This is a genomic window from Ruegeria sp. CDSA033, from assembly GCF_059612305.1.
Genome location: NZ_JBXWQI010000022.1, coordinates 1 through 54,188 on the forward strand (window position 1 = coordinate 1; position 54,188 = coordinate 54,188).

Consider the following 54,188-nt stretch of genomic DNA (forward strand, 5'->3'; position numbering starts at 1 on the left):
AGTTCCAGATAAGCATCTGAACCAGCCACCCCAAGCCCCACAGAAGTCCCCTGCGGACCAGCAATGTTCCAGGCCGGGTCAATTGAACCAGAAGAAAAATCGTCAGAAATGCTCAATACGGCCCCCCGCCGAACAATCTCGGCTATAACTCACCACCATGCTCCAACACAAAATGCTCAGATAAAAATGACTTAAAACCCTAAAAAATAACAAAAAATACACAGGAAAGCCCCAGTGTATTTTACATTCTAAAACGGGATTTCAACGTAGCCCTCAAAAAACCAAACACCGACAACCAAACACAAAGAGCGGGAAACTTCGACGCATTACTCTTTGCGAAAAACACCATCATTTCTCATGAAGAATCCTATCATACTATCCTGAGAGGGTCACCAAAATTGTCGAAGGCCACACCCCAAAGTGATTACTGTTATATATATGGAAACAAAGACAAGGGTTTGAGGCCTTAATCTGGGAAGTCGCTGCAATCCGACAGTCGCAATTCAGGTTCAGAGTCCACCGTTGTCCATCGTGCAGCATTATCCTGTTTAGTCGTAGCAGTATACAATGGCGCGATGCACCTGTCTGCGCGGGTAGGGCCATAAGAGGGGGGGCACCGGGTTACATGCCGCCTGTGACAGCCAGAGAACGGCATGTTCAACTTGTGCACTACCTTTGTGAAAGTCGGTAACTACAATGAGACCATGCTCGGTCTGGCCCAAGATGTGGTGGCGCGAGCAGCTTTACCAGGAATTCATCCCAGCGTTTCATTCCCATAGTCTACCTGCTTTAGTGCAACAAACTTCGGTGGGCTTAAACTATGGTCAACCGAGTTACGGTAACATGATACTATCGAATAAAGATGCCATATTTTTCTGGCGCAATTTATGATTTTACCAAAATTTTCTTCAAATCTGCACGCTCACCTTTATTCAAACAAAACCCAAATAAAACCGCAACGTAAACCAATGCACCGGAAACGGAATAGGCTATCAACATATGCCAGCTTTCCGGCTGTTTGTTTAGGTCCAGGGCAATCCAGACAATACTGGCGGCTACCGCCGGGGAGTAACCGGGAACCAAAACACACCGGAACAAATCGGCAAAAGATCTGTCAATAATCTTCAGGCAAAGAATCCAAAAGAATAGGATCTGAGCAAGAATGGTGATAATTGTCAGCGACAAGGTTGCTCCAACTGCGCCCAATTCGGTAGAGCTCAGGAAATAAATCATCAGGATCAACCCGAAAAACTGAAAGATGAATGCGGCCGAAAAGAAAGCCTTTACCTGTTTTGTTGCTATTGCTGTCAAGGGAAGTAAGGCCATTGGCGACGTAAAGGGATAGATAATCATAAACAGGATAATAACCATGGAAGCCTGCGAATACTCTTCACCCAGATAAAGGTGAACGAAGCTGTCCGAGTAGATCACCAGAGGTGTCGCAACCAAAAGCGTTATCCATGACGCATATCGCCCGCCACGAAGTACAGTCTCAGCCAGCCTCCGCTTGTCATCCAAGGCATACATTGCCGTCAGGGCCGGCTGCAGCGTTTGAGCGGCAAGCCCTACCGTACTGTCGATTTGCCGGTAAAACGTCGCCCCAATATGGTAGCAGGTCACATCTACAGCCGTGCCATAAATATTCAGCAATATGGTCGCTGCGTTTGTGTACATTATTCCGCCCAAACGACCAATTGTGGTCCAAAGACCAAAACTCGTCAGCTCTTTGGCCTGGTTCCAGCGAAACTTACCGCGCTGAAGACGTAGTTCCGGGACCAGAAATCTTGCGCGAATGACTAACGCGATGGAGTAAATCACATCAGAAATTACAGTAGCTATTACGACCCAGATAACCTGAGGCCCAAAATACAATAGGAAAAACAGAAGAAGCCCCATACGGATTAAATCACGGGCGATGCCGAAAAGATTTAATTCAATAAACCGCTGTCGAACATGAAAACCGGAAAGGAAGGGCAAAGCTAACATTTGCAACGTGAAGCTTGCCACCAATAAAAGCAACATTGACTGCGCTGAACTCACCATGCCGGGTGCGATGTTCAGAAACTTTTCTATATTCAGGGCGAACGCTGCCCCACCAAGCAGAAAAATAGCGCCGACAACAACAAGCGGAGGAAATATGGAACTAATCAGGACAGGTATGCGCGCAAAATCCCCTTTTGCATATGCTTCAACCACATAGCGACTTATGCCTCCGGTAAAAAAAGAAAAGAAAAGCGGTGCAAACACCATCAGGGATGTAACGATCGGAAGGATCGCAAATTCTTCGGCCGTTATGCGGTGCAGAAGATATTGATACATCCACAGAAGGACGGTAACATTGAGTGCCTTGGCAAGGACCGAACTTGCCGAGTTGATAGCGACCAGCTTTTTCGAAATAACGATGTTCTTGTGTTCAGCCACACAGAATGCTCGATTTGGTTACTACTGCAAAATCTGACTTCAAATCCATGCCATTTACCTGATCCACAATCTCAGCTTTGTAAAGTGCGTTTGATGAAGCGCCCGAATCCCTGAACCTAAGCCAAACAACTCTACTGAAGGGATCGCACCACACGCGTCAGGCGCGGGCGGCGGCAACGCATGGTGCCTGCCCCAAGCCCACCGGGTAGGCACATTGCTGCTACACCCTTTACAAATCAAAAGGGTGATTACATGTTTTGAGCACTCTGGTTTCGATTAAATCAGGGTCTCATTTATTGCATGGAATATTACTGTGACCGGAACACGGCCTAGTCCAAGATTGAGTATCGGAATCCCTGTTTACAATGGCGAAAAGTATTTGCGGGTTGCTCTGGACAGCTTGCTTGCGCAGACATTCGAAGATTTCGAAATCATAATTTCCGATAATGCTTCGACGGACAAAACACAGGGGATTTGCGAAGAATACGCCGCCAAAGACATCAGAATTCGCTATGAGCGGCAGGCGACCAATCAGGGCGCGGCGGCCAACTACAACCGAACATTCGAACTGGCCCGGGGCAAGCTGTTCAAATGGGCAGCACATGATGATGCCTGCCTGCCAACGTTCCTTGAAAAATGTGTTGATGCTCTCGACAAGGCCGGGAAAGACACTGTTCTGGCTTACACGACCGCAACCACCATCGACTCAGATGGAGAAGCCATTATTCCTGATCCATACGCCAACGGTGACACGCTGCGGCCAAGCAGTAAATTCGCGGCCGCACGCGTCGTACACACGTTGCGATATATAAGCCTGGCCAATGCGACCTTTGGAGTGATCCGAAGTGAGCATCTCAGACGGACTCGTCTGATTGGTCCCTTTGTGGCCTCCGATTATGTCCTGATGATTGAGCTTGCCATGTTGGGTCGTTTCAGCAGGCTGGATGAAAGGCTTTTGCTGCGACGCAAACATTCCGAGGGGTCGCGGCATGAGGCCAATCCGACACTTGCCGATGTCGAGAAATGGTTCCGTGGAAACAGTGACCGCAAGTCCGTTCTTTCGCCACGGCTTAAACTTATGCTGGAGTATTACCGTTCCGTTTTCGTCGCGGATGTGCCCACAACCACCAAGCTGGCCTGTGCCAGCGTCATCCTTCCCGCAATGGCCGAGAGAAAACTTCGGGTCGCGGCAGGAAAGTGGAGGCGCCAAATAAGGCGGTCCACACTGGCACCCTGATTTTATTGCTCCAAAGCAGCCAAGAACGCTTTTACATCTCTTAACTTATCTGCATTGTTCTTTAGCCACTCGAGGTCGCGATCCCACCATCGTGACGCAAGCAGAGCATCGATCGTTGGCTCATCGAACCGATATCTCAGTATCCGGGCCGGGACACCCGCAACTACTGCGTATGGCGGAACATCGCGGGTAACAACCGAACCGGCACCAATAATAGCCCCGTGCCCAATGTTCACGCCCCCCTTCACAATAACGCCGTGTCCAATCCACACATCATGTCCAAGCGTTGTTTTGGTGATGTCCTGATGCGCGTCCTCAGTCACCAGATCGTAGCCTATATGGGGCAAGGAGCGATAGAAATACGGATGCGTCGAGACAAAATGATCTGGGTGATCAGCCAGACCTATCGTCGAAAATGGCCCGATTGAGCAAAAGCGCCCGATATCCGTCAGGCTGACCCGGCATCCAACCTCGACATAGCTGAAGGCCCCGAAACTGGAACCGGAAACATATGCCGGACCGCCCAGTCGGCAACCGGTCTCGAACGTGTTGTTGTCAGCAATCCAATAATCGAACTCCGGACCCAATGAGCGCAGGCCATGCCGCTTTTTCAGGCGCTGGCGCAACAGAGCACGCCGGACACCGTGAGGCATCAGGTTTTCGAGCACGCGGGTCAGTCGACTACTCATCGGCCAGATAACTTACGGATTCCGGCCACCAGAGCGGTATGTACAGCGCCAGATTTTTTTTCTGAGTTACGATAAGCAGATTCTGCAAGCTTCAGACCCTTTCTGATTGCTGGCCCGCTTATCGCCAGCGAACCTTCGTACCAATGTTGCCATCCCAGGTTTGGAAACTTTCCTGCAATCATTTCATTACAAATTGACAGCACCGTGTAGCGATGCACTAGGGATTTGGATGTTTCGTCAGAAGCCTGGGCTCCCTCGAATGGGAAGCTGCCCCAAGCCGCCGCCTCATTCTGATCCGGCTGTGTCCAGAGCGCTGTAATCAAATCGCAGGTCACATCACGCACATCCGCATAGGGGTCAACCAGATCACTATCCAGCACCAGATGCTCGGAAAACGTAGACAGCGTTGTGTTGTAAAGGTTCAGCCCCCATTCAATCATAGGCTTGTTAACGCGGACGGAGAGATCGGGCACCACAGCACCATCTTCTCGGCGATAACCGGTTACAGTGCCATGGTCAGCTGCACAGAACATCTGGACACAGGTTCCAAATCCCCGGGATCGCTTGATGCCCTGATTTCGGCGGTGATCATAGAGATAGCAATCCGTATCAGCGACCCACTCGGGCTCTTGAGCTGGCATGGGCAAGCCCGCGTCCTTCGGGTTATCCAGCCCAATCAGAAAGATACGCGGCGCCCGGCCACCGGCATTTTTTATCAGGGCATGTACAGCGCGAACCTGGCTGCCCACACCTCCGAAATCAATTATCCCTTGAGAAACATCATCCAGAAGGCCTTCCTGCCTGAAGTAATCGGTTACGATTTCGCGCCGCCGGGATGCACGCTCCAAAATCAACTCGCGCAGTGGCCCTTCAGTTAGTTGGGCGCGTAAGGCTTCTGAAATTTGCGAGGCAGAATGCGTTACATCCACATCTTCGGGTTCATCCAGAAACTGCGCGACGTCATCCCACTGAAGATCAAATCTGGCAAGGAATTTAGCTATAGATAAACTTGGGACATCCCGGAAAATCCAGCCTGTCTCTTCCTCGTCGGCACTGAATGTCGCCGCCAGATTGGTAGATTTCCGGCTGACATACAGATAGCCGATTTCAATTGGCAGCTGTAACCGCGACACCAAAGTGCGGGCCAGTTCAGCTAAAATCTGACCGTCTCGGGCAAGAAACACGAGGCGTTCCAGCGAAAGTTCCTGAGCTCTTTTCAGGATCCAGAGCACGTACCCCAGCAAGGCCGGGGCTGCAACACCAGCCGCTACATCGCGGATTGCGGCCTCTCTGTCATCTGTTGCCGTCGTTGCCAAACGGGTCATCCGGCTTGCGCCAGCCAAAGAAGATGCAAAGCCCGCAGTGGTCGTAGCGGCGTCGGCGAGTATTTCTTCATACTTGTTCAAACGCCCGCTGGTACACCAGCGCGTCTCAATCCCCCTCCTCAACGGAACAGCGACATCCGAGTGGGGGTGATCGCCCATATGCAGAATTTGGCCCGGTGAATTGTTTTCTGACGTAAGGCGCTCAAAAAGTCGGCCGGAAGCTTTTGATTCAGCGTGTTCAGATGACACCAGGCAACGGCTGTCGGAAAACCAGAGCCCGGCCGAATTTAGTCTGTCTTCAATAAAGGTGGCAGGAAAATACGTGTCCGAAGTGTACACCACAGGAAGTCCCTGTGCCTGGCAACGGTCAAGCAATCGCTGGGCCGCAGGGACAGCGCGCAACATCTCAGCTTCCAGCGAAAGTTCGGCCTCTGCCAATTGCGGGACCAGCTGTTCATCCAGATGAAGTCGACGTGCGACTTCGACATAAAAATCCCGGAGCCCGGCTTTGGAATCCAAACCGCCTTCGCGCCGCCATACGGCCTGCTCGGCATTCGCCCGGACCTGCGCGAATAACTCAGGAGAACAGTTTATCATTCCTTTAGTCGCCAGACGGCGACCCAGCCAGATGAACAGATCATGTGGACGACCGCACGCCCGGGTTAAAACTGTATCAAAAACATCTAGCGAAAGTAGCGAGGGTGCCTTGGGCTGAACTGCGCCCATATCACCAAGATCATCAAGTGACCTAATATGGTACGGCTTTGCGCTGCGGCGTGCTTTGGATGTATCCACTCTTTATGTCCTAATACCAATAATATGAATTCTTACCGTAGTCTGGCTTTATTGCACAAACCTAATAATGGCTGCAGTGCCGCTTTCCCCGGACAGAGTTATTCTATGGTCTCTGTGATGCGTATGCCAAGATCAGTATAACGGTCAGACAAGGCAGTTCGGGTCTGGGGTTTCGCGATCGGCCATCAAAGTTCTGCGTCACAAGCCTCTGCCAATGTATCTTGACGCGTTTATGGCATTGCTACGGGTAAACACACCTGTTCTGCGGGTTTTCAGGGTTAGTTTTTTGCAGGCAGCGTGGCGACTCCGATGAGGGCGCCACAACTGGTACCGGTGCTCTGATGTATGGGATGCCCGGGGACGATTCGACCGCTGATCTATTGCCCCGATTGTTTAATAATTTGACGTATATTCTGGAAGAAACCCATTATTTAAATCCCGTTTGGAAACATTTCATCGGTCACGCCCGCTCTGAAAGTCTGCTCAAAACCCGGATCAGGAAACCGGACGCCTTCAGGAAGATACACCTGACACTCTTTGGATTGATCCTGAACGAAGATCAGCGCATTGCTTCCATCTTGACGGAACTTTGATGACCTAGATACTGGGCGCGGTTTTCAAACTCAGGATTTTTTAAAGTGACCAGTTATATTGCCAAACTGAAAACCCGCCTTGTTCGTATACCCGGAAACGTTCGGACACGAGGGAAGGAGTAGTGAAGACCATCCTGCATATCACCGCCGACTATCCCGATCTGTACAATGAGAGGAAAACCCTGGCGATCAGAAATCTGCTGGAAAACACAAATGGTTTTCGTCATCTCGTTTACTCGATTAACCGAAAATCCGGTCTTGGCGGCTTGCAACTGATTGGTCGTCAGAACGGTGTCGCCACAATTTGTTACAAGGCACCGCCCCTGAGTATATTTCTGGAAACGTTTCTGTCCGGAGTGGCGGATTGGATCGTCAATGATCTTCGCGAAACAAATGAAGAGGTCCATTTGTTGCATGCGCACAAGCTTTCGATTGAAGGCCTGGTGGCGCAACGCGTGTCGAGAGCATTGGGACAAATCCCTTACATTTGCACAATTCGTGGGAACACGGATCAAAAGTACCTCCGTCTGAAACTGCAAAAGCGCGAAACCTATCGACAACTGGTCGGGGGGGCCGCGCTGTTGCTTCCTGTGACGCCCTGGATCGAACGCTATGTGGACCGGACCCTTGGGGCGGACCGGGCGCCCAGGCAGCTTTTGCCCACCATCAGCCAGAGTACCGAATTGCTTTCGCCACAACCGGGGAACGGTCGGTTGGTTACCGCGTTTCACCTGGCCGGGTGGCGCCTCAAAGGAATCCCCAACCTCCTCTCCGCGATATCGGGACTAAGGGCTGCCGGAACTCTGGTGCAACTCGATATCATCGGTGGGGGCGATGAGCATCATAGCCGGGCCATTCAAAAGCAGATCGAAAAACATAATCTGGAGGATCAGGTTCGGCTGCTCGGGGCCATACCTCATACTGAAATTCAGGCACGGCTGAACACGTATTCGGGGTTTGTTCTGCCCACACTACGCGAAACTTTCGGCATGGTTTACATCGAAGCGCTGACAGCGGGATTGCCAATTCTCTACTCCGAAGAACGGGGGGTGGACGGGTTCTTTGACGACATGGATATCGGGGTTCGTTGCGACCCCAAATCGGTTCAGAGCATTGAATCGGGTCTGCTTCGGCTGACCGGAAATGAGCAGCATATGAAAACCGAGCTGGCAAGATATCAGGCCGAAGGCTTCTTTCGCCGTTTCAATGCCGGAAGCGTTTCTGAAGCATATGCGGAAGCGCTGCAGAGGATTTTTGATGACGATCAGGTTACAGTTGCAGGTGAGGCGTATTGATACGCACGGTTGCCGGTATGACACACAATAACGATAAAACCGCGCGAAATATGAACGGTATAGCAGGTGAGAGTATGAGTGAAACGGTCAAGGTTTCTATCCTGGTCATTAGTTTCAATACCAAGGATGAAACACTGGAGGCGCTTCGTTCGGTCGTAAAAGAGACCCGAGACGTCCCGTATGAATTAATCGTGGTCGATAATGCATCCAAAGACGGATCAGCCGCCGCGATCCGTGCCGAATTTCCGAATATAAGATTGATTGCGTCAGAACAGAATCTTGGCTTTGGAAAGGCCAACAATCTGGCAGCCGCTGACGCGAAAGGTGACTTCCTGTTGCTTCTGAACCCTGACACAGTCACGCTGGGGGGGGCTGTTGACCGGCTGGTCGACTTTGCAACGGTATATCCCGATAACGGAATCTGGGGTGGTCGTCAGTTTTATCCCGATCTCAGCCTGAACACGACGTCGTGCTGGCGGCAGATGACAATCTGGGGACAGCTTATGTGGGCCTTGGGTTTGCTGAAGATGTTTCCTGACAACGGGCTGTTTAACTATGACGGCTATGGTGGATGGGACAGGGCCGATATTCGAGAGGTTGAAACCGTTTCCGGTAGCTTTCTGTTGATCCGCAGGGATCTGTGGGAAAAGCTGAATGGCTTCGACACTACCTTTATCATGTATGGCGAAGACGCGGATCTTTGTTGTCGGGCCCGTCAGGCAGGGGCCAGACCCATTGTGACCCCGAATGCCGAAATCATTCACTATGGGGGGCGATCCGAAAGGGTCCGCGCCGACAAGATGGAGCGCCTTTTGCGCGCGAAAGTCGCCTTTTCCAAAATTCATTCGAATTCGTTCCACGCCCTTGTTTTTCGGCTGGTTTTCAGGACGCTGGTCATAGTTCGGCTCTTGGGGTTCAGCCTCAAGAGGATCATCCGGCGGGATCAGAGGTCTGCGGATTCTTTTAACGTCTGGCACGATGTCTGGGCACGGCGACGTACTTGGCTACAGGGATATTGATCAAAATGCAGGATTTTGCAGCTAACACTTCATCCAGGCCCATCAGGCTTTGCCTTTTTGGGGCCTCTCCGGATACGGCAAACCTTGGTGTTTCAGCCCTGTTTCTTTCAGTGATGCACGCGATTGCAACCCGTCATCCGAACGCACAGGTGACGGTTTTCGACTATGGCGCCGGATCGCGTGTCGCCACCCTTCACTTTGATGGAAAGCCTTTCCACTTCACTCGCATCGGTGCCAATCTGTCCCGCCGCTATTACCGTCGGGACAGCCTGTTCAACATGCGCATGAGCGCGGCACTTGGCGGGCTGGGAAATCCTGGCGTGCAGGCAATCGCACAGGCCGACGCCGTTCTCGACATCAGCGGGGGCGACAGTTTCGCAGACATCTACGGCCAAAAAAGGTTTGACGCCATAACGCAGACCAAACAACTCGCCCTGCACCAGAACACACCATTGATCCTTCTGCCTCAGACCTACGGCCCGTTCAGCGCGCCCCCGGCGCGGCACATCGCCAGTGACATCGTGCGCGCATGTGGCATGGCCTGGGCGCGCGACGAGCGGAGCTTTGAAACGCTGAAGGACCTGCTGGGTTCCGATTTCGATCCCGCGCGGCATGACACCGGGGTCGACGTTGCCTTTGCCCTGCCGCGCAGCAAACCCGAAACCATGCCAGACAAGCTGGTGGAGTGGATGAAGCCGGAAAGACCGCGCCCGCTTATTGGCATCAATGTCAGCGGCCTGATCCACAACCGGGGGGAGGAAGGTTCCCGGCAGTTCGGTTTCATAAGCGATTATCGCGATATCATTCACCAGACTCTGTCCCGGTATCTCGAACAGACCGAAGCGAATATCGTGCTGATCCCACACGTCCTGGCCGCCAAGAACAATCACGATACCGATCCCGAAGCCTGCTGGAATGCCGCCCGGGCGCTGAACAACGAGGAGCGGCTGCTTGTTCTGGATGAACGTTACGATGCCATGGAGATGAAATGGGTAATCTCCCAGCTCGACTTCTTCTGCGGCACCCGCATGCATTCGACAATCGCGGGGCTATCATCCGGAGTGCCGACAGCCGCCATCGCATACAGCAAGAAAACTCTGGGTGTCTTTGAAACCTGTGGGCAGGGTCGGCATGTGGTCGACCCGCGCAGCGAAACGCTTGAGCAATGTGTTGATGGTCTCTGGGAGGCCTGGGAACACAGGGTCAATGCGGCAAAGACCCTGGCCGAGCATTTGCCGGGCGTCAAAAGCCAGGCCCAGAGTCAGATGGACCGGATTTTCAGCTATATCAAAAACCAGAAAAGCACATCCGCCAGGACGCTCTGATAGCCGGTGATCGTTACCGGCTCCAGTCACCTTCGGCGTGCATGGAGCGTGGCGTGAAAGCCATCTGTAGCATTCTGCGTGCGCGATAGAGCCTAATTCTAACCAGGCACACCAAAGCCAGACCCCGTTCCCGGGTTCCCCGCAGGCGTTTGGACGTCAGCACCGTTCCGATTTCTCCTGCTGGCGAGCCGGCAACGGCGATGGCCCGGGCCAGCCAGCGCAACCTGCCGAAAGGTTTCATGTAATAGTCCGAGTAGTCGTGACTGATATGCCTGTCCCATTTTCGGGCCAGTTCCACAAAGGACTTGTGGGCGGGGTGATGGACAATCATGTCTCCAATATAAATTGTGGTATAGCCGAGGGATTTTGCCCGAAAGCCCCAATCCCGATCTTCCGCAACCTCCAGACCCGCGAAGGGGCCAACCTTTTCGAACACCTCCGCACGCATGGCGAGATTGCCGGTGCCGGAATATCCTTCAGCAATATATTTGCGATTACGATAACCGTAGACGCGCTCATACGGCTCCAGAAAGGTGGGGTGCCCGGGGATGGCATATTGCACCTGGACATCGCCGCCAATGATTTGCGTGTCAGGATTCCGGAACGCCGCCTCGATCACAAAAAGCCAGTTTTCATGGGCATGACAATCCGCGTCGATGAACGCCAGAATATCTCCGCGCGCCTGTTCTGCGCCAAGGTTACGGCCGGGCCCGGGGCCAAGTATCCCCTGAAACAAAAGCCGTACTTCCGGGTAGGCGTTGCAGATATCCTGCGGGCTCTGCGCTGACCCGTTGTCCACGACGAGGATCTCTACATCCGAACCATGGTTCTTTTGCCGATGGAGCACGTCCAGGCAGGTGCGCAAATGCTCGGGTTGGTTGTAGTGCGGAATGATGACGGAAATCAGCATAAAGCAATCTCGAAAAGAATTTGATGAAAGGGTACCCGACGCCGCGCAATCCAGAAAGGCGTGAACTGATCTGCCCCAACCCTATGATACATCCGTATTTGCCATTTCCCCGCGAATAAGAAATCAGAATCCCGGTTTGTCCGTGGTAGAGTGAAATGGCTAATTCAGAAAGAGTCCAGTCAGAGAGCCTGCACTTGCCTGGGAAAGAAGTAACGGACCTTACGATTGATCCGTCGGTAATTGCATATGTACGATAACGATTCGAAAGTCAGGTCACCATCAGATTTGTTCTGAATATGGATACAGTTCCATACGAAACGTCAATTTTGATGCCTTTGATTGATCAATCGTTCCTGTCGGGAAGTCTGGAAAAAGGGTGATGAACCCTTACATTGATCAAAAGACTGACCAGTTGGTGTGACGGTCGCTGCAAGAGTTTCGCCCCAAGGGGTAGGCGGGGAGAGTTGTGACCGCTACAATCGTGATCTGATTGAATCGTATTATGAGCTCGGTTGCTTTGTTCCATAGCCGTTTCCGGGTTTGTTTTGTTGTGTCGAGTGTTGATGTTTTTTGAAAGTTGTCGTTCGCATGAGCAATGATCTCTATGTCGAGCATTTCGGGCTAACCGAGCGGCCGTTCACGCTGCTGCCGGATCCAGGCTTCTTGTTCTGGTCAAAGGTTCACAAACGCGCCTTCATGGTGCTGGAGTTTGGTATCCTGTCCCGGGCTCCCATCACTCTGATCACCGGCGAGATCGGATCAGGTAAAACGACCCTGATCCAGAAACTTCTTAGCCAGATGGATGATAATATCACCACTGGCCTGATCTCGAACGCGCATCGCGGGCGTGGCGAAATGCTGCAATGGGTTCTGAATGCGCTGGATGTCCCGGTCAATCCGCGGGTTCCCTATGTGCAGCTTTTCCAGACTCTGCTGGATTTCCTGATTGCAGAATACGCCGCCGGTCGACGGGTGGCGCTGATTTTCGACGAGGCACAGAACCTGTCCCGCGAAGGCCTCGAAGAACTGCGGATGCTGACCAATATCAACTCTAACAAAGACGAACTGGTGCAGTTGATTCTGGTCGGGCAGCCCGAGTTGCGGGACATGGTTCTGGATCCAAACATGCGCCAACTGGCCCAGAGGGTGGCAGCCAGCTTTCACCTACCTGGCATGGACCGGAAAACCGTTACCGACTACATCGCACACCGGTTGCAGGTCGCTGGCGGCACTGGTGAGGAATTCACGCCCGGGGCTTGTGCCATCGTGTATGAGACTACTGCGGGCATTCCGCGCCTCGTCAACCAGCTTTGCGAATTTGGCCTGCTATATGCCTGGAGCGACGATAGCATGACTGTGTCAGAGAGAATTGTGCAAAACGTTCTGGACGATGACGTGTTCTTCGGAGCGCTTTCTACGCCGGATGGCGGCGAGAAAAAAAAACTTCAGGTTCTGACGCTAAATCAGGAAGAGCGAATCCTGCCAAAGGAAAAGGCGGGGTGACAGTGTTGGATTACAATCGGGCTCAGTTCGACGGAAAACGGGATAACTGAACGTGGACTTACGGTTTTACTGGTCGATCTTTTCGCGGCGGCTGCCGTATTTCATGCTTGTCGCAACCGTGATCAGCGCGGCGTCGATCATCGTCGCTTTCTCTCTGCCGCCAGCCTATGTGTCAGAGATGAAACTGATCGTCGAAGCGCCCCGAATTCCAGACGATCTGGCCGCATCGACGGTGCGCACCCCGGCGCAACAGCAACTTGAGCTTCTTGAACAAAGGCTGCTGACCCGGGCCAACCTGATCGATATCGCCAACCGGCAAAGGGTATTCCCGGATATCTCTGAAATGTTGCCGGACCGGATCGTCTCGGCGATGCGGGCGCGCACCACAGTGCGTGCAAGCAACCACAGGGCGCCGGTGCCGCTGATGCAAATCAGTTTCGAGGCGCGATCAGGCGCGGTCGCGGCAGGGGTGCTCAATGAATACCTGAATCTGATCCAGCAGGAAGACGTCCGGTCCCGCACCGCGCGCGCAGCGCAAACGCTTGAATTTTTTGAACAGGAAGTGGCGCGCCTGAGTGAGGAATTGGCCAGGCGCAATGCCCGCCTGCTAGCCTTCAAGACCGAAAACTCCGATGCACTGCCGGAAAGCCTCGATTACAAGCTCAGCCAGCAAACGCTGCTGCAGGAACGTCAGGCGATGCTCGAACGCGAAATCGCGGGCCTTGAGGATCAGCGCCAGAACCTGATCCTGATTTTCGAATCCACCGGGCGCGTGAACGGGTTCGAAAGGACGCAGCAGTCTCCGGAAAGCCGGGAACTTGAAGAGCTCCGCCGCCAGCTCGGCGAAGCGCTGATCATCTATTCCGAACAGAACCCGCGTGTGAAGGTGCTCAAAGCGCGCATTGCCGAGATGGAAAAGACGGTACAGCCCCGTCCTGAGGACGACGAGGATACCACGGGCAACGCCCTGCTTGATATACAGCTGGCCGAGATCGCAACCCGTATTGATGTGCTCAGAGGACAACAATCCGCGACACAGGCCCGGCTGGAAAAAGTGACCGACACGATCAACCGGACACCCGCCACATCGATCCAGATCGAAGAACTGACCCAGGACCGGGACAACCTGCAACAACAGTACAATCTGGCCGTTGACCGGCTTTCCCGGGCCAGTACCGGCGAACGGATCGAAGTGACGGCACAGGGCCAGCGCGTATCCGTAATCGAACCACCAGCTGTGCCGAACCGGCCGTCCAAGCCCAACCGAACTGTGATCGCTGCCGGCGGATGCTTTCTGGGTATTCTCGCGGGACTCTGTCTGGTTGTGCTGCTGGAAATGCTGAACCGATCTGTCCGGCGGCCGGAGGATCTGGTCGCGCGCCTGGACATCACGCCTCTGGCGACCATTCCATACATCTCAACACCGGGGGAAATTTGGCGGCGACGGGGGTTCAAACTGGCGCGGCTGACAATCATACTCGTTAGCGTGTCGGCGGGGGTATATGCGATACACACCTATTATCAGCCTCTGGATCTGGTGGCCGAGAGGGTTATGGAAAAAATCGGGACGCGCTGGTGAACCGCCGCCTGAATAGCTTTGATCGGGAAGGATAGCGGTCGATGGAGAAACTGCAGGTTGCCATAGAAAAGGCACGGTCGCAGCGGCAGAAAGCCGGTAACCCCCGGCCTGCTGCCGAACCGGTAGTAAAACCTGTCAAGCCGACGGATGAGAGCCTGAGGGAACGTTGGAAAGATCTGACGCAGATCGACGTGCCCGAGTCTGCCCTTAGCCGCAACCGACTTGTCGCCAGCGCCGACGGACCCGCAGCGGGGCCGTTCGACATGCTGCGCACCCGTATTCTGCAACAGGCCAGAAGCCGGGAGTGGAAAAGGGTCGCGCTGGTTTCACCACACAGTGCTTGCGGCAAGAGTACCGCAGCAGCCAACCTCGCCTTTAGCTTCGGACGGCAGTCCGATCTGCGCACGATCGTTCTGGATCTTGACCTGCGTCGCAGTGGGTTGCGTAAAATTCTTGACCAGCACTGCCAGCACACGATGGCCGATGTGCTGCGGGGGGACGTCCCGTTTTCCAAGCATGCTCAGCGGCTTGGCGAAAACGTGGCACTGGGGTTAAACGGCAGCACTGTTCGAAATGCCGCCGAAGTCCTGCAAAGCACGAAAGCCAGAGAGGTGCTGGATTCACTCCAGGCCGGGTTCGAACCGGACCTTATGCTGTTCGACATGCCCCCGCTGATGGAGGTGGATGACAATTTCGGCTTCCTGGGGAATGTGGATTGCGCCCTGTTGCTGATCGAAGCCGAACGCACCACGATCGACCAGATTGATGTGGCCGAGCGCCAATTGTCGGAGTTAACGAATGTGATGGGTGTCGTTCTGAACAAGGCCCATTATACAGAGGGCGCGTATGGGTATGGATATGGATATGGATATTAGTCTCGGAACCCGCTGAAATTTTGTTGGAAGCAAATTTCATCGTTCGGAACGGATCAGCGACGTGTCTGATATTCAGCCCTGTGAAGACGCATCGGGTGCATCAAGGTTTCCTCTTGGCGACCGTCATCACTCACATACAGTCAATCAAGGTAGCGCGCACCAACCTGCAAAACACGTCTTGAACCTACCCAAGGCCCAACTGAATCGAATGTACATATTTGGGCGTTATAGAAAAAAAACAGGGCATGGTTCGGCTATCGCGGTTGCTACATTGCTGTTCCTCAGAAACAGCAGAGACCTCATAGAATAACCCAAGGAAGCGACTCTAACTGCCTGCCTCAATACGGAGGACTCTGATCGCCGGGTCTACGCGGCTATATGCTGCCAGCAATCGTCCCGACCAGTTCTGATCAATGTAATCAGCCATGAAACGTGATGGCGCGACCAGGGTCACTGTCCCCCCTGCCCTATCAGCTTCAGTCAGATGTTGGAACCAACTGCTCCACAACTCCGGATCGCGCCCATGCAGGACTGCCTGAACCCGACTCCAGACGTCACTATCCGCATCAGGCGAAAAATCCTTGGCTTTGAAAGGGACGACATTGGTTGTCGCTTCCGGTTCAACCGACATCCGCGACAGGAAATCGGATCCGATTGTGGGCCAGATATCCGACGTGTCGATCATCAGCTGCTTCAGATCCAGCTCATAGACTGCAACGCGCCCCCGCACGGCCGGGCGTTTGACGGCGATCCATCCCATCGCGCGAAGCTTTGCCATCTCGCGTTTGACCGTGCGCTCATTCACAGACCAGAGCCGGGCTATTTCTTCCCGTCCGATCGACAGCTCATTGTTGCGCCAGTTATACCGAGTGGTGATTAGGGCAACGACGCGCAGAATGCTGCGCTGTCTGTGCTTGTCGCCTGACAAGGCGTATACGGCCAATGCAGACAGAATATCATACTTGAAAGCCGGCGCATTTCGTCCAACCGGTTTCGCAACCTGCATTTCCATTCTCACCGCTCTGCCTGCCTCGTGCGGAGCTATGCCGCCAGTCTTACGCTGTTCACCCAACGCTTTTCGCTATCGTGGCACAATTAACGTCCAAATGATCGATTGTGTCAAGCGGAGTCTGCGACGAGATCGTTTTGCGGTCAGGCCCGTATCAAAATTCAAAAGAAAACTGGTGAAGTATTGGTGATGGGGGACATCCATAATGGCCCCCTATTGATCTCTTTTGCCCCCCTATATAGGGGTATTTCCAGCCTCATGCCCCCCTAAGTATTGGGCGAGGGTCAATGTTAGGGGGGGTGCTTTTGTTCCGTTGCTCCGAATCGATTCCGGCGCTGTTTTTCCCTGCTTTCTTACCCGTGGGTAAGATCATACGGGTATCATATTTTCTTTTGCACAAAGTGCAATTTAAGCGTAAATATACAATTATCTAAAAATAGCGTCCTAAGAAACGAGACTCGAGGCATGTACACGCACGAAGACCTAAATACTCTGCGGAACCAGTCCCTCAAATTACAGGGATGGATCCGCCAGCAAACGTTCAGCCCGGAAATGGAGAAAACCTTACGCCGCTTTTCAAGTTGGGAAGTCTCCGAGCTGATCTTTCGCGTCAACCAGTCGACCTTTCGCGGCAAGCTTGCGGCGGACCCTACTCTGCCCAGTGGCGAGGTAGAACCCGATGGTCGTCAGCGCTGGTTCAGCCTGGAAGAGGTGAATGAACTGCGTCGACGGCTCAAGGTAAATCGGAAGTCCCTGATGCCGCCCCGCCCTGCCGATAAACGCGCCATTCGGGCAGCGGTAGCCAACTTTAAGGGTGGTGCCGGAAAATCCACCGTTGCGCTCCACCTTGCGCATGCAGCGGCGCTCGATGGTTATCGCGTGCTGGTCGTGGATTTTGACCCGCAGGCCACGTTGAGTCATTCCATGGGTCTGACAGACGTGACTGAAGATTTTACCGTTTGGGGCATCATGGCGCGGGACCTGATCCGCGAAACCGAACGCATGAACAATCGCCCCGTTGCTGCCGAGTCCGGCACCGCCCTGCCCCGCCGCGAGCTGCCGCCATCGGTCACCGGCATGGGTCTGGGCGATCTGCGCATCGCGGATTTCATCAAGCAGACATCCTGGTCCAGCATCGATGCGATCCCTTCCTGCGCCAACGCGGCCTTCGTAGAGTTCGCTTCGGCTCAGTACCGGCATCTGAACCCCGAGTGGTCCTTTTTTGCAGCGGTGTCGCGATATTTGGATCAGATCCCAGATGATGCCTATGACCTGATCCTGTTCGACTGTCCCCCGGCGATTGGCTACCAGTCGATGAACGCAGTGTTCGCGGCGGACATGCTCTATATCCCGTCTGGCCCCGGATATTGGGAATATGACTCGACTACCTCTTTCATCGGTCAGCTAGCCGAGGCGCTGGAGGATCTGGCTTATGGGTTCGACAAAACCTTACCCACGGGTAAGATTGGCCTTCCCAAAACTTTCTGCGAACTTCGGTTCCTGTTGACCCGCTATGAGCCCGGCAACGCCCTGCACCTCGCCATGTTTGATGCTTTCAGGAAAGTGTTCGGTGACCACGTCGCAGAGCATCCGGTCGAGATGACGCGTGCTGTCGAACAATCCGGTCGTTTCCTGAGTTCGGTCTACGAGATGGATTATCGCGAGATGACGCGGGAAACTTGGCGTCGCGCACGCTCGACTTTCGATAATGTCTATGAAGAGTTCCGAGGCACGATGCTGGCGGCCTGGGATAAGCTGGAGGATGACACATGAGCCGCAAACGCAGAATGTTTGACATCGATATGCCAGCCATGGAGGATATTCCGGTTGGCAAGGTTCCGGACAAAGTTCTGGAGAAGCGGCGCGGGCCAATGGCCGCGGCAATATCCGAGAATGCGGATGCCCTGCGTAATCAACAATCGACCGAAGAAACCATTCGCTCTGAAAACGACCGTTTGGCGCATGAATTGGTACGGCTGCGGTCCGAAGGGTTGGTGACGGAACACGTCGTCCTGTCGGATGTCGTCACCGGAAAGCTCACCCGGGATCGCAAGGTTGGCCCAGACGCGGAACTGGACGAATTGAAGGATTCTATCCGCGACATTGGATTGTCGAACCCAATCCGTCTTGAACGCCGGACGGATGGACGCTTTGATCTGATCCAGGGTATGCGCCGGTTGTCGGCCTATCGAGCGCTGCACGAGGAAACGGGTGAGGACATCTACGCCAAAATCCCTGCCGGTATCTCAAATGCAAGCGACATAAATGACAGCTATCGGCGCATGGTTGATGAGAACCTGATCCGCAAAGATATCTCTTTCGCCGAGATGGGCGCATTGGCGCGAGCCTATGCCGAAGATCCTGCCAACGAATGCCCCGACGTGGATAAGGCTGTTGCGATCCTGTTCAAGTCTGCAAGTTATACCAAGCGCAGTTACATCCGGTCCTTTGCCAGCTTGCTCATGATGTTGGACAAGGTGCTGATGCATCCCAACGAAATTCCGCGCAATCTGGGGGTCGAACTGAAGCGCAAGCTGGACGCCAACCCGGGGTTGATCCGCCAGGTCAGCACCGCCGTATTGACTGAACCGGATCGGGACGGCCCACGTGAAGTTGCGATATTGCGAACCTTTATCGAGACCGAGCGCAGCACGGCCGAGAAACCGGCGCCATCAGCGAGCGGGAAAACCCGCCGTGCAAAAACTACTTTTCAGGTTTCGGGCCGGGCAGGGGTAACCAAATGTTCGGCTTCCAGCGGCCGGATCGAGTTGCGTTATGACCTGGATTTCACACGCGTGGACCGTGCAAAGCTTGAACAAGCTATTGCAACCTTGATCGACGAATTGCTGGAGGACGGTGATCTTACCCACGGGTAAGGTTCTGGTTTGTAGCTTTGTGGGAAGGGAACGCCGGGCCTTCTGCCCGGCATTCTATTCTGCAGACCTCACCCCAACAGGTCCGTTGCCGGGTTCTCTGCAATGTCCACATCGTCATAGTACTTCTGCGCCTGGACCATGGAGCGGTGCAGGGACAATCGCATGGCCGCCTGGATTGGGGCGCCATCTAGCGCGGCTTGCGTCAGGAACCCCGAACGCAACCCGTGCGGCGAGGCAAAATCTTCTGGCAGCCCGGCCAGTTTCAGGCGGTGCCGAACAATCTGATAGATCGCATCCGGGCTGAGGCGTCGTTTCAGAACCCGGTCGGCTTTGGAAACAGGGCGGAACAAAGGGCCGTCGTTGATCCTACCCACATCGATCCAATGCACCAAAGCCTGCGCTGCGCGGGATTTCAGCACCAATCGCGGCGTTTCGCCCTTCTGGGTCGTCTTGGTTTCCAGCAATGAGATCCAAACACGATCTTTTTCCTCAAATTCCTTGAGCGATACATCCTCGCGCATCAGCCCGGTCAGTTCCGACCGGCGCCGACCACCGCTGGCCCAACCCAGCATCAGGATGGCGCGGTCGCGGCAATCGCGGCGGGAACCGCGACAGGTGGCCAGCAGCTGTTCGAGGATGTCACGAGTAATCGGATGCTGCGACTTTGGGGCAGGGGGCCGGGCGGCGGCGCGGCGGGCCTTGGCACGGGCTTGTTTCACTTGCGGCGCATCAAAGGGCGCGGCGAGGTTCTTCATCCGGTGGAAGACCAGCCAGGAGGCAATGCGCCGGTCCAAGGTGGACGAGGCAGGGCAGGCCAGCGATCTGCGTAGCCCTTGTGCGATCAGAGCTTCGGTGGTTACACGCGCGATGTCGTCTTCTGGTGCGTCGCTCAGGTCGCGGGCGTGGTCGAGAATGAAAGCCAGCGCCGCCGCTTCCGTTTCGGGCCAGTCTAGCGCCGACCCGAAGCGCGCAGCCTTCCAGGCGGTGATGTAGAGCAGATCGCGCTCATACGCCCTAAGCGTATTGTTCGGCGTGCCGCGGATATAGAGATCCGTCAGCGCCTCCTGATCTGCGTGCGACAGGGACGGGGTGGGGCCGGGAAGATAGGGGGCAGGGGGCTTCATGAAGTGTATCCTGCGCCAATTCAGGTCAGAATTCAATCATATGTGATAAGGGATACTTATCGGATGTGATTGTAAAGTTCACCCTCCATCTACCTAATGTGCAAAATCGGGAGATAATAAGGGTCACAAACCGAAAACGCTTGTAAAAAGCAAGAAAGCCCAGGCACCACACACAGCCACACGATCAGAACCTATGCAGGGTCGACCCTGCATCAGAGAACAAGTGGACATCCGGTCTCGGTATATTGCCTGTTGGCGCAGTAGGACACGGCATCGCGCGAAAGCTGAACACTCATCCTCCAATCCGTTTGCGCACCCAGCCGAGGAAAGCCGCGTCCGGCTTTCTCAGCCGCGGCGCGCCCGAGCGCGCCCAGACCCCACGCCAATCCGCCTCAAGCGCATAAACATCGGCTCCTGGCATCAAGCGCCGTGCCTCCTCCAGTGTCTCCGGTCTCAGGATCGGAGGAGGGCGGTCCGGTTCAATCAAACCGCTGCGCGGGGTGAACCGGATCAGATCCCCTGGCTCTTCCCGCATTTCGTAATCGGGCAGGTGATCGGCTTCGATCATGTCGCGCAGCATCTTGCGGAACACCCGGCGCGGCGAAGCTGAACCGGATTTCTTGAGCAGAGTATCCACCGACACCGTCCAGCCGGGCTGGCGTCCGCAGTGTTTGCGCGTCAATTCATAGATCCGCCGCTCTAGCGGCTTACGCAGCCGAAAGTAGTCGCGGGAAAGCGTGAGGACGCTTTTCGACAGCACCGCCCGGTACAGCCAATCGGACAGCGTCACCGCCACGTTGACCATACGTCCCCCGCGCGTCTTGCGCACAATCTCCCAGCTTTCGATCAAGCCGAACCCGGTGGTGGTCTCTTCTTCGCCGGTGACAATATTGGTGGTGATACGGGTGCCCGCCAGCCGCTCAAAGGCTTCACGCAGCCGTCGGTAGGAGTCGCCGCTGGTTTCCCGATTGGTCGCCGCCAGCAGGTCATGCGCCTTGAGCTGCAACGTACGGCTGACCTGACGACCCGCATTGATCGCCGCCATCAGCTGGCTGATACAAAAGATCAGGATATCTTTGTCATGAATCGTCGCCAGCCCTTTCACCGACGGCGTCACGGTGATTTCCACTCCATTGTGCACGTAATTCAGGATACGGCGATCCGGCCGGGTCGCCAGCGAGAACAGCGGATGCTCCATACTGGCTAGGTCATCTTTGGGGATCGCATCGAACACATCGCAGACGAAAAAGTCACCCTGCTGTCTGCGGTCCGGAAGAAGCCTCCCCGACGTATCTGTAACTGACCTGCCCATGACCTTGTCTTCCTGCCGCCCTCGTTTTCGGGGTCTTGCTGACACCTAATACCGAACTCATTTTTTCGTGGTTTCAGTGACACCCACCCTAGAGTTATCCACAGGCTCGCACAACGGGGGTTCAGAGTCACCCAACCGGGGTTTCAGAGTCGTTTCATCGTGGTTTCAGAGTCGGTAATACCCGTCAAAAGTAACGCAACCTATTTTTTTAAAAGGAAAATATTGGAAAATCGATATCAGGTAACAATAAATAACACGAATCTAACAGATCAAAAAAAACCCAAGCCTTCCGGAATTGCGCTAAATCCGCATCACGATTCCCTTATTTTGCTGAGAAAAACCGTCTTTGTGCTTCTTTTTGTTCCATGTGCTGCCTTTTTGGCTATCATGAGAAAAACACAGCACATCGAGCGGTTTTCATCATGGCAAAGGTCGGCACTCCCCTTCCTCCTTATTTCAACATAGATCCCGATGCAGCACTTACCGATCTGGATTTACCCACAGGTTCGCAAGACTTTTCTGACATTGCCGAAGCCTGCACCCGCGGTCGCGCGGATTTGGCCAGCCGGGGTTTGAATGAAACCGGGAGCAAATCGCTGCGCTTGTTTTCCACCTGGGAAATCACCCGCTATCTGATCCCTGTAGCCCAGGCTCATTTCCGCCGCGTGTTGAAACAAAATCCTGATCTGCCACAGGGCCAGTCCGAGACCGAAGGCGGAGCCAAATGGTTCACACTGGATGAGGTACTACGGCTACGCGCCTTTTTTGGAGCTCAAGGATCGAAGGCCAAAAACTACCTGTCCTACCGTCCTGCTGGACAGCCCGCCAAGATGGTGGCTGTGGCCAACTTCAAAGGTGGTGTCGGCAAGACTTCCACAGCAGCTCATTTGGCGATGTCCGCCGCCCTTGACGGGTACAAGGTGCTGGTGATTGATCTAGACAGCCAGGGGTCAATGACTTCTATCTTTGGCGGTCAGGTTGAGGATGAATGGCAAACCGCCTTTCCGTTGCTGGCCCGTCATTACGGAGAATATCTGCGGATCGAGAACCAACGCCGTCTGGACCGGGGCGACGCGCCTCAACCGCTGGACGATGCGTTGGGTGCAGCCATGGAAATGACAGCGCGGGATGTCATACAGAGCACCCACTGGTCAAACATCGATCTTATTGGGGCACAGCTGAACCTCTACTGGGCCGAGTTCCAGATTCCCGTCTGGAGAATGCAGGCGCGGGGCTGGAAGTTGTGGGATGCACTGACCGACCGGCTTGAAGCTGATGGCGTGCTCGATGACTATGACCTGGTCTTCATCGATACGCCGCCCGCGCTTGGATACCTGACCATCAACGGGCTGGCCGCTGCTGATATTTTGCTAGTGCCGCTTGGGGCCTCGTTTCTGGAGTTTGACTCGACGGGCCGGTTCTTTGACATGCTGCATTCCACCTTTGCCAGTATCGAAGAGGGTGAAAATGTTGCTGCCCGAGCCCTGGGGCGGCCCGAAATGGCATTTGAATGGGATGCTGTTCGCGCAGTAATCACACGTTATGACGGGGCGCAGCAAGGCGAGTTATCGGCTCTGATGCAGGCTTATTTAGGCAAGACGCTGTCACCGCACAGGCAGGATTTCACCGCGCTGATCGGTCAGGCAAGCGAACAGGTGAATGGAATCTACGAAGCCGATTATCGCGATTTCAACCGAGAAACCTATGCCCGCGGCCGCGAAACCTTTGACGCCACCTATGCGGCTTTCAAACGGTTGTTGCTGGGTGTCTGGAGGCGCGGCGAATTGGCTGCGCAAGAGGCCGCGGAATAGCGTCTCGTGACGCGCACTGACCCCAGCGTATGTGAGGAGCAGCAGAGATGGCAAAACGCAAGCGACTGACCCCGGCCCGGCTGGATTATCTGAAGGCTTCTTCCGAGGTCAGGTCTGTGTCTCCGGACCGGAACCCGGCTCCGATTGCGCAAATGGCTGGCGAAGCTGCTGCCACGGCGGCGCTGCAGGAAGTCAGCCAGGCTCTCCAGAACGCCCGGGCCGACAGACGGATGATAGAACTGCTGCCACTGGCGGAAATCGATGGGCACCATCTGGTTCGCGACCGTCTGGAACAAAACGAAGAGGAAATGGGGGCGCTTGTCGCTTCGCTGCGTTCGCGCGGCCAGCAGATGCCCGTTGAAGTGGTTGCACTGCCCACTCCAGTGGGCGGGTGCAGCTATGGTCTGATCTCTGGCTGGCGGCGGTTGACGGCGTTGCGGCGCCTTTTCAAAGAGACAGGGGACTCTGAATTCGAGCATATCCGGGCAATGGTGATCACTCCCGACACCGCACAGGACGCCTATCTGGCGATGGTCGAAGAAAACGAGATCAGAGTGAACCTCTCTCACTACGAACGGGCGCGCATTGCGGTTCAGGCGATGAAGGAAGGTGTGTATCCAACACAGAAAGCCGCGTTACAGGGTCTCTTTGGCAATGCGGCACGGTCTAAGCGGTCTAAGATCGGTTCCTTTATCGCGCTGGTCGAATCCTTCGATGCAGCACTTTGGTTTCCATCTGCCATCAGCGAAAAGCTGGGTTTGGCGCTGGTCCGGGAAATGGGACGGGACCCGGGCTTTGCAGATTCACTGAAAGAGCGATTGTGCAAGACCCCTCGTGAGAGTGCAGAGGCCGAGATGCAAATTCTGTCCCTGGCCTTGGAGGGGGCCCAAGACCCCACCGATCCGAAACCACCCATGCCGCGTCGGTTACGTTCTCCCGGGCCGAGCGCAACTTCGGGTGAACAGATCGTCACTTCGGTGAGCGAGGGTATAGAACTGCGGTTCACTCCGGGGCAGTACCGCATCGAACTGGTCGGCGAGGCGGTTTCAGACCGTCTGGCCGAGGCTCTTCAGGATTGGCTGCAATCTCGGTAAGGGTCCGCTCCGGGCGTCCTGGAGATTAAAGAAAAGTTTCGCACGCGAAACATTGATTGCGGTCAGCATCTCCAGCGCCTTTTAGGACCACTCTGGATCAGGTTGAGCGCGTGGCTTGCGAGTCCGCAAACGCATATCACTGCACCCAATCAGATCGGGAGTGCCCCGTACCAGGTCACGGCACAGGGCGCATGTTTTGCGGACGATCGGGAATAGGGTAGGATGGCCGTAAGCAAATGTCCCGACCGGTTTCGAAGTGAAACGGTATCGGAACAGGTACCGTCAGGCCTTGGTCACCAGGTCCATCGACAGCCCGCGCGATGCAATAGCGTTGCGAGTGTCGACGATCGGAAGCCCCAGACTGATCAGCTCCTCATAGTCGATCGCATCATGATCCGTCGAGATCAGTATGACATCATAGTCATCCCGCCTGATATCGCCAGGTTGGACGGCTTCGCGATCCAGCAGATGTGGAAATTCCCGCATGCGGGGAATGCTGTCGATATGAGGGTCCAGGAAGTCGACCTCTGCGCCGTTTTTCAACAACATGTCCATCAGAACCACCGAAGGGCTTTCCCGCATATCCGGGACATTCTTTTTGTAACTGATGCCGACCAGCAAAACCCGTGATTTCGACAGGCCCTTCCCGCATTTATGGTCCAGGGCTTCGCGCAGCTTGGCTACAACGTAATGCGGCATAGTTACGTTGATTTCACCGGCCAGTTCGATAAACCGAGTGGCATGCCCGTATTCGCGGGCCTTCCATGTCAGATAGAACGGGTCGATCGGGATGCAGTGGCCGCCAAGGCCGGGGCCCGGATAGAAGGGCATGAAACCGAAGGGTTTGGTGGCGGCCCCGTCGATTACCTCCCAGACATCGATCCCCATTGCGTCGTAGATCATTTTCAACTCGTTCACGAGCGCGATGTTGACGGCCCGAAAAATGTTCTCGGTAATTTTGACCGCCTCGGCCGTACTGGCCGAAGAAACAGGGACCACCTTGTCGACGACCTTACTGTAGAAAGTCACTGCCAGAGTCCGGGCCATATCGGAATCGCCGCCCACGATCTTCGGTATGGAATGGGTGCGATATGTCTTGTTGCCGGGGTCCTCACGCTCCGGGCTGAAGGCAACCCAGAAATCCTTATTGGGTTCCATCCCGCCCGAGGCTAAAATCGGCGTCAGAATATCTTTTGTCGTCCCCGGGAATGTTGTCGATTCAAGAACAATCAGCGTTCCATCCCGCATATTTTCTGCAATGATCTTGCCTGTTTCCTGGACGAAGGACAGATCCGGCTCGCGGTGGCGGGTAAGGGGGGTCGGCACGCAAATGACGATTACATCGCAATCGGACAGTTTCGAAAAGTCTGCTGTCCACGAAACAGGGCTGCCGTCTGAAGCCTCTTGCAGCATCTCATGCGTTACTGCGGCAACATAGCTATTGCCCGCATCCAGCGCGCGAATCTTGTTTTGATCGATGTCGAAACCGGTCACTGCAAAGCCGCGTAAAGCCGCCGTTACGGCCAGAGGCAGGCCTACATATCCAAGGCCGACGACCCCAATCCTGGCTGTTTGGTTGTTCAGCGACGCCAAAAGCCTGGCGTCAGTCGCGTTTTCCATATCCATCTTAAATACCGTCCCAATCAATCGCCTTGGCTTCTTCCGCTTCCGGCGTGGATGAAATCTTTAACTACATCAATGAGCTGCGCATCGGCAAAGGCAGGAACTTCCCCCCCGGCCAATACATTCCCTTTAGAAACTCGATCCAGCAACTCCGTCAACTCTGTTTCTTCCTGTGCTGCAAACACTCCGTCCCGGTTACCGAAGCGCTTTATTGTGGCGAACTGATGGTCATTGCGGGTTTCCCGCAGATGTCCACGCCGCGGCAGGAGCACGATTGGCTTCTTCATGCTTTGCGCCATGATGATGGTTCCCATACCGGCATGAGAAATGACAAATTCGGCCGTTCGGAAGCGTTCGCTGTAGTCGTCCGGTTCCAGCGTGGAAACGGTCTCGAAGTTGCGGGGACTGTATTGGGCGTTCTTCGTGATCTGTCCGAAAACGCGGGTTCCGACGCCGCGGGCACCGCACCAGTCGTCAACGCAGCGTACCAGCCTGTCAAAAGGCTCATGGGTTCCAACTGTCAGAAAAATCAAATGACCGATCCTTCATAGCGTGGGCCTTCCGGGGTAGCCAAATACTCCCACTGTGTCAGCCAGAGATCACAGTGCTTTCCGGCTTTCTGTCCTGCAAGAGACAGCTCTTCGGCATTGGCGATGCTGTCGATCCATATGGTACGGGTCCCCATCATGGATGCGAGCCGTAATGCAAAATAGCCAGGCGCAGCGCCCGTCGTTACGACAACATCCGGCCGGACCCTGATGAGAATGAGGGCGACCTGAAAGACCGAACGGATCAGCCTCAGCTTTTGCCACCGGTTGGCCTCAATCATGACCCGGTAACTGGGCTTCGGCTGGCCCCTTTCAGCCGCCAGGGCTTCTACTTTGGCCCTGAAGCCGGGCTCTGTCGTGACATATGTCACATCACATCCGTCCCATGCGGGCATCAGTCGGCAAAGCTGCACCCAGTGCCCACCACCTGATGCAACCGCCAGAACTCGGGGGGGGCTTTTGCTCATGGGGGGGCTCCGGGCAATAGGTCTTTTAATAGCATCAAACAAATCCGCAGGTTTTTGTATATTCTATGAACTGCATTGTCAGGTTTAAGACAAAGTCGGCACAGGGCCTACCATTTTCCGAACGGGTAGAAGAGACGGTGAGCCGGATTACGCCCGGTACGGCGCCTGTCGCAACAGTGGAGCGCGGTATGAAACCTGTGTCCGGGTGCACTTCGGGCACCACTGCACCTTTCCGAGTGATAGCACAGAAGTATTGGGTCTCTGGGGTGGGTAATCCAGGGCAAAATCCAGATTTGGTTCCTGGATGAAAACAGCCCGTCCAAAGAATCTCTGACATTGCCGTTCAAAATAAGGCATTTTGTGGGCATTGTCAGTTTTGGGCGGTCGGGCATTCTTGAATTGTCTTTGAAATATGATGGGAATCGGCTAAAACCGTGCCTGTATTTGAGCAGAGCCCCAATAATAATCTGGGCAAAAATGTGACGGACCTCACAGTTAAAGTTGTAGGGTTCATGTAATGAGAATGGGCAGGCCACAGTTTTAGTGGCGTTGTTTTGTGCCGGAGTAAAATTGATTATGACGAGTTACGTTAAAAGTGTGAGTGCAGTTGATACAGTCGCACCGGTTCAGTCTCAATGGGAACCGGTATCTGTATACTCCCGGGGGGGAAAACGCGCATTTGACATTCTCTTTGTCCTGCTAACCGCACCGATCTCGCTCTGCCTGATCGCAATCATGGCCCTTCTGGTCAAGCGCGACGGTGGACGCCCGTTTTATACCCAGGAACGGATAGGACGGGAGGGCAGAACCTTTCGCCTGTTCAAAATCCGCACCATGGTGGCGGATGCCGATGAGCGGCTGGCGGCCTATTTGGCCAAAAACCCCAGCGCCCGCGCGGAATGGGAAAGCGATCAGAAACTCAAGAATGATCCGCGCATCACGCGGATTGGCTGGTGGTTGCGCCGCACGTCGCTGGATGAGCTGCCTCAGCTTCTGAATGTTCTGTTGGGTGATATGTCCATTGTTGGGCCGCGCCCGATGATGACCGAGCAGAGAAAGCTATATCCGGGTACTGCATATTACGCGTTGCGTCCGGGTATTACCGGCCCTTGGCAGGTTTCCGACCGCAATCAGACCAGCTTTGCCGCCCGCGCAGACTATGACGCGCAATATCTGGCGGAGCTGTCGCCCGGGACGGATTTGTCCATACTTGCCCGCACTATCTGGGTCGTTCTGCGCTGTACGGGCTGTTGATCGCATCAGGTTTTGCTTGAACAGTTTGCGGACACATCCCATCTTTAAACACGCAACCTGCAATGACGGTTAAAATGCTTCAAAAAGCTTTCAGGGGCGGTGCATTGGGTGTCGCCCTTATTCTTCTGGTCGCCTGCGACTCTGCCGAGGAGCGGGCCGAGAAGCATTTTCAGGCAGCTCTGGAATATCTGGAAAATGGTGACTTCGCTCGGGCGACCATCGAGTTCCGCAATGTTTTCAAGCTGAACGGCAAGCATAAAGAAGCCCGGTTGACCTATGCCAAAATGCGCCGCGACGCCGGTAACGTGCCCGAGGCCTACGGGCAGTATCTGCGTCTGGTCGAACAATATCCGGATAATCTCGAGGGCCGCCGCGCGCTGGCGCAGATGGCGGCGTTGTCCGGAGACTGGGAAGAAGCCGAACGCCATGTCGGGGAGGCCGCCGAACAGGCCCCCGAGGATACGGTGGTGCGGGCGGTTCTGGCCAGCCTTGCCTATCGCGAGGCGCTGGAGGCGGAGGATGAATCCGCCATGGGCCAGGCCGTCGAACAGGCGGAGGCCCTGATTGTCGAAGCGCCTGAATTGGTGATCCCGCATTTCATCGTGGTGAACGATTGGGGCCGTCAGCAACGCTGGCCCGAGGCGCTTGAAGCGCTGGCGGCCGCGCTCGCTGTCTCGCCCGAAACGCGGCGCTTTCACGATATCAGACTCGCAGTATTGGGCCAGCTGGGCCGGGACGACGAAACCGAAGCGGCGCTGGAAGAGATGGTGGAGCGCTTTCCCGACGATCCCGGGATTCAGAGCAGTCTGATCTCCTGGTACATGGCCCGCAATGATCTGGAAGCGACCGAATCCTTTCTGCGCCGGCGCATCGACCCGGATGAGGACGATCCGCAAAACCGGATGGCACTGCTGCAGTTTCTTGCGGGCACCAGCGGCCCGGACGCTGCCATCGCCGAGATTGACAGAATGCTGGCCGGAGAACTGGCGCACCGGTCTCTGTTTCAGGCGTTGCGCGCCGGGCAGCGTTTTGAGGCTGGTGCAACCGATGCGGCCATCGCCGAACTTCAGGCCGTTATTGCGGCCTCTGAGCCGTCTGCCGATCTGAACGATGCCAGGGTGGTGTTGGCGCATATGCTGCTGGCAACCAATGACGAAATCGGCGCGCGCGCGCTTGTCGACGAGGTACTGGCTGCGGATACCGGCCATGTGGGCGCAGTCAAGCTCAGGGCGGGCTGGTTAATCGGGGATGACCAAACCGGGGATGCGATCGTTCTGCTGCGGGCGGCCCTTGGAGACAGTCCCCGGGATGCCGAACTGATGACCCTGCTCGCAAATGCCCATCAACGGGACGGCAATCGCGACCTGATGGCGGAAATGCTGTCCCTGGCTGTCGAGGCGTCGGGAAGCGCGCCGGAGGAGTCTTTGCGCTATGCCGAATATCTGGTGCGTGAAGACAACGCAAACCTGGCTGCGGGGGTTCTGACCGACGCACTTGGCCGCCAGCCCGGTAATGTGCAACTGCTGACGCGCCTGGGGCAGATTCATATACTCGGGCGGGACTGGAGAAGTGCGCAGAAATCTATCGACAGGTTGGAGGCGCAGGGGGACGGCACTGCTGCCCAGGTCCAGGCGCTGACTGCCGGCCTGCTTGCGGCGCAGGGCTATGAAGAAACCTTAATGAGTTATCTTGAAGATCTGTCGGACGAGGGGGACAGCGTCGGCGACATGGCCGAGATTGGAATCGTGCGGGCCCATGTGCGTAATGATGATCTGGAGGCGGCTCAGACTTATCTCGACCGGGCGCTGGAAGATGCGCCGGGGGATGTCGTGTTGCGTTTTCTTCAGGCCTCTGTTCTTGCCGGGATGGGAAAACAGGATCAGGCCGTCGCCGTCTATCGGGCGATTCTTGAGGAACGACCGAAGAGTGAGCGCACCTGGATAGCGCTTTATGTTTTACTGTCCGGAACCGATACGGCACAGGCCGACGAAGTTCTGGGTCAGGCTCTTTCCGCTTTGCCGGACAGCGCTGATCTGAAATGGATACAGGCCGGCGCGCTTGAAGCGCAGGGCGATATCGAGGGCGCTATTGATGTTTATGAGGCTCTGTACAAAGCCGACAGCAACTCGGTCGTCATTGCCAACAATCTCGCCAGTCTGTTGGTTGCGGCCCGGGATGACGCGGAAAGCCTCGATCAGGCCTATCGCATTGCCCGCCGTCTGCGGAACAGTCAGGTGCCGCATTTCAGCGATACTTATGGTTGGATCGCCTATCGGAGAGGGGATTTCGACGCGGCATTGAAACATCTGGAGTTTGCGGCCCGGCAGCTGCCCGGGGAACCCACGGTGCTGTATCATCTGGGGGCCACCTATGCCGCGCTCAGCCGCAACACAGAGGCGCGCGCCACATTGGAAAAGGTCACTGAACTGGAGGTGTCGGAAGATCTGATGCAAAAAATACAGGCTGCAATCGCTGACCTGCCCACACCAGCCGAAAATGGTAACTGATTCTGATTGCGGCACAATTTCACCACAGCGTGAACGCATCGCTTCCCAGGTGGCTTACATGGACTCATCTTCCACGCTAGGCTCAACAAGAAACTCAATTTTTCGAGGGCTTAAAAGATGCTAAGAACATTAATCGGTCTTCTCGGCCTGATCCTTTCGGTGACCGTTGTTCAGGCGCAGAGCGGGTATAGGGTCTCGCCCGGTGATACGCTTCAGGTTGAAGTTCTGGAGGATCCAAGCCTCAACCGAAGAGTGTTGGTTTTGCCCGATGGTACATTCAGCTTTCCATTTGTTGGAACGATTCAGGCCGGCGGACGGTCAGTAGGTTCGATCCGCGATGCGCTGACCTCGGGGCTTTCGCCACAATTTGCGGCTGAGCCCAATGTCTATGTTGCCGTCGCTGCGACCGCATTGCCCGAAATTGTGGGAACGGAAGCCGCTCCTGATACGGATGCCATCTACGTCATGGGCGAGGTCAACACGCCCGGGTTACTTGATGCAAGGCCAGGCACGACGCTGCTGCAGGCCCTGGCGCAGGCTGGCGGGTTGACCAGATTTGCCGCTGGTAAACGCATCGAATTGCGCCGACGCGAACAGGTTCTCTTTTATGACTATTTCCGCACCGGGAAAAAACCCAGCGTTGGAGGCAGCACTGTACTGGTTCCTGGAGATGTCATCGTCGTCCCGCAACGGCGCCTGTTCGAATAAAACCCGAGCTAGCAAACTGGCGCAGGGGTTTTCTTCTGCGCGGTTTATGACGGCAGGGCTGGATCGCTTTGCAGCCCCTGCCGTTCCTCTAAATCTCTTGTTCCCGGTCGAAAGGCCTAAAACGAAAGCCGTTTCCTCAGAACCCTGGGAATTCGTGCTGTTACGAACGCCAGTGTTTTTGTGGGGTGTATACGCAGCGCTTTACGCAACATCTTTTTAGCTGCCCGTTTTCGCCCCAACGTCATGAGTGCCTGTGCGAGGTAAAGTAAAATGCGGGTATGTGCGTCCGGATATGCGGCAAGCACGCGCTGGTTTTTCTTCAGAACCCGGATTGTGCCAATTGCTTGCTTACGGGTATTGCGGGAAATACTGTCCGGGGAAATGAAACTCAGCACAACCGGATCGAGAGCTTCATAAACTTTCGTGTGCTGCACCAGACGAACCGTAAAGTCCCAATCCTCATTTGCCCGTGCACAAGGATCAAACCACTCCCTGTCGGGAAAGCAGCCACGCCGGAAGACTGCATTTTGCAGGCTGATCCGGTTGCCAAAAAAGAACCTCCGAACCTGATCATCATCCAGTTTGATCTGTCCATCTGGCGGCGGAGCGCACGTGACCTTGCCGGGGCCGTAATTGTGGAATTCGTCGCGCCCGTACAGGATCTTTGACCCGGTCACAACGCCCACCTCATCGGGCAGGGATTCAAGCTTTTCTATCTGTCGGAATAGTTTGTCAGGCAGCCACATGTCGTCACTGTCCTGAAAGGCAATAAAACGGCCCCGCGCCATTTTGAGACCAGTGTTACGCGCCTTGGCGGGGCCCCCATTAACCTCGTGCCGGACATAGCGCACCCGGTCATCTCCGAGCGCCTCGACAACGGGCCGCAGGTCGATCTCGGACGCATCGTCGATCACGATCAGTTCCAGATCCCGGTAACTTTGCGACAGGACGCTCTCACAGGCCACTTTCAGACTGTCGGGGCGGCCATATGAAGGAAGAATGACGGAAACGGAAACGGTCATGATCTGTTATCTTGAAAAAATGACATTATGAACTCTGAAAATACTGCGCTATCAGCGCCGGAACGGCCAGTTATCTTCTAGCATCCCGCCCTGTTTGAAGGAACATTTACCTCCTGTATCGCATCTGTTCCTTGGCAAAGCCGGGGTCATTGTGGCTTTGGCGTTACGTCTGGCGAGACTGGAACGGGGGAAAACGCTTCTTGCATGATTTCCTGACGTAACGGCGGTAATGAATAGGTAAGAAAAACAGGCGGAAAATCGCAATGAGAGCAAGCAGCAGAGTATCTGGCTTCGTCGCGGCAGCTTTGGCAATTCATGCGGTGCCGCGCGTGGCCACGCCACAAGAGGCCGAAGTTACCGGGCTGACGCAAAGCTTTGGGATTTCCTCGTCGGTGCGGGTGAATGACAATTTCGGGCTGGACGAACCATCGCTGGGAACAACCACGCTGTGGGACAATACTGTCACTTACGACCTGCTGAAAGAAACCCCTCTGGATCGACTGTCGCTGGGGTTAAGCGGTATCTTCCGGTTTTCTGATGTACCTCAACAGTCCAGCGAATTTGAGTTCGACTCTCCCTCGGCAGCGTTCAATTATGGCCGTTTCGGAGCCAACAGCCTGCTTGATTTGAATTTAGGCTATAGTGAAATTGACCTGAATTTTGAAGACCCGCTGCGCCGTATTGACGAAGATTTTGATAGCACTGACGACGATCTCATTTTGGACGACGGGACCCGTAAAACGACTAACGCGGGGCTGGAGTTCGAAACCGGGGTAAGTGATCCATTCGGCTTTGGTCTGTCCTCAAATTATTTACACGTCGATTATGACGACACCACTGACCCCTCTCTGTTTGAACGCGAGACAATATCCAACGAAGTATTCGGGCGCTTCAGATTTTCCCCGGTGCTGGAAGGCCGGTTGAGCTTTGCGCAGTCAGATTACCAGGCAGAAGACGCTGAAGGTACAGATAGGACCAGCAAATTCACGAACTTCTCGCTAACATACGACATTGACCCTGCAACCCTTCTGGAAGCCACGATCGGCTACACTGACATCGATGAAACTCAGGAAGTCGGGGTGGATTCCCGAGAGCGCGGAGTGGTCGGAAGCCTGGGTCTGGTTCGCGAGATGCCCAACGGAAACGCCGGGGTCGAGCTGGGGTCGGATTTGAGCATCAACGGGCGCCGTAACACCATTCTTTTCGAGCGCGCCCTTGAATTGCCGTTGGGCGGGCTTGAGGCAGGTTTGGGGCTTACGCGCGGCCCGCTGGGCGAGACTAATCCGATCGGTAACCTGCAATATACTCATGAACGTCCGCGTTCCAGGCTGACAGTTGGGTTTGATCGCAGCTACCGGACTAATGATCGCAGCGAAGAAACCCGTCGCACCCGCGCGTTCCTGGGATATGAGTTCACGATCAATCCGATTTCATTCATGACCTTCAATCTCGACTACGCCAGCGTATCGTCGATTGGTGACGGCACCGCAGAAGACAACAAGGTCGGGACGTTCCGCACAGCATATGTACGCGACCTGACAGCCGATTGGGATTTCTCAGTCGGCTACGAGTACATAGACTACGAAACCGAAAGCGATCCGCGTGCAAATTCCAACGAGGTATTCTTTACGCTTTCGCGAAGCTTCACGACTCGTTGATATATCTGCCGCGCCGAATTCCTGTCAGCGCAACTTTATGATACGCTCCGAAAAGTCCGATGCGTTCCCGTTTACCAGTGTCCTTTTGTTAGTTTGAGAACGGTAAGATTTTATGGCTGATACACGTGCCTATTCTGCGATTTTTCGCGATTTGCCGACCATAAACCCCGCAGGGCTGGCGTGGTTCTTACTTCTTTTGGCAGGATCTGTTCCGATATTCTGGATCGGTCTTGTGTCGTTGGGGCAGGCCTGGGCCACACCGGAATACAGCCATGGCCCTCTGATCCCGATCATCTCGCTATATCTTTTTCTGCGCGAAATGCGCGGGATGCCACCGCCCGACGCAAATGTGACGGACCGCTGGCCCGGGATCATTGTTGTCTTTCTGGCTTTGATGCTGGCGGTCTTTGGCAACCTGACCCGTATCCCTGACATCGTCACTTATGCGATGATCATCTGGGTGGGTGGTGTGGTTCTGGCCATCTTTGGCTGGAAACGGGGCCGGTATCATCAGTTGCCGGTCATACATCTGGTGTTCATGTTACCCCTGCCGCAATTCCTGTATTGGAAACTGACGATATTTTTGCAGTGGGTCTCTTCGGCGATTGGTGTCTGGCTGGTCGATCTGGCAGGCGTGACCGTCTTCCTTGAAGGCAACGTGATTGATTTGGGCGTCTATAAACTACAGGTGGCGGAAGCCTGTTCCGGGTTGCGCTATCTGTTCCCAATCCTCAGCTTCTCCTATCTCTTCGCTCTGCTCTATCGCGGGCCGATCTGGCACAAACTGGTGCTGCTGCTGGCTGCCGTGCCCCTGACCATATTGATGAACTCGGTGCGGATCGGAGTAATCGGCATTCTTGTGGACAGTTACGGGATCGGAGCCGCCGAAGGATTTCTACATTTCTTCGAAGGCTGGGTGATCTTTCTGTTCTGCATCGCGATCCTGTTCGCCATGGCCATCTTTCTGCAGCGTCTGGGGTCGGACCCGAAACCCCTTTCCGAGGCGATTGATCTTGATACACACGGGTTTGGCCGAATTGCTGTTCAGATTCTGGCGATCCGGCCGTCCTTTGCGCTGGCCTCGGCAGCCCTGCTGACATTGACCATATCGGCCGCCTGGGCCTTGCAGCCCGAGCCTGACGCCCGGCCGGTTGACCGCGATCCATTCTCTCTGTTTCCGCGTCAGTTGGGTGACTGGTCAGGGTCATCCGCGCAGCTGGACCCCAATGTAGAACGCGTGCTTGGGGCCACCGATTATCTCAACGCGACCTATGCCCGGCCCGGGGAGGCAGGCTATATCAACATGTTCGTGGCTTTTTATGACAAGCAAACCGAAGGCTCGGGTATCCACTCTCCGGAAGTGTGCTTACCGGTGGGGGGATGGGAAATCTTCAGCCTGAATCCCCATGAGGTCACGTCTGGTTTGGAAGAGTATGGGACCTTCACAGTAAATCGCGCGGTGATTCAGAAAGGTCTGTCCCAGCAGTTGGTCTATTACTGGTTCGAACAGCGGGGCAAACGGCAGACCAATGATTTCCAGGCTAAAATGGGTGTCGTCATTGACAGTGTCACGATGGGCCGCACGGATGGAGCGCTGGTGCGCTACGCCACACCGATCGCCGCGGACGAAAGCGAAGCCGATGCGGATGCCCGTTTGATCGAATTCATGGGTCACAGCATGGGCAGACTGCCGCGTTTCGTTCCGATTTAAGGGATCTCTTGGGCGCGCAACCCCGATTTTTCAACTGTTAACTGTCTCTAAAGGGGAAACAATGTGATCGAAAGCGTTGTAATCCGAACAAGGAAGAATCGCTGAGGAACAGGGGCTCTCAGACGGCGGAGACGTTTACCTTTTGGTTGTTTTCGGTGAATATCATGCGTCTTGAAGGGCGATATTTGGCGCGTATCTATGCCGAAATAAACGAATTTTGGCAAAAAAGTGTCAAATCCATCAAAATTCTTCCAAGATACTGAAAAAAAAGATATATTGTATTGTGAAGACCCTTCTGGGCATGTGTGGCTGCATTTCAGCCGGTAACAAGTTTTGTGATGTGAGACGTTTGAGATGAAACTTAGAAAACTTATAGCCGTTGCGGCCGTAGCCACATTAACTCTGAGTGGGGCGGCATCTGCATTAACTGTGAAAATGAAGGGACCTGCAGCAGGTTCTTATGAATATCTGGGGGTCCATGCGGATGGGGTCGCCACGTATCGTAACGTCGGAGCCGGCGCATTTGCCCTTAAAGACAGAACGCCCGCACCAAACAACGTGTTTGGGAATTTCGTTGCGTTTTGCCTGGATCTGGCGGCCAATGCTCCTCATGGGCGGTACAATTACTACAGTGTAACCGATACACCGTTTGCAAGCCTCAACCTGATTGCGAGCGGTGCGATACACCGTATCCAGTCACTGTTCGACGCCGTATACACCGCCGGTCTTGCGACGGACGATACAAAAACATCGGCAGCATTTCAGGTTGCGCTTTGGAATGCCGTTTATGACACTGACAACAGTGTTAACGGCGGTTCCTTCGTTGCATGGGGGAACTCCGGCGTACTTAGTCTGGCAAACCAGTATCTGGCGGCCGCAAGCACCTATGCGGGCGATAAGAAATGGAACCTCAGCTATCTGGAAAACGAGAATTATTATCGTCGCCAGAATTTGGTTACCGCGTCACCGGTTCCGATTCCTGCAGCCGGCTTGATGTTGCTGGGGGCATTGGGGGGGCTGACCCTTCTGCGCCGACGCCGCAAGATCGCTGTCTGATATCAGCGATTTATAAGCTTACAAGGAAAGGGTTGCCTAACGGCGACCCTTTTTTATTTGCCATGGCAGATTTGGCCGGGCCGGGCTTTTGGTCAAAAATCCGCTCAGTAAAGTACAGTAACGATTTTTTAATAGACGTCCGTCAAATTAACTCTACTTTAAGGTGCAAAGATTCGATCCGCAGCTAAGGAGTGTTGTCATGGGAGTTCTCGTGCTAGCCACTATGATGGGTAGTATCGCTGCTTTTGTGGCACTGGCGACCGGATACGGGTGGATGGCTGCGGGGGCGTTTTTTGTCCTTGCTGGTCTGGCCAGTATTCCGCTGGTTATCTTACCCATTCTGGGGCTCTGCGCCTTGCGCAAGCGCTGGGTGCAGCGCGATCAGCAAAAAATCTATAGCTGATTGATAAGGCCGCCTTCCCCCTTCAACCGGGTTGCCAAACTGTTCTGAGCCCGTTCTGTTTATCTCATTACGATCCGCCGCAAAGTACCCAAAAAATTACGCACTGTCAGCAATAGCCCCGCATCCCAGGTGTTTCGCAGCAAATGAAACCCATCATATCTGGGTGCTGGCTTTCCAGCCAGTTTCAGCGCGAGCAATCTGGGTAGGGTAAAGCGCCGCTTTCCCTTTTGCCCCGGCTGCATTGCCAGAATGCCCTCTGCATCGAATGGTTTAGCCTCAATCGCGCCACCAGCCATGGCGTCCTGCAAAATTCGTTCTCCGTTCTCTGTTCGGCTGACGATCAGCGACACCCCTTCGCGCTCTTCGAACAGGGGATAGCCGCGCTCATCCGTTTCCCACGCGTCGGCGCACACGATATCGGCAAAACCACCTGTGCCGTCGGGGCAGATACGACAGCGAAACTGAACATGTCCCGAAAGAATACCGCCCCAGCTGTCGGCGTAACTCATCTCCCGGATGGATCCGTCCGCCATCGTTGCCTTGGCAAATCCGGGCCATCCGTCTCCGCGGAAACGGAATGCCACGACCTGATCGGGATCGCCCCCCATCTTTTCGACGACCTTTCTGGCACCGTTGATGCTGGGCACGCCGGCGCAAAAAAATGACAGCATCACCGGAAACCGTTCCTGCACACGCGGATCAATTCGCGCCAGTGACCGCAGCGCCGCGACGTCGCAGGGTTTTCCGACAAATGCGGTGCGGCGGCCCCCTGTCAGCCAGCGTTCCAGCCCGTCCAGCGGCGCCGAGGGCGCATATCGGGAACCGGCTGCCTGGAAAACCTGCTCGGCATTGATGCTTGTTACCGTGCGGTTACCGAATGGCAGGTCGGGGGCCGCTCCGGTCTGCAGGACGTGATCGATCGTTCCGCTTTCCAGAAGATGTACAAGAATGGCTGACAACGCACCGCCCGACGATCCGTTCTGGCGTAACGCCGGATCTGTTGCATATCCTGTATACAGGCCGGTCATCGGCCCCCAGAGCGGATGATCCCGGCGCCCGCCGGGGTCTTGCGTCAGCCCAAGCCCCGGGCAGACCGCGGCGACTTTTTCCTCAGCCTCTTCAGATATCCCGGCCTTCTGCACAGGCCTCAAAAACCCGTCCTGCGAGTATTCCATAGTGACAGCATCCGGGGCTATTGTCGCACATCCGCCGCATCCGGCGCACAGCTGCCCGCGCGCGATCTTTTGCAGTGTCGGGGAAGGTTGAAACACAGTATCTATTGTTTTGCTACTGCAGCGGTCAGAGCGCAGCATGCGCGCAATTCCGTCGAGGCGTTCTTTTCCAATTCACCCGCATTCCACTCGTCTCCAAACAAACTCATTTCAAAAATATCCATGGTGCCAAAAACCGGGATCAGACTGGCATCTCCGCCCTTCTCGATAAAGCCCTTTTCCCGGAAGTTCTTGGCAACTCCATGACTTTTTCGTAAATATCACCAAAAAAACACATACCTTCCAGATAGGTGTATGCGCACACCCGATTGGTATACTATCCATACGTTGACGAGGAAATGTGTGAGCGATGACGGCAACAACGAGCAGTTCCTTCTCTAACTCGGCAGAGCCTGCCGGTGCTGTTCGCGGACATCGCATGCCGTGGTTACTTCGCCTGTTCATTCTGTCCCTGGTGATCCCGTTCTTCTTTCAGCTTGGCCCGATACAGATGAGTGCCTCGCGCTTCCTGCTTACGCTTTGGATCGTGCCGGGACTGATCATGTGGATGCAGGGCAAAGCGGGACGTATCCGCGTCGCTGACCTGGCCTTGCTGGGGCTGTGCTTGTGGACAGCGATAAGTTACTTTGCTCTGCATGGCCCGTCGCTCGCGATTGAGCCGTCCGGTATCTATTTTATCGAAACTATGGGCGCGTATTTCATGGCGCGCTGCTTCATCCGGAATGCGGATGATTTTTATGCGGTCGTCCGGATGTTTTTCTGGATCATAATGGTGCTGATGCCGTTTGCCCTTTATGAAACGCTGACGACGCATAACATCCTGCTGGAACTGGCGAACAAGATCACGTTCTCGGGCTGGAATGTGTGGAAGGAACCGCGCTGGGGCCTGGACCGGGTGCAGAGCGTTTTCCAGCATCCGATCCACTTCGGAGTGTTCTGCGGCGGGCTGATCGCCCTGACCTATTATGTTCTGGGCTACGGGAAATCTTTCGTGCGGCGCTGGTCTCAGACCATTCTGGTTACCGGAACAGCGTTTCTGGCCTTGTCTTCCGGCCCCCTGACTGCGGTTGTCGCACAGATTGCACTGATTATCTGGGATCGGGGGCTGCGCAAGGTCCGGCAGCGCTGGGTCATCCTCAGCAGCGGTATTCTGTCAATGGTCGTTGCGATCGAGATCGCGGCCAACCGATCAACGCCAGAGATTTTCATTTCGCTTTTCGCCTTCAATACGTCAACCGCCTACTCGCGTATCCTGATCTGGCACTTCGGCACCATTTCTGTCCAGATGCACCCGCTTTTTGGTGTTGGCTTGGGAGAATGGTTCCGGCCCGAATGGAAGAGTAGCAGTCTGGACATGTTCTGGCTGCATCCTGCAGTCACCAGCGGCCTGCCCGCCGCCATTTTCATGCAACTGGCGTTTTTTGGGCTGTTTCTTCCGATTATTTTCAAGTCCGGGCTGAGTGACCGGTCTTCCCACTTCAGGACAGGGTATCTGGTCTGCATGATGGGTTTTTTCCTGGGGGGCTGGACCGTCCATTACTGGAAGGTCGTTTATATATTATTCATTTTCCTGCTGGGTGCCGGCGCATGGATTCTCGACGATGACAACCGGCATGATCAAAACACGGCGGACTCGGCAGAAGATAAATCTGGTCGCAAAGACCGGAATTACAGGCGTACTGACTCAGCGCCGCGATACACCCGTTATGACGCCAAGCATTCGCGCAGGACGGACACGTGATGTTTCGCTTCCGCATGGCGTTGTTTCTCGCGGGAAGCCTCTGTTCGCTAATCATCCCGCCCGCACCCGCATTTGCCGATGGTGACAAACTCCTGAAGGAGTTGGCTAAGGCCCGGGGCGGCGAGATGATCCGGTTGCCAGCTGGCGATTACGGGGATGTCGTGTTGTCGAACCTCGATTTCCGGGAACCTGTGCAGATCAGGTCAATCGATCCCGAAAATGCAGCGCGCTTTCGGTCGCTGCAGATCGACACTGTTCGCGGGTTGCATATAGACGGAATCACTGTTGCCCATCCGGGGAACGGGGCGGCGGCTTCCAAAGTTGTTTCGATTGAGAACAGCCACCATGTGGAATTTCTGAATTCCGAAGTTCATGGCCTAGAAGACAATGATTACTTCGGCCACTACGGGATTTATGCCAACGGCAACACCGACATCAAGATCAGCGGCAACTATGTCCATGATGTCAAAAACGGCCTTGTCATCTATCCCAACCAGGGGATCGAGATTTCCGACAACCACGTCGATTATATTGGAAGCGACGCGTTCAAGTTCATCGGGATTACTGACTTCCTGATCGAGAACAACACAGGCGGCGGCCACGTTTACCCGCTTGCCGGCGCTGGCTGGCATCTGGACTTCATGCAGTTCCAGGGTACCGGGTCATCGGACGGGGTTATTCGCGGCAACGTGTTTCTTGCCCAAACCGATGATGCTGCAGGGTCGCAGGGGATTTTCCTGAAAGGCGGGACCTTCAACAACATCCTGATCGAACAGAACATCATCGCCACCGGCATGTTCAACGGCATTGTAGTGAGTGGTGACCCGGGCACTTCGGAAATGGTTGTCCGCGACAACACTCTGATCAATATCCCGGATACCATTCACAAGGCGACGGTTGTGCGAGTGAAGGATGGATCGGATGTTTTGGTTGCCGGCAACTTAATGGGCCATGAAAAGGGCCGTCTGGTAGACGGCAATTTGTTGTTGCAGACCAAACAACGTGGTCAGCCGTATCACTACAATACGGTTTTCGCGAAGGGTCTGCCCCATCTTGGTATGACGATAGATGACTTAACACCTGTCGAAGGCGGCCCTGCAGAGGAATTTGGGGCGCACAAGCGTCTACGGGACTTATTGAATCCGTAGAATGTTCTGAAGCCCAAAACCTCTGTCAGTCATGATTATTGATTTTCGCGGCGAATCTCCAGCCGGGAGAGGCGGGAAGCAATCAAAGCATCACGATTTTCGGGTGCTAAGAAGACGTTTTACTCATCAAATGATCCTATCTTCTGGATCGGTAAAGCTTTTATCTAAGTGAATAAAGTACAATAAAAACAAATGTATATGGGATTGCGGAATCGAATTTAAATTGACCGGAATTCAACGGGAAAATGGGTGAAACTCCACCTTCAGAGTTGATCTGTAAGGGCTGTTTTCCCAGGATTGGGGGGTGTAACTGAGCACAACAGAAGTGAATTGAGGCCTTCGCCGGATTTAATCTTGGGTCTTTCCTCCAGAAAAATTGCTCGGGTATGGCAATTTTTTGCCAATAGAGCCTTTACCCAGGGGAAGCTCGTGATTTGTATTGCCTAATATTTTGTAAATAAAAGAAACTTAGTGAGATTTACCTCATATAAAAGAGGTCACTGAGGGGGCCGGAACCTAAATCGCACAGGATATTCAAAAGTACCATGCGGGAATAATGCCGATATTATTTGCGCCGCTTGATAGGGAAAGTTCTACAAAGTAGTAGATTGAATGACGTCAATAAATAACCACAAAAATAACACACTCACGAGGCCGGTAAATCTCGAAAAGACCACATAAATAACACACTTGCGGGTCAGCGTTACCGACAAGTCAAGTGTGAGTATCCGCATTTTGGCGTCTGAACATAGCGTCAAATGCCTGTCCTGTGCCGTGGGACTAAAGGGATGATCCTCGGCGCGCTGATTAAAGAGTTTCCAACCGCAACCACTCACGGCGGCAACACTGCTTGTCGCATGAAGCCAAAATGAGGCACTATCATAATGGCAACCATCAACGTATCAAACGCGTCACAGCTTTTGTCGGCCCTTTCTTCTGCTCAGGGCGGAGACACGATCGTTCTTGCATCCGGAAACTATGGTTCCGTTGATCTCAAGAACCTCAGCTACAACAGCATGGTCACTGTCAAATCGGCGAACCCGGATAAACCGGCGTTTTTCTCGAATCTTGACGTCGACAACGTCAGCCACTTGCGGATTGACAGCATCGAGGTCGGAGACAGCGGGAATGGCAGTCAGGCATCCAGGGTTGTTTCGATCACGAACAGTGACAATGTGGAATTTCTGAATTCCGAAGTCCATGGCCTGGAAGACAATGATTACTTCGGCCACTACGGAATCTATGCCAACGGCAACACCGACATCAAGATCAGCGGCAACTATGTCCATGATGTCAAAAACGGTCTGGTCATCTATCCCAACCAGGGGATCGAGATTTCCGACAACTACGTCGATTATATCGGAAGCGACGCGTTCAAGTTCATCGGGATTACTGACTTCCTGATCGAGAACAACACAGGCGGTGGCCACGTTTACCCGCTCGAGGGCGCTGGCTGGCACCTGGACTTCATGCAGTTCCAGGGTACCGGATCATCGGACGGGGTTGTTCGCGGCAACGTGTTTCTTCCCCAAACCGATGCGGCTGTATCGTCGCAGGGGATTTTCATGAAGGGCGGGACCTTCAACAACATCCTGATCGAACAGAACATCATCGCCACCGGCATGTTTAACGGCATCAAGGTGGAAAGCACCGGGGGATCGTCTGGTATCGTCATGCGTGACAATACTGTGGTCAACATCCCCGACACCGTTCACAAGGCGTCGATCATCATCGGTGCGAATTCCGGTTCGGGGAACCTTGTCACTTCCTATACCGAGGTGGCCGGGTCGAATTACCAGGCTGATACGGACGACTACGGCCAGATATTTCAAGGTGATATCCGCCTTGGTCTGACGCTTGAAGATCTGCGCCCCGTCAGCGGAAGCCCTGCCGAAGAATTCGGTGCTCATGAACGGCTTGCGGAACTGCTTGACGGCACCTCCTATGTTCCCGAGCCAGCTCCGGTTGAACCCGCACCGGTAGACCCGGCACCGGTTGATCCCGCACCGGTAGATCCGGCGCCGGAAAAACCTGCACCGGTTGACCCCGAGCCAACCGTTCCGGATACCGGCGGAAACGTGCCCGACAAGCTTGACGGCGCCGCCTTCAGCATGCTGGGGACGCAGGAATTCAGCGGCTCCAAAAGTGATGTGGTCGAGGTCGCCCACACCAACGATCTGTCGCTGGAAACCGGGACCATCGCGCTCAGCTTCAATGCGGATACCGTTTCGGGCCGGTATGGTCTGCTGACCAAGGATGCCAGCTATTATGCAGGTGGCGGTAATCACCTGGCTGTCTATATCGACAAGGGCTCGCTGGTCGTGCGCTTCCAGGACGGTTCCGGTGACGAGATCGTCCGTATCCCTGGGATAAACGCAAACCAGGATTACGATCTGCAACTCACTTTCGGTGACAACGAGGTCGGAGTTTGGCTGAATGGCCAGCAGGTACATACCGCCGACTTTTCAATGAACCTGGCAGACAACGTCGAACATCTGCAGATTGGCGGGCTTGGCTGGGGCAGCGCCTCGGGTAGTGCAGGCTTTGGCAATGCGTTTGATGGCACAATTTCCGACGTTGTGATCGTCGAGGGGAAATGGTCGCCTGAGCAAATGCAGGAGTTTGTTTACGGTTCTCAGCCGCTTCCTGAGACTCCGGTTACTGAACCGGAAGCGCCTGTTACCGAGCCGGAAACACCCGTGACCGAGCCGGAAGCACCTGTTACCGAGCCGGAAGCACCTTCGGACGGCACAGCCAAAACAGTATTCGAAGAAGGCGAGTCTGAGTTCAACGGTAAGACAGGAAGCATCATCAACCATGACCACGATCAGGCGCTGGAACTGGAGGAAGGCTCAATCGCCTTTACCTTCAACGCAGATGACCTGAACGGTCGCCAGGGCTTGCTGTCCAAGGATGCCAAGAACTACGACGGTGGGGATCACCTGTCTGTTATGCTGGAGGGTGACGACCTGGTTCTGCGTTTCCAGGATGCCGAGACAAAAAGCGATGCGTATATGAGGGTAGAAGGCATCAAGGCCAATCAGGACTATGATGTTCAGGTCTGGTTCGATGGCGAAGAGATCGGCCTGTCTGTGGATGGCGAACTTGTGGAAACACAAGAGTTTGATTTCGACCTGACCGCGAACCAACAGACTCTGCAGATTGGTGGTCTGGGTTGGAGCAGTTCCAACGGTGGCGACTCTGTCAGAAATGCCTTCAATGGCACGGTGTCTGATGTTCAGATCCTGGACGAAGCGCTGCACGTCGAAACCTTCGATCTGCTGGCCTGATACCGCGCACATACGTGCCTTAAAACATACAAGCCGCCAGAGATTTTTCTGGCGGCTTGTTGCGTTCAGGCGGCCAGGCTTCGGAAATTCGCCCCGGGTAATTCAGGCTGCCCCCAAATGAGACCGTGTCCTGGAATTCCGGGGCATACTGGTTGTTCTGTCTGTGGTCGGTTTCTCCTATCCCAGCCGCAGCTTTCGGGCATAGAACGCTTCGGCCAGTGCGTCCGGCGCATTGCATTCCAGACCGCGCAGCCGCATCAGGCCGCGAAATGTCAGGTCGTCGAACCAGTGCTTGCCTGCCTGCGATGCAAAACACTCCATCAGCAATGCGATCTTTGCGTCTGTATCTGCGGTAGAGGCAGGAACGAAGACGTTGGGTGCACCCATACCGCCATCCCATTTCGGGATCTCGTATTCCAGGATCGTATGATCGCGGAACGTGTTCCAGGTCAGTTCTGACAGGATGCGGTGATCCTGATGCAGATCCTGCTTGTATTGGGTCAGGATCAGGTCTGGATTATGCACCTTCAGCGTTTCCAGAAACGCCTTCACCTCAGCCCATTGATGCGGGAAATGGCCGTCGCGGAAATCCTTCAGTACGACCTCAGACGATCCCGCACCTTCCAGAAAGCGTTCGGCGCTGGCCCGGGCCTCTTCGCCGCGGACGCCCGAGGCGGCACAGACCACCCAGACGATATGGGCATCTGGATTATCGCGAATAAGTCGCAAAATGGTTGCGCCCGCACCGATTTCGATATCGTCGCTATGGGCGCCGAGGCAGAGCACCGTACCGAGAGTTCCAAGGCCGAGTTCACGCATCGTCTCAGTCGTCCTTCCAGACCTGCCAGGGCGTATTCCCGGCGGCCACCCGATCATCCAGTGCCTGCTTTTCCTTGAACGTATCCATGCAGGTCCAGAAGCTTTCATGTTGATGGGCATAAAGCCGCTTTTGTTGGACCAGACGTTCGAACCCTTCGATCACCAGTTCCTCGCCTTCATGCAGATTGTCGAAAATCTCCGGCCGCAGAGCGAAATAGCCGCCATTCATCCACATGCCTGATTCCTTGATATCCGAGATCTGCGCCACGCGGCTATCGCCGCCGAAAGACACAAGGTGGAAGGAATATGGCGGTTTCACACAACAGAAACCTGCGACCGCGTCGGTGGCGGAAAACCCGCGGACCATCTCGTCAAGATCGAGGTTGGTCAGCGTATCGGCATAGTTGGCCAGAAACATCTCCTCACCTTCCAGATGCTCGCGCACGCGCAGAAGGCGGCCACCGATATTGGTGTTCTGACCGGTATCGACAAAGGTAATGCGCCAGTCCTGAATGTCGCTTTGCAGCACGTCGATCTTGGCACCGCCGTTTTCGAAGACGAAGTCGTTATTCACCCGCTCATCATAGTCCAGGAAGAACTGCTTGATCGTTTCGCCTTTGTAGCCCAGGCAGATGATGAAATCCTTGTGCCCGTAAGACGCATAATACTTCATGATATGCCACAGGATCGGACGCCCGCCCACCGGCACCAACGGCTTGGGGATCTGATCGGAATAATCCCGCAACCGGGTTCCCTGACCACCACAGAACAAAACGACTTTCATAATTGGTCCATTTCCTTTTGTTTAGGCGCGCGCCCGGGTTTCCTGTGATGTCAGCACCGTGGCTTCGGGAACAAAAACCACCAGTTCTGCGCCCCATTCGGCGGTATAGGCCAGCTGTTCAGCGATCTCGTCGCGGAAGTTCCAGGGCAGGATGACAATCACGTCCGGCTTGGTTTCGGCGATCTTGTCAGGATGGTGAATCGGAATCCGGGACCCGGGCAAATAGCGGCCCTGTTTGTAGGGGTTACGATCCACCGTATAGCTGATGAGGTCGGTCTTGATCCCACAATAGTTCAGGAAGGTGTTCCCTTTGCCGGGCGCACCATAGGCGGCGATCTGTTTGCCGGCGCGCGCCGCAGCGATCAGGTATTCCAGTGCCTTGCGTTTCGTCTCGCGTACCTGTTCGTCGAAAGAGGCATAGGTTTCCATCCGGTCCAGCCCGGCGGCCAGTTCCTGGTTGCGGAAGGCCACAAGCCGGTCGGTCACCGGTTTGGTGTCGTCTTCCTCGTGGCGGCCGATGATGCGCAGTGACCCGCCATGGGTTGAGACCTCTTCGATGTCGAACAGCCGGATGCCGTGATGGGCAAAGACCCGTTCTGCCGCAATCAGCGAGAAATAGCAGTAATGCTCGTGATAGACCTGATCGAACTGGTTGCCTTCCATGGTGGCCAGAAGATGCGGGAACTCAATCGTCATCACCGCACCGGGCTTCATCATGATCTTCAGTCCGGCCACGAAATCGTTCAGATCGGGCACTTGCGCCAACACGTTCTTGCCCAGGATCAAATCCGCCCGCCGCCCTTGTGCGGCCAGCTTTTGGGCCGTCTCGACGCCAAAGAACGCGACCTCGGTCGGAACGCCTTTGTCGATGGCGACCTGCGCTACGTTTTCCGCAGGTTCCACCCCGTAGCAGGGGATATCGAGCGCTACGAAATGCTGCAGCAGATAGCCGTCATTGCTGGCCACTTCGACAACCTGACTGTCGGACCCCAGCCCGAAACGGTCTTTCATGTCATGGCAATAGCGACGCGCATGTTCCACCCAGCTGTCTGCATAGGACGAGAAATAGGCATACTCGGTGAATATCTCCTCGGCCGGGACGAACTCGTCCAGCTGGGCCAGGTGGCATTCGTGGCAAACGAAGGCATGGAGCGGATAGAACGGCTCCATTTTCGAGTAGTTTTCTTCGGCGACATAGCTTTCGCACAATGGCGACATGCCGAGATCGACCAGCGTATGCTTGAGGTCTGTGCCGCAAAACCGACAGGGGAAGGATCCGGTAGGAGCTGACATGCGGGGCCTCTCTTGTTATTTCAATGCGTTTCGTATCAGGAATTGATCAGTTCCGGCGCAAGCCCAAGCTCCGCCAATTGTGCCGCTATCTCGTTACGGTAGATAGGATTCATCAACACGACAACATCGGGCGGATCTTCCGTCAGCGCCTGTGGCGAAATGATCTGCTGGCCGGTTCCGGCCAGATGCTTACCCTGTTTGTGTGGGTTGATGTCGACCACACGGGTGATCGTGTCGCGATCCTCCAGCATGTTGAGGAACCCAACCGCCTTGGCACCGGCACCCCAGGCCACAGCCCGGCGGCCCTCGGCGCGCCATTGTGCCAGCCGGTCGCGCCAGTCGGACATCTTGGTGTTCTGCGTTTCGCCAAATGCCGCGACATCGGCTGCCAGCTGCCCGAGATCGCCGGTGTCGTTGCCCGGATTGCCGGTATCCGTTCCCGCGGCCCGTGCTTCGATTGTCAGAAACTGCTTTTCAAAGGTCTCTTCCACGCGCAGCACGTCAAAGCCGCAGGCCGCAAAGGACCGGGTCAGGGATTCGACACTAAAATAGGAACAATGCTCGTAAATCACATCCCAGACCGAACCCTGCCGGATGATCAGATCAGTGTCCGGCACTTCGAAATAGATCACTGTACGGTCCGGATCGGTGATTGAACGCCGGATCATTCGCAGGAAATCATTCGGGGCCGGGATGTGTTCATAGACAAAGCGCGAGGCCAACAGATCGGCCTGCAGGCGGGCATGTTCTTCGCCATAATAGTCATTCGACCAGGTGATGCGGTCAGCGGCCGATGTGCTGACCCGCTCGCCCTCGTAGGAGGGATCAAAGCCGTACCCGGTATTGCCGCCGGCCTCGCAGAGCATGGCCAGAAAGTCGCCTTTGCCACAGCCGATATCGACCACGGTGCGCTGATGCAGCCCATAGGTGTCCACCAGACGGTCGACCAGTTTCTGCGAATAGTTCTGAAAGGTTGGCGAGAAATGCAGCGAGTTGTCGTATTGCTGATCGTATTCGATCCGGTCCGGATCGAAGGACACATTCCAGATAAATCCGCAATCGGGGCAGAAGGCCAGATCGATATCCCCCCGGCGGCAGGCACGGGCGCTGTCTGCATCCGGCCACAGCACGCCGATCAGTACCGGCTGGTCGGACAAGGAAAAGAACAGCGCGGCATGGTCCCCGCCGCAAACCGGACAGGCAGGCACAGAGGGTGTGGCGTGGGCGGTCATTGCGTTGGCTCCATTTTCGGGGCGGTGTCAGTTGTCAGGATTTCTGGGGACAGTTGCATGCTGGCAATCTGGGCGGCGATTTCGTCGCGATAGATACTGTTCATCACGATCACGACGTCCGGGCGCTCTGCGGTGAGGGCTTCGGGTGCCACGATGGGCGCGGCGCAGCCGGGCATGTAATGGCCCTGTCGAGCAGGATTGATGTCGACGACGCATGAGACGATCCTGGGATCGCCGACGGTGGTCAGAAACCCCACCGCTTTTGAGCCGGATCCCCAAAGCGCCACGCGCTGTCCCGCGCTACGCCAGGCGGCAAAGCGTTGTCGCCACCCGTCGATGCGGGCCCGTGCGGTATCGCGGAATTCTGCGACCAGCTTTGTGGTCTCGCCCAGATCGTCGGCCAGTTCAGATAGCGGTGAGGGCTGATCCGATACCGCAACTTCGATGATCAGGTATTGCTCACCATAAACCCGGCGCAGATCGAGCACATCGAACCCTGCCTGCCGGAAGGCCCGCGCCAGAGATCCGGCGGTGAAATAGCTGGCATGTTCATAATAGATGTCCCAGAACGCGCCTTCGATCAGGATGCGCCGCAGGTCCGGCACCTCAACGCCAAAGCGCAGACGGGCACCATCCCCGGCGGCTTGCCGCATCAGGGCCAGGAAACCCGCCACGTCGCCAATATGTTCCAGCGTGTGTCGACAGATCATGAAATCCGCGTCCACCGGTACATGGGCCTTGGTGAAATCCTTGGCATGGAAAGTCAGCCCGTCGGGTTCTGCGCTGCGGCCCGGCACGTAGGCCGGGTCATAACCGGTGCCACTGCAGCTGCCCTGGGCGCAGATCAGACGCAGGAAATCGCCCTTGCCGCACCCAATTTCAATCAGATGCCCACCCTTGAGGTCGAACCGGTCGATCCAGCCCTGTGCCAGATCGGAAACGAAAACATTGAACGTGGGCGAGCCGCCCTGCGCGTCCTCATATCCGGTGCCGTAATCGACCCGTGCCAGATCAAACCGGGCGTTGAAGGCCAGCCCACATTCGGGGCACCAGCACAGCGCCATGTCTCCGGTTGGAAAGCCAAGCGCGGTGGCGCGGTCCGGCAAAAGCAACGTGCTCTGTGCCGGAATGCCGGTCAGATCGTAGAGCGACAGTGTATTCCCGGACTGGTCGCAAGACGGGCAGATTGTGCCCCGTGCGCTTTTAGCCGACGCTTCACCGTCCCTGGTGATATTCGCAGATGTCACGGATCACCCCGCAGCAGCGCGGCGTTCCGTCCAGAATAGCTCCCCATCAAGCGCACCGCTGGCCATGTGATCCTGAAGGGTCTTCAGGCGGATAAAGCGCGAGCCTTCGAAATCCGCCAGCTCAAGCCCGTTATCCACATAAGCCTTGTGTAGTTCCTCAATGCCCATGGGCACTGTCCATTGCGGATCATAGCCCGGCAACCCGGTTTCGATCTTCGAGAAATCCACCCGGTAGCAGCGCTTGTCGGGTCCGCCGCCCGGCTCGTAAGCGATGCGGCTGCCCGGGACCAGCTGCTCCACATGCTCTGCAACGGCGCGCACCTGATAGTTCTCACTGGAGCGACCAACATTCCAGGCGGTGTTGTGGATCAGGTCGCGCGGAGCCTCCAGCGTGGCAAGGAAGGCCCGGCTGATATCTTCGATATGAACCAATGGTCGCCAGGGTGTGCCATCGCTTTTGATCAGAACCTCACCCTGCAAGAAGGCATATCCGACCAGGCTGTTGACCATCAGATCCGCCCGCAGCTTGGGTGAGGCGCCATAGGCCGTGGCATTGCGCAGGAAGACCGGCGAGAAATTGTCATCCGCCAGATCGGACAGGATCGCCTCACTGCGGACCTTGGATTCACCGTAGGGCGTGACGGGATTGAATTCGGCGCTTTCGTCCAGCACGTCCTCGGGGCTGGCAGCCCCATAGATCGAGCAGGACGACGAGAAGGCAAATCGCCCCACGCCTGCGGCTTTGGCCGCACGGCCAAGGGTCAGAGTCGCGTCCGCGTTGATGTCATAGGTGCATTGCGGATTGAGGTTGCCCATCGGATCGTTCGACAAACCGGCAAGATGGATCACCGCGTCGAAACCTTCCATGTCGGCAGGTCCCACATCGCGGATATCCTTGCGGATCACGGCGTCCGCCTCGGGCATCCCGGACATGTCACAATGTTCGAAATAGTAACTGTCGAGCCCGGTCACATGGTGCCCGCGTTCCTGCAGAAATGGGATCAGAACCCCGCCAATATACCCGTTATGACCGGTAACCAGAATACGCAACTCGCCAACCTCCTAAAACAACCCCTGGTCCGAAACGACACTGCATACCTGATGCTGTCGAACTCAGCGGCTTTCATTAAAATATATTCGCCCAGGCAAAGGTCATCGCTTTATGATTTTCCGGGTTTCCGGAGTGTAACTGAAAGCAACAGCGAGGGCGAAATCTAATCAAAATCGTACAATCTGAATACAAGGCCGCAACCAGAATTCAACCTTTTTGTCAAAAGCGTTCAAACCGTGATCTCTACGCTTCAGGTTACCAAATCACCTTGGAAGAGGAAGTCATCACTGGTTAACAACAGTCCGTATACATCATTGATCACACCGATTAATTCATCCTCGTCCCCGCCGGAGCCCACGAGCCAGATTGCGGTCCCTTCAGGCAGACCAGCTGCGTCTTCAGTCAGCACGTAATCCGCCGAAATCCCGGCCAGTTGAATTTGATCCGTTCCGGAAACAAAGTCCCAGGCATAGCCAAAATCGTTGACGCCACCGGTGCTGCCGTCGCCGTCATCGTAGTAGTTGCCGCTCAGATCACCGAAGACAAAAACATCCGCGTCTTCATTGCCGACCAGCACATCGCGTTCCCCCAATCCGGGCAGCGCGGCGTTGGTATCTACAGCTACCAGCAGGTCCGCACCATCGGTCCCCAAGATGATATCGTCACCCTTGATCTCGGCAAAGTCGAGATCGTGGAAGGTGACATCCCAATGGTGCGCGATCAGTGCGAAGGAACCATTCAGGGGATCCGTCATCACATCGGTCCCCTCAAGCAGCCACTCCACAGGTTCGCCGCTGCCTTCTTCCCAAATTTTGAAACGATAGGTCCTGTTGATCAGATCGGTCTGCTCTACCCGGATGGTCACGTTATATGTTGCGCCTTCGGTAAAGGTGAAAGGCGCTGTGTCGAGCAGGAAATTCCAGTTTGGATGCTCATGGAGTTCAAACCGGCTGTCATTCATATCGTAAAACGGCGCAACAATCGGGTTGTATCCGGAAAGTGGCTGCCAGCCCGAAATAGGATCATCTGTATGCCCGCCCCAGAGCATTCCGAAGCCAAGCCCTGCGCCATCTCTCGGGGTGCCGTTGTTGATGTCGTTGACCGTCAGAGACAGATTGACCTCGTAATTGTCCCAGGACTGATCTCCGAAAGTCAAAATACGGTCGTAACCAGGTTCTGCGGTCCGTACACCATCCGGGGTAATCGTCCATTCCCCGTCGACTACCTGAGCTACGTCCTGGATGTTCGTGACACCTGACCAGTCGACCACGTAATCGGGGGCCCAGGTCGTGCCGTTCTCATATTCGATCGTGACATCCTGGGTGTGGATGTCTCCGTTTGAATATGTCGCCGTTATGGTCACAACGTCATCAGCCGCGGATCCGTCCAGCGCTGCAAAGTCGAGGTCGATATTGAAATCCCCGTCTTCTTCAAGGCGGCGGGTATCGGGGCCGATGGAAAGCGTTTGTTCCGGGCCGCCATTCAGCGAATAGGTCAGAGAAACTAAATCCGTGGTATGAGCATTGCCCAGGATGTTTACCCATTGCTGCGACGCGCCCGGTGCACCAAAGGTCTGTACGTCCCCGTACCAGACATCAATTGGATCGCTCACTTCAAGGCTTACGGTTGCGGTGTCGGTGAACTGCCCGTCGGTGATGGTATAGGTGAAGCTGTCGCTGCCTTCATACCCGACATTGGGCGTGTAGGTCAGGGTGCCGTCGCCATTGTCGGCAATCGAGCCGTTCGCGGGTTGGGTGAAACTGTCCAGGTTCAGCGGATCACTATTGGGATCGTTGTCATTGACCAGCAGATCGCTGGCCACATTGATGGTCAGCACAGTATCGGGCAGGGCGGCCAGCGCGTCGTCGCTTGCCTCAGGCGGCTGAGGCACCATTATAAATCCTGCATCTTCATCGGCAATCGGGTCACTGGCAAATTCAAAGTAGTCCACCTGCGCGGTGTAGCCTGCGCTGGTCTGGGTGCTGCCGGCCAGCGGTCCGACCGCCGTGACGGTCAGCGCGTGGGTGAAGCTGCCGGCGGTGGTCCAGTTCACACCGTCGGTGGAATAGCGGAAGGTCCAGGTGTCTCCGGAGCGGGTAAGATCGAGGAATTCGGCGTTACCGCCGGGGATGACGACATTGAACCTCGGGCTGCTGCTGCCATTGACGGTGATGGCGGCAAAGGCCCGCAGGGTGCTGCCATCGGAATAGGTGTCGAACCGCAGCCAGTTGTCCGCGTCCTGCTCAACCAGGAAACCCTGCAGCTGATAGCGCTCGGACGGCGTGGTCAGGAACCTGGCCTCGACCTGGAAGTCGTCATCGGTCACATCCTGCAGCACCCGCGCGCCCCGGTTCTCACCATAGACATCGTAATTGCCCGCCGGTGTGGACAGGGTCAGAAAGGCGTCGCCAGCCGTGGTGTCCAGACCCGAAGCGGTGCCCGCAGGCCCTGCAAAGGTCCAGGCCGGGTCGAGCGTCCCGCCCGAGAAGTCGTCCGAGCTTGCGGTGCTGGCGGGGGGGGCTGGATTCACGGTCAGATTGACGGTTGCGGTGTCGGTGAGCTGCCCGTCGGTGATGGTGTATGTGAAGCTGTCGCTGCCTTC

At 55.3% G+C, this 54,188-nt stretch carries 40 protein-coding genes; 21 read left to right on the forward strand and 19 right to left on the reverse strand.

The genetic code is table 11. The annotated features are described in order from the left end of the window. Window positions 1-885: 885 nt before the first annotated feature. Window positions 886-2,421 (reverse strand): oligosaccharide flippase family protein, encoded by a 1,536-nt coding sequence (locus tag AC2FLA_RS19555; protein WP_496724515.1) that lies wholly within the window; start codon window positions 2,419-2,421, stop codon window positions 886-888. A 340-nt stretch (window positions 2,422-2,761) separates the two neighbouring features. On the opposite strand from AC2FLA_RS19555, the gene AC2FLA_RS19560 reads away from it, so the two are divergent. Further along, on the forward strand, window positions 2,762-3,658 hold the full coding sequence (locus tag AC2FLA_RS19560) for a glycosyltransferase family 2 protein (RefSeq protein ID WP_496724517.1): 897 nt from the start codon (window positions 2,762-2,764) through the stop codon (window positions 3,656-3,658). A gap of 2 nt (window positions 3,659-3,660) precedes the next feature. Here the strand turns inward: AC2FLA_RS19560 and AC2FLA_RS19565 are convergent, their stop codons facing one another. After that, window positions 3,661-4,347, reverse strand: a complete 687-nt coding sequence (locus AC2FLA_RS19565) for a CatB-related O-acetyltransferase (protein ID WP_496724519.1) — start codon at window positions 4,345-4,347, stop codon at window positions 3,661-3,663. Further along, the gene (locus AC2FLA_RS19570; protein ID WP_496724521.1) at window positions 4,344-6,110 is read right to left on the reverse strand and encodes a hypothetical protein; all 1,767 of its coding nucleotides are present in this window, start codon (window positions 6,108-6,110) and stop codon (window positions 4,344-4,346) included. The genes AC2FLA_RS19565 and AC2FLA_RS19570 overlap by 4 nt, the downstream gene beginning before the upstream one ends. Before the next feature lie 1,072 nt (window positions 6,111-7,182). Here AC2FLA_RS19570 and AC2FLA_RS19575 point away from each other — a divergent pair. The 3 genes from AC2FLA_RS19575 to AC2FLA_RS19585 all read left to right on the forward strand — a co-directional run bounded on the left by AC2FLA_RS19575 (window position 7,183) and on the right by AC2FLA_RS19585 (window position 10,699). After that, window positions 7,183-8,355: a glycosyltransferase gene (locus AC2FLA_RS19575; RefSeq protein ID WP_496724523.1), complete on the forward strand. Its 1,173-nt coding sequence runs from the start codon at window positions 7,183-7,185 to the stop codon at window positions 8,353-8,355. A 74-nt stretch (window positions 8,356-8,429) separates the two neighbouring features. Then, window positions 8,430-9,374 (forward strand): glycosyltransferase family 2 protein, encoded by a 945-nt coding sequence (locus AC2FLA_RS19580; protein WP_496724525.1) that lies wholly within the window; start codon window positions 8,430-8,432, stop codon window positions 9,372-9,374. 5 nt (window positions 9,375-9,379) lie between these two features. Next, window positions 9,380-10,699: a polysaccharide pyruvyl transferase family protein gene (locus tag AC2FLA_RS19585; protein ID WP_496724527.1), complete on the forward strand. Its 1,320-nt coding sequence runs from the start codon at window positions 9,380-9,382 to the stop codon at window positions 10,697-10,699. A 13-nt stretch (window positions 10,700-10,712) separates the two neighbouring features. On the opposite strand, the gene AC2FLA_RS19590 is transcribed toward AC2FLA_RS19585, so the two are convergent. Continuing rightward, window positions 10,713-11,609 carry a glycosyltransferase family 2 protein gene (locus AC2FLA_RS19590; RefSeq protein WP_496724529.1) on the reverse strand — a complete coding sequence of 299 codons (897 nt, stop codon included), beginning with the start codon at window positions 11,607-11,609 and terminating at the stop codon, window positions 10,713-10,715. Between the two features lie 588 nt (window positions 11,610-12,197). Between AC2FLA_RS19590 and AC2FLA_RS19595 the strand changes: the two genes are divergently transcribed. From AC2FLA_RS19595 to AC2FLA_RS19605, 3 genes are all read left to right on the forward strand, one after another. Next, entirely contained in the window at window positions 12,198-13,112 is a 915-nt protein-coding gene (locus AC2FLA_RS19595) for an ExeA family protein (protein ID WP_496724531.1), read from the forward strand. A 103-nt stretch (window positions 13,113-13,215) separates the two neighbouring features. Continuing rightward, a complete protein-coding gene (locus tag AC2FLA_RS19600) occupies window positions 13,216-14,691 on the forward strand; it encodes a GumC family protein (RefSeq protein ID WP_496724533.1) in 1,476 nt (491 codons plus the stop codon). A 41-nt stretch (window positions 14,692-14,732) separates the two neighbouring features. After that, a complete protein-coding gene (locus tag AC2FLA_RS19605; protein WP_496724535.1) occupies window positions 14,733-15,566 on the forward strand; it encodes a CpsD/CapB family tyrosine-protein kinase in 834 nt (277 codons plus the stop codon). A gap of 325 nt (window positions 15,567-15,891) precedes the next feature. On the opposite strand, the gene AC2FLA_RS19610 is transcribed toward AC2FLA_RS19605, so the two are convergent. Next, window positions 15,892-16,578 carry a DnaA N-terminal domain-containing protein gene (locus AC2FLA_RS19610; protein ID WP_496724537.1) on the reverse strand — a complete coding sequence of 229 codons (687 nt, stop codon included), beginning with the start codon at window positions 16,576-16,578 and terminating at the stop codon, window positions 15,892-15,894. 462 nt (window positions 16,579-17,040) lie between these two features. Between AC2FLA_RS19610 and AC2FLA_RS19615 the strand changes: the two genes are divergently transcribed. After that, window positions 17,041-18,348, forward strand: a complete 1,308-nt coding sequence (locus AC2FLA_RS19615; RefSeq protein ID WP_496724539.1) for an AAA family ATPase — start codon at window positions 17,041-17,043, stop codon at window positions 18,346-18,348. After that, window positions 18,345-19,451: a ParB/RepB/Spo0J family partition protein gene (locus AC2FLA_RS19620; protein ID WP_496724541.1), complete on the forward strand. Its 1,107-nt coding sequence runs from the start codon at window positions 18,345-18,347 to the stop codon at window positions 19,449-19,451. The genes AC2FLA_RS19615 and AC2FLA_RS19620 overlap by 4 nt, the downstream gene beginning before the upstream one ends. 68 nt (window positions 19,452-19,519) lie before the next feature. Here AC2FLA_RS19620 and AC2FLA_RS19625 read toward each other — a convergent pair whose 3' ends face one another. After that, on the reverse strand, window positions 19,520-20,575 hold the full coding sequence (locus tag AC2FLA_RS19625; protein WP_496724543.1) for a tyrosine-type recombinase/integrase: 1,056 nt from the start codon (window positions 20,573-20,575) through the stop codon (window positions 19,520-19,522). A 292-nt stretch (window positions 20,576-20,867) separates the two neighbouring features. Continuing rightward, complete coding sequence (locus AC2FLA_RS19630) at window positions 20,868-21,887, reverse strand: replication initiator protein A (RefSeq protein WP_496724545.1); 1,020 nt, start codon at window positions 21,885-21,887, stop codon at window positions 20,868-20,870. A 422-nt stretch (window positions 21,888-22,309) separates the two neighbouring features. On the opposite strand from AC2FLA_RS19630, the gene AC2FLA_RS19635 reads away from it, so the two are divergent. Both AC2FLA_RS19635 and AC2FLA_RS19640 read left to right on the forward strand, forming a co-directional pair. Beyond that, the gene (locus tag AC2FLA_RS19635; RefSeq protein ID WP_496724547.1) at window positions 22,310-23,698 is read left to right on the forward strand and encodes an AAA family ATPase; all 1,389 of its coding nucleotides are present in this window, start codon (window positions 22,310-22,312) and stop codon (window positions 23,696-23,698) included. Window positions 23,699-23,745: 47 nt separating this feature from the next. Beyond that, window positions 23,746-24,792, forward strand: coding sequence for a ParB/RepB/Spo0J family partition protein (locus AC2FLA_RS19640; protein WP_496724549.1), 1,047 nt, complete (start codon window positions 23,746-23,748; stop codon window positions 24,790-24,792). 282 nt (window positions 24,793-25,074) lie between these two features. On the opposite strand, the gene AC2FLA_RS19645 is transcribed toward AC2FLA_RS19640, so the two are convergent. Genes AC2FLA_RS19645 through AC2FLA_RS19655 form a run of 3 tightly spaced genes read right to left on the reverse strand, consistent with a single transcriptional unit; the run spans window position 25,075 to window position 27,430 of the window. After that, window positions 25,075-26,418 carry a nucleotide sugar dehydrogenase gene (locus AC2FLA_RS19645; protein WP_496724551.1) on the reverse strand — a complete coding sequence of 448 codons (1,344 nt, stop codon included), beginning with the start codon at window positions 26,416-26,418 and terminating at the stop codon, window positions 25,075-25,077. 17 nt (window positions 26,419-26,435) lie between these two features. Then, window positions 26,436-26,948: a glycosyltransferase gene (locus tag AC2FLA_RS19650; RefSeq protein ID WP_159090175.1), complete on the reverse strand. Its 513-nt coding sequence runs from the start codon at window positions 26,946-26,948 to the stop codon at window positions 26,436-26,438. Further along, window positions 26,945-27,430 (reverse strand): UDP-N-acetylglucosamine--LPS N-acetylglucosamine transferase, encoded by a 486-nt coding sequence (locus tag AC2FLA_RS19655; RefSeq protein ID WP_496724553.1) that lies wholly within the window; start codon window positions 27,428-27,430, stop codon window positions 26,945-26,947. Before AC2FLA_RS19655 ends, AC2FLA_RS19650 begins: the two co-directional genes overlap by 4 nt. A 576-nt stretch (window positions 27,431-28,006) precedes the next feature. On the opposite strand from AC2FLA_RS19655, the gene AC2FLA_RS19660 reads away from it, so the two are divergent. The 3 genes from AC2FLA_RS19660 (at window position 28,007) to AC2FLA_RS19670 (ending at window position 31,899) form a co-directional block, all read left to right on the forward strand. Next, a complete protein-coding gene (locus tag AC2FLA_RS19660; RefSeq protein WP_496724555.1) occupies window positions 28,007-28,684 on the forward strand; it encodes a sugar transferase in 678 nt (225 codons plus the stop codon). A gap of 74 nt (window positions 28,685-28,758) precedes the next feature. Then, complete coding sequence (locus tag AC2FLA_RS19665; protein ID WP_496724557.1) at window positions 28,759-31,191, forward strand: tetratricopeptide repeat protein; 2,433 nt, start codon at window positions 28,759-28,761, stop codon at window positions 31,189-31,191. Window positions 31,192-31,308: 117 nt separating this feature from the next. Next, on the forward strand, window positions 31,309-31,899 hold the full coding sequence (locus tag AC2FLA_RS19670; protein ID WP_496724559.1) for a polysaccharide biosynthesis/export family protein: 591 nt from the start codon (window positions 31,309-31,311) through the stop codon (window positions 31,897-31,899). Between the two features lie 116 nt (window positions 31,900-32,015). On the opposite strand, the gene AC2FLA_RS19675 is transcribed toward AC2FLA_RS19670, so the two are convergent. Further along, window positions 32,016-32,921: a glycosyltransferase family 2 protein gene (locus AC2FLA_RS19675; RefSeq protein ID WP_496724561.1), complete on the reverse strand. Its 906-nt coding sequence runs from the start codon at window positions 32,919-32,921 to the stop codon at window positions 32,016-32,018. A gap of 263 nt (window positions 32,922-33,184) precedes the next feature. Between AC2FLA_RS19675 and AC2FLA_RS19680 the strand changes: the two genes are divergently transcribed. The 4 genes from AC2FLA_RS19680 to AC2FLA_RS19695 all read left to right on the forward strand — a co-directional run bounded on the left by AC2FLA_RS19680 (window position 33,185) and on the right by AC2FLA_RS19695 (window position 37,749). After that, entirely contained in the window at window positions 33,185-34,579 is a 1,395-nt protein-coding gene (locus AC2FLA_RS19680) for a hypothetical protein (protein ID WP_496724563.1), read from the forward strand. Window positions 34,580-34,691: 112 nt separating this feature from the next. Continuing rightward, the gene (xrtD, locus tag AC2FLA_RS19685) at window positions 34,692-36,290 is read left to right on the forward strand and encodes a VPLPA-CTERM-specific exosortase XrtD (RefSeq protein ID WP_496724565.1); all 1,599 of its coding nucleotides are present in this window, start codon (window positions 34,692-34,694) and stop codon (window positions 36,288-36,290) included. A gap of 435 nt (window positions 36,291-36,725) precedes the next feature. Continuing rightward, on the forward strand, window positions 36,726-37,346 hold the full coding sequence (locus tag AC2FLA_RS19690; RefSeq protein WP_496724567.1) for a VPLPA-CTERM sorting domain-containing protein: 621 nt from the start codon (window positions 36,726-36,728) through the stop codon (window positions 37,344-37,346). Window positions 37,347-37,545: 199 nt separating this feature from the next. Beyond that, complete coding sequence (locus AC2FLA_RS19695; RefSeq protein ID WP_496724569.1) at window positions 37,546-37,749, forward strand: hypothetical protein; 204 nt, start codon at window positions 37,546-37,548, stop codon at window positions 37,747-37,749. Window positions 37,750-37,808: 59 nt separating this feature from the next. Here AC2FLA_RS19695 and AC2FLA_RS19700 read toward each other — a convergent pair whose 3' ends face one another. Then, the gene (locus AC2FLA_RS19700; protein WP_496724571.1) at window positions 37,809-39,020 is read right to left on the reverse strand and encodes a Coenzyme F420 hydrogenase/dehydrogenase, beta subunit C-terminal domain; all 1,212 of its coding nucleotides are present in this window, start codon (window positions 39,018-39,020) and stop codon (window positions 37,809-37,811) included. A gap of 379 nt (window positions 39,021-39,399) precedes the next feature. On the opposite strand from AC2FLA_RS19700, the gene AC2FLA_RS19705 reads away from it, so the two are divergent. The 3 genes from AC2FLA_RS19705 (at window position 39,400) to AC2FLA_RS19715 (ending at window position 45,160) form a co-directional block, all read left to right on the forward strand. Then, entirely contained in the window at window positions 39,400-40,722 is a 1,323-nt protein-coding gene (locus AC2FLA_RS19705) for an O-antigen ligase family protein (protein WP_496724573.1), read from the forward strand. Further along, window positions 40,722-41,870, forward strand: coding sequence for a right-handed parallel beta-helix repeat-containing protein (locus AC2FLA_RS19710; protein WP_496724575.1), 1,149 nt, complete (start codon window positions 40,722-40,724; stop codon window positions 41,868-41,870). The genes AC2FLA_RS19705 and AC2FLA_RS19710 overlap by 1 nt, the downstream gene beginning before the upstream one ends. An 884-nt stretch (window positions 41,871-42,754) precedes the next feature. Next, window positions 42,755-45,160: a LamG domain-containing protein gene (locus AC2FLA_RS19715; protein ID WP_496724577.1), complete on the forward strand. Its 2,406-nt coding sequence runs from the start codon at window positions 42,755-42,757 to the stop codon at window positions 45,158-45,160. A 177-nt stretch (window positions 45,161-45,337) separates the two neighbouring features. Here the strand turns inward: AC2FLA_RS19715 and AC2FLA_RS19720 are convergent, their stop codons facing one another. The 7 genes from AC2FLA_RS19720 to AC2FLA_RS19750 all read right to left on the reverse strand — a co-directional run. Beyond that, window positions 45,338-45,979, reverse strand: a complete 642-nt coding sequence (locus AC2FLA_RS19720; protein WP_496724579.1) for a PIG-L deacetylase family protein — start codon at window positions 45,977-45,979, stop codon at window positions 45,338-45,340. 4 nt (window positions 45,980-45,983) lie between these two features. Continuing rightward, window positions 45,984-46,763 (reverse strand): sugar phosphate nucleotidyltransferase, encoded by a 780-nt coding sequence (locus AC2FLA_RS19725; RefSeq protein ID WP_496724581.1) that lies wholly within the window; start codon window positions 46,761-46,763, stop codon window positions 45,984-45,986. 21 nt (window positions 46,764-46,784) lie between these two features. Next, window positions 46,785-48,056 (reverse strand): methyltransferase domain-containing protein, encoded by a 1,272-nt coding sequence (locus AC2FLA_RS19730; protein ID WP_496724582.1) that lies wholly within the window; start codon window positions 48,054-48,056, stop codon window positions 46,785-46,787. Between the two features lie 35 nt (window positions 48,057-48,091). Continuing rightward, window positions 48,092-49,288, reverse strand: a complete 1,197-nt coding sequence (locus tag AC2FLA_RS19735) for a class I SAM-dependent methyltransferase (protein WP_496724584.1) — start codon at window positions 49,286-49,288, stop codon at window positions 48,092-48,094. After that, window positions 49,285-50,535 (reverse strand): class I SAM-dependent methyltransferase, encoded by a 1,251-nt coding sequence (locus AC2FLA_RS19740; protein WP_496724586.1) that lies wholly within the window; start codon window positions 50,533-50,535, stop codon window positions 49,285-49,287. The genes AC2FLA_RS19735 and AC2FLA_RS19740 overlap by 4 nt, the downstream gene beginning before the upstream one ends. Window positions 50,536-50,538: 3 nt before the next feature. After that, complete coding sequence (locus AC2FLA_RS19745; RefSeq protein ID WP_496724588.1) at window positions 50,539-51,585, reverse strand: NAD-dependent epimerase/dehydratase family protein; 1,047 nt, start codon at window positions 51,583-51,585, stop codon at window positions 50,539-50,541. A gap of 251 nt (window positions 51,586-51,836) precedes the next feature. Further along, window positions 51,837-54,188, reverse strand: a 2,352-nt coding sequence (locus tag AC2FLA_RS19750) for a cadherin-like domain-containing protein (RefSeq protein WP_496724590.1), incomplete at its 5' end; no start/stop codon positions are given.

Coding starts and splice junctions, on each gene's coding strand:
- AC2FLA_RS19705 (WP_496724573.1), top strand. CDS start 39,400: ATGCCGTGGTTACTTCGCCTGTTCATTCTGTCCCTGGTGATCCCGTTC.
- AC2FLA_RS19565 (WP_496724519.1), bottom strand. CDS start 4,347: ATGAGTAGTCGACTGACCCGCGTGCTCGAAAACCTGATGCCTCACGGT.
- AC2FLA_RS19605 (WP_496724535.1), top strand. CDS start 14,733: ATGGAGAAACTGCAGGTTGCCATAGAAAAGGCACGGTCGCAGCGGCAG.
- AC2FLA_RS19655 (WP_496724553.1), bottom strand. CDS start 27,430: ATGAGCAAAAGCCCCCCCCGAGTTCTGGCGGTTGCATCAGGTGGTGGG.
- AC2FLA_RS19615 (WP_496724539.1), top strand. CDS start 17,041: ATGTACACGCACGAAGACCTAAATACTCTGCGGAACCAGTCCCTCAAA.
- AC2FLA_RS19720 (WP_496724579.1), bottom strand. CDS start 45,979: ATGCGTGAACTCGGCCTTGGAACTCTCGGTACGGTGCTCTGCCTCGGC.
- AC2FLA_RS19635 (WP_496724547.1), top strand. CDS start 22,310: ATGGCAAAGGTCGGCACTCCCCTTCCTCCTTATTTCAACATAGATCCC.
- AC2FLA_RS19695 (WP_496724569.1), top strand. CDS start 37,546: ATGGGAGTTCTCGTGCTAGCCACTATGATGGGTAGTATCGCTGCTTTT.
- AC2FLA_RS19665 (WP_496724557.1), top strand. CDS start 28,759: ATGCTTCAAAAAGCTTTCAGGGGCGGTGCATTGGGTGTCGCCCTTATT.
- AC2FLA_RS19630 (WP_496724545.1), bottom strand. CDS start 21,887: ATGGGCAGGTCAGTTACAGATACGTCGGGGAGGCTTCTTCCGGACCGC.
- AC2FLA_RS19640 (WP_496724549.1), top strand. CDS start 23,746: ATGGCAAAACGCAAGCGACTGACCCCGGCCCGGCTGGATTATCTGAAG.
- AC2FLA_RS19585 (WP_496724527.1), top strand. CDS start 9,380: ATGCAGGATTTTGCAGCTAACACTTCATCCAGGCCCATCAGGCTTTGC.
- AC2FLA_RS19620 (WP_496724541.1), top strand. CDS start 18,345: ATGAGCCGCAAACGCAGAATGTTTGACATCGATATGCCAGCCATGGAG.
- AC2FLA_RS19595 (WP_496724531.1), top strand. CDS start 12,198: ATGAGCAATGATCTCTATGTCGAGCATTTCGGGCTAACCGAGCGGCCG.
- xrtD (WP_496724565.1), top strand. CDS start 34,692: ATGGCTGATACACGTGCCTATTCTGCGATTTTTCGCGATTTGCCGACC.
- AC2FLA_RS19670 (WP_496724559.1), top strand. CDS start 31,309: ATGCTAAGAACATTAATCGGTCTTCTCGGCCTGATCCTTTCGGTGACC.
- AC2FLA_RS19600 (WP_496724533.1), top strand. CDS start 13,216: ATGCTTGTCGCAACCGTGATCAGCGCGGCGTCGATCATCGTCGCTTTC.
- AC2FLA_RS19625 (WP_496724543.1), bottom strand. CDS start 20,575: ATGAAGCCCCCTGCCCCCTATCTTCCCGGCCCCACCCCGTCCCTGTCG.
- AC2FLA_RS19725 (WP_496724581.1), bottom strand. CDS start 46,763: ATGAAAGTCGTTTTGTTCTGTGGTGGTCAGGGAACCCGGTTGCGGGAT.
- AC2FLA_RS19610 (WP_496724537.1), bottom strand. CDS start 16,578: ATGGAAATGCAGGTTGCGAAACCGGTTGGACGAAATGCGCCGGCTTTC.
- AC2FLA_RS19680 (WP_496724563.1), top strand. CDS start 33,185: ATGAGAGCAAGCAGCAGAGTATCTGGCTTCGTCGCGGCAGCTTTGGCA.
- AC2FLA_RS19675 (WP_496724561.1), bottom strand. CDS start 32,921: ATGACCGTTTCCGTTTCCGTCATTCTTCCTTCATATGGCCGCCCCGAC.
- AC2FLA_RS19580 (WP_496724525.1), top strand. CDS start 8,430: ATGAGTGAAACGGTCAAGGTTTCTATCCTGGTCATTAGTTTCAATACC.
- AC2FLA_RS19730 (WP_496724582.1), bottom strand. CDS start 48,056: ATGTCAGCTCCTACCGGATCCTTCCCCTGTCGGTTTTGCGGCACAGAC.
- AC2FLA_RS19590 (WP_496724529.1), bottom strand. CDS start 11,609: ATGCTGATTTCCGTCATCATTCCGCACTACAACCAACCCGAGCATTTG.
- AC2FLA_RS19645 (WP_496724551.1), bottom strand. CDS start 26,418: ATGGATATGGAAAACGCGACTGACGCCAGGCTTTTGGCGTCGCTGAAC.
- AC2FLA_RS19715 (WP_496724577.1), top strand. CDS start 42,755: ATGGCAACCATCAACGTATCAAACGCGTCACAGCTTTTGTCGGCCCTT.
- AC2FLA_RS19690 (WP_496724567.1), top strand. CDS start 36,726: ATGAAGGGACCTGCAGCAGGTTCTTATGAATATCTGGGGGTCCATGCG.
- AC2FLA_RS19710 (WP_496724575.1), top strand. CDS start 40,722: ATGTTTCGCTTCCGCATGGCGTTGTTTCTCGCGGGAAGCCTCTGTTCG.
- AC2FLA_RS19735 (WP_496724584.1), bottom strand. CDS start 49,288: ATGACCGCCCACGCCACACCCTCTGTGCCTGCCTGTCCGGTTTGCGGC.
- AC2FLA_RS19660 (WP_496724555.1), top strand. CDS start 28,007: ATGACGAGTTACGTTAAAAGTGTGAGTGCAGTTGATACAGTCGCACCG.